We start from the raw sequence: 57,671 nt of genomic DNA, 5'->3' as shown, positions 1-57,671 counted from the left end.
GTAGAGCGAGCACCAGAAGGGAACGGCGATTGCGTTGTAATGGGTCCTGAATAGGCCGCGACCGATAACGTACCCGCACTCCCTTAGCGCAAGCCGGTTTTGCTCGAGTCCAGATTGCAGTCGCTCGGCCTCGTTCGGAGCGTTCCGAACAATTTGGAGCAGGAGATCATCCGCCAGGTCAGGATCGATGACCGCGGCGTAGGCGTGACCTGCGGCCGTTCTGGTGATGGGAAACCGGTCGCCTCTTTGGGCTTTCAGGTGAAGTGGAGACGCAACCGTTGCCGCCTCGATTATAACAATATCGAGACGGTCAGGAATACCTAGGGTGATCGTGCCGGGAACTTTCGCGACAACGTCATTCAGGATTGAATGAATGTGTTCTTCACGGTTCGGATTTCTCGTCGCGGCAAGAGACATGCATATCGCGCTTGGCCCGATGCGATATTGTTTTTCATCGCTAAGATAAACGAGCAGCCCCATTCTGGTTAGCGTCTGTGTGAGGCGCGACACCGTAGACTTGGGCAAGCCGCAGCGCGTTGATAGATCTCCGTTACCAAGGCGAACATCCAGGCCGTTGAAGCATCGTAGTACCTCGAATGAGCGCGAGACGACTTCAATGGTACCTTGTGTGGCCCCTGTCACCAACGCGCGATGCTGGTTCAACATGCTCTGATTTCCTCCGCATTCGCGCCAACTTGTCCGGCGCGCGAGCGCGTTTCCGGCTCTTCTTGGCGCGCATCCCTTATGGTTATACTTGCCATATGGACAAAATATTGCAAGGGTGACATACAGCGCATTTGCGACGTGTCGGCCTAGTCGAGCGGGCATGAGAAGCCATGAAGCTGCGCGGTACGTGCCGCCGCGCTGAGCTTGGAATTCGATATTGTCCGCAGCAATCGTTGACCGGAGCGCGGAGGTTCAGAGCAAGGTGTGGCTTGTCGCAGAACTTCGTGGTCACCTTGGATGGAGCAGCTCGATGAAGATATGGCAAGTAGCGCAGGAATGGTCGATCGGCGGGATGCGGCTCAATGAGGCCGAGCAGCCTACTGCGGGCGTCGGCCAAGTCGTCGTTCGAATGCAGGCAGCGTCCCTGAACTATCGCGATCTGCTAACCGTGAAGGGAACGGGAGGAAAGTTCGATCTGCCATTGATTCCATTTTCCGATGGTGCTGGTGAGATCGTGGCCCTCGGAGAGGGGGTAAGTCGCGTTTCGATCGGCGATAGGGTTTGCCCCATGTTCTTCCCGGGCTGGTTGGATGGAAGACCAACAGCCAGCAATCGCCGGCTTGCCCTTGGTGGTACCCATCCTGGCGTGCTTCAGGAATTCCTGCTGGTCGATGCTGAAGCCGTCAGCCTGATTCCGGCTCACCTGGATGTTCGGGAAGCTTCAACACTTCCATGCGCCGCGCTCACCGCGTGGAGAGCGCTTTACGAGGAAGCAAAGATACGACCTGGCGACACCGTTCTGGTCCAGGGGACCGGCGGCGTGTCCCTGTTTGCCCTGCAAATGGCTAAACTCGCCGGAGCCGGAGTGATTGTCACTTCATCAAGCGACGACAAGCTTGAGCGGGCAAAAGAACTCGGAGCGGACCATACCATCAACTACATCGCGACCCCGGAATGGGGAAAGGCCGCGGCGAAGTGGGCTGGCACTGGGGTCGACCACATCATCGAAGTCGGTGGAAAGGAGACCTTCCAGCAATCGATCGAAGCCGCCGGGGTAGACGGCAATATTCTTGTCATTGGCATGCTCTCGGGGTTCGATCAGCGGATTTTCATCCCGAGCTTGTACAGCAAGAACCTCCACGTGATCGGATTGTCGGTCGGAAATCGCCGGATGTTTGAGCGGATGTCAGCAGCTGTCGGTCGCAACAGGCTGAAACCGGTAATAGACAGAACCTTCAGCTTTGATGAAGTGCCGGATGCTCTCGATCTGATGGAGCGCGGACAACACTTCGGCAAGATTATTGTGGAGTTTCCGAAGCCCACTTAGCCCGCGGAAAGCGTGAGAAACCAACATCCAGTGCGGTGGGGCGGTCGCCTGGCTGGTGTTCACATCGGTCGTGGTGTTGAAGCAGGTCTCATCCTATTCAGCATTCGAGCCGTTTGACCGCGAAGGCCTCTTGGGCGTTTTCGGCCGACTGCTTCGGGGGCGCGCCGATGTCGGCCGGTCCCGAAAGAAGAGCGCGCAGCAGGTCGCAACGTGCTTCTCGACGAATGCTGGAGCAAATGGCGACTGACCGGTCACGGCTTCGACTTCTGCAGCTTGCATGAATATCCGGGTTACGGCGCCGATGAAGAGATAGAGGAGGTGATGGGGATCACCCTCAACATACCGGCCAGCTTTCTGCGCCGACCTTATCAGGCCGGTGATGATCGCAAAGAAAGGCTTGGTTCTATTTTCGACAACCCAGCGAAGCCTGTTCGTTGATCGGTCGCCTTCGTTTGCCATCAACCAGTGGAAGCCGGGATTCGCCGCTGCAAATCTGACGAAATCCTCATGGATCAGCCGAAGCTTGGTTACGTCATCAACGTCGTTCAACCCGGCCATCCGAGCTTGCCATGCGGCCGTGAAATCTGCCCCGACGGTTGTCATTACCGCCTTCCAAAGGTTCTCTTTGTTCTTGAAATGGTAAGTGACCAACGGGTGATGAACGCCTGCCTTCGCCGCGATGACGCGCGTCGAAGTCCCTTCAAAACCCATTTCAGCAAACTCGGAATAGGCGATTTTGAGAATGCGCTCCCGCGTATCGATCGATCGTTGCTGGCGCCGACGCTTCTTGACGAATTTCGAGCTTTGCTCTTTGAAGAGGTTCTCTGCCAAAGTGTATTACTCTCTTGAGTTCGCGTATGTGGATAGTCTTTAGCTATCGCCGACTACGCTGTTACCTGTTGCAATTTCTTTGGTGCGCCGTTTCGTTATCTAATTCCCGTCAGCACCGAATGAATGTAGCCAACAAAGATCTCTGGCGAGGGGAGGGATGGTTCGTACGGTGCGTGAGAGAGCTGCCATGCTTAGCCGATGCGCCGCGACCGAGCACGTGAGGCGGAAGCGAACTCGCGAGCCGATTCGCCCGCCGCTCGAAATTGTTCCACCATTTTGACCAATCGCGGCCCCCATTTCGTTTCGATCGCGCGGCGCGTGAGGATAGCGTCTGAACCAGTCATATTGAATGCCAGAATCTGCTGTCCGTCCTTGTCCAGGAAGGGGACACTCACCGCGTTGGCGCCCGGCTCAAAGGCGCCCTCGGAGATGCAGAAGCCGTGTTCCCAGATATCGGCGATTGCTCTTTTTACGTTCGAGGCTATCTCCGACCTTCTGCTTGGATAGAGCGCCTCCAGCTTTTCAAGCACCTCCGCGCGCTGCGGCGAGTTCATGGCTGAAAGACACGACCAGCCGATCGCGGTAAATGCAACAGGCACCCGAAATCCCACCACCACCCGCTGCGAATCCAGCTGATCACCCATGGCGCATTCAATGAAGACGACGTTGAGGCCGTCCAGGATTCCAAGTCCAACAATCGCTCTCGCCTCCCTGGCAAGCTCTTCCATGAAGGGGCGGGCCCTGGTGTAGATCTGAAGTCGAGCGATCAATGAATAGCTCAACGCCAGGACGCGCGGACCAACCTCATATTTTCCGATGCGGCTTTGATAGTTCAGATAGCCCTCTTCGACCAGTGTCGCAGTGATCCGTGAGACCGTGGGGCGAGGAATTCCGGTTCGCTCGGCTATTTCCGCGTTGCCGAGATAGCGATCTTCAACATTGAAGGCGGCCATGATCTCCAGCACCCGCGCGGCGCGATTAGCGTCCTTCTTTTGCCCTTTGGTTTTGGACGCCCTCTTCTTGACTGGCTTGGCACCAGCTCCTCGCTCCTCGCCCAATCGTTTGCGTCCCAATGCCTTCTCCCGAGCTCTCGCAACCGCAATATATCTGCTGGGATGCCAGCCGGAAATGGCAGCCTCGGCTGATTTTTGATCCGTCCCCTAAACTTTTAACTCAGTAAGCTATTGAAATATCGTTGAAAACGATATTCCTGGGCTGGCGTGTTCGAGCGATTTCGTGGAAAGGTTGCGGGGGGCAGTTGGCTTTCTGTCTGACGACCGAGCTACCACGAGCGTCCGCAAGCACGGCCAACCGCCAATCCAAAGCCGAGGTATGTCGTAGGTAAGGGCATGGCCGACATGCTCCTAAACGTCCTGCTATTGGCGAGCCAAGCGTCCCGGCCCTTGGGTTCCGGCGCAAGCTTTATTGCTCCTCGCGGCATACGCTTAGGTGATGGCTGCTCGCCCAATACGTCAGCGTTCGGGGCGCGCCTACGCAACTCTGCCCGGAGCGCGACCCTGTCACAGCTGCCCGCCGGCTTGCGGAGTAGCGCCCGGCGGCGGGCCGCTCTTGCGAGCGTCGGTACTAAAATTGACCAGATGCAAAATTTTGCGTTGCCCGTCGCCTTTGAACTGGCTTATGCTTAATACGAAAAAGAATTCCATAATTGGAGAGCTGGGCGAGGCGTCCGGCTTCGGAGAGCCAGGGAGTGACACATGCTATCCAGGGAGAACAACGAGCTGATCTGTCGCGTCGGCCGGGGCACTCCCATTGGAGAGCTTCCCTAGCTCCTGCCAGGGATCACGGTGACGACAACGCCCGATGATTACAGCACCATCAATAGCTTCTGGATCCAGCGTTTCGAGTCCGGCAGATGGATACCGATGGGTCACGGAGTACAGGGTGGATAACGTCGCCCTGCTTGCGACCTCCCGAGTCGCGCAACTCAGCCCGGTGCGTCGAGCGCACCGGGCTGCTTTCTCCCTGTAAGCGAATTGGCAATCCCATCTCGCATGTCCCAGTTGTCGGTCAGACAGATTGTAGAAGGAGATTAGTGTGGAGGATCCCGTCACGAGGCTGAAGCGACTCGATTGCTGCGCCGTGTCAGACGCGCTCGACAAGCTGGGCCTCAAAGGTCGCGTCGTGAGTGGACTTCGCGCTGAATCCGTGCCTGCAAAGATAGCCGGGAAGGTCGTTACCTACAGGCTTGTGCCGTTCGATGAAGCCAGGACGCAAGAGGGGCTGCCCAAGCACCTCGGAACGACCGCGATCGAGTTGGCCGCGCCGGGTGACGTGATCGTCGTGGAACAGCGCACGGGAATTGACGCCGGAAGCTGGGGCGGCATCTTGAGCCTCGCAGCGAAGCTTCGAGGTATCGCCGGCGTGGTCGCCGATGGTCCGGTCCGCGATATCGATGAAGCCCGCAATTACAAATTTCCGATCTACTGCAGGTCGCTCACGGCGAAAACGGCGCGCGGACGGGTAGTCGAAGCGGAAGTCAACGGCGCGGTCACAATCGGCGATCTTGTCGTGAATGCCGACGACTACGTTCTGGCTGACTCCAGTGGAGTTGCGTTCATTCCGCGCAGTGAGATTGATCCTGTGCTTTTTGCCGCCGAGATGATCGCGGGTCGCGAGGCGGCCATGGCGAAAGCGTTACTCGACGGTTCCAAGGTCACCGGCGTCATGGGTGCCAACTACGAACACATGTTGCGTAAGGATGGATGAGGGAAAGATTGTGGACATCAACGTAGAGCGTGCCGCGCGACTTGATACGGCGACCCTAAGTGACGCACTAGACCGGCACGGAATCGTCGGGCAATGCTATCAAATCAAGCCGCGGTCGTATGGCTTTCGGATGACAGGCCGCGCCTGGACATTGCTGTACGGCGTAGCGGGATCACCTCCCGGTACGGTCGGCGACTACATTGACGATGTCAAAGCCGGTGAGGTGATCGTTCTCGCCAATAGCGGTCGGGATGACGTCACCGTCTGGGGCGATATCCTGACCGAGATGGCTCATCGTAAGGGTATCGCAGGGACGGTCATCGACGGAATAAATCGCGACGTCGCGCTCTGTCTTGAATTGAACTACCCGATCTATAGCCGAGAGTCCTGGATGCGGACGGGTAAAGATCGCGTGCAGGTCGAAGCGACGCAGACGCCCGTCACGATCGGCCGGGCGCGAGTGTGCCCGGGCGATCTGATACGAGGTGACGCCGATGGCGTTGTCGTCATTCCGAGGGAGCATGAGGAAAGAGTTCTCGCATCCGCCGAAGAGATCCAAAAAGCGGAAGATGCAATTCGCGCCTCCGTCAGGGGTGGTATGAGCCTCCGAGAAGCACGTGAAACTCACCGCTATCATCAATTGCAAACGCGAACGGAGCAGCGCTGATGGCAGGCTCCGATGCTTTTCGAGATTTGGCGACGGTGAGGACCGATCTCGAGCGCCCCGCTCCAGCGCTGCTTCATTCCGCGCGCCAGTTGCCGACATCGACCATTCACGAAGCCGCTGGTCGCATTGGGGCGCTGCCCCCAGCAATCAAGCCGCTCAATGCGGAGTTCCGGATTTGCGGACCGGCCGTCACAGTCCACTCGCCGCCGGGTGACAATTTGTGGCTACATCGCGCGCTCTACCTCGCGCAGCCCGGCGACATTCTCGTTGTCGACGTCGAAGGCGGTTATGAGTTCGGCTATTGGGGCGAGATCATGTCCTGCGGTGCACGCCAACGCCGTCTCGCCGGGCTCGTGATCAATGGCTGTGTTCGTGATGGAGCAACGCTGGCGAGCTCCGAATTTCCGGTCTTCGCTAGAGGATTATGCATGCGCGGAACGGGAAAGGACTACGGCGCGCGCGGCTGGATCAATTACCCGGTCTTGATCGAGGATGTCGTGGTGCGCCCGGGAGACCTCATCGTCGGCGACCACGACGGAGTGGTCGCGATCCCGCGGTCATTAGCCGTCGATGCCGTTGAGAAGGCCGCGACTCGGGAAGCGAAAGAGGCCTCGATCCTGAGACGTCTCGAGCAGGGCGAACGCACACTCGACATCTACAATTTCTGAGACAGGCAGTCGAAAAAGGAACTCCCTATGCCACTGATCATCGACTCGCACGCACATGTTGTCCTGGCGCCCGAGAGCTACAAGTACATGGCCGAACTGGTGTCGAGCCGCGCTAACCCGGCAGCCGCAGCAAAGGTGCCAGACGAAAGCATAAGAGAGGCTGCTCAGACCATCATCGACATCATGGATCGCGTCGGCACCCATATCCAGTTCCTTTCGCCGCGGCCTTATATGCAGATGCATTCCGTCAAACCGGCGAAGGTCAGTGAGCTCTGGACAAGGCATATGAATGACGTGATCCATCGGACCGTCCAGCTGTTTCCAAAGAGATTCCGGGCGGTTGCAGGCCTGCCGCAATATCGCGACACGAGCCCCACGAATTGCCTTTCAGAGCTGGAGTTCCGCGTCAAGGAGCAGGGATTTATTGGCTGCCTTCTTAATCCGGACCCAACCGAAGGCGACGGACTTCCGCCGCCGGGGCTGGGTGATGAATTCTGGTATCCCCTCTACGAGAAGGCCTGCGCGCTCGACATCCCGATGTTGATCCACTCCGCGAGCAGTTGCAACCCTCGCGAGTCGTACACTCTGAAGTTTATCAACGAGGAAAGCATCGCGATCATCTCGTTGCTCGAGTCTCGCGTTTTCGAAAAGTTTCCGACCTTGAAGCTCATCGTTCCCCATGGAGGGGGCGCGATCCCGTATCACATGGGACGCTTCCGCGCCTGGGCCGTTCGACGCGGCGGCGCCACCTTCGACGAGAAGCTGAGGCAATTCCACTTTGACACCTGCACATACGACAAGAATGCGATCGAGCTGCTCGTCAAGACGGTCGGGCCCGACCGGGTCCTGTTCGCGACGGAAAAGCCGGGTACGGGAAGCGCGAAAGACCCGAAGACTGGCCGCGACTTCGACGACCTGAAGCCAGTCATCGAAGAGCTCTCGATCCTGTCAAAGGAAGACCGCGTCAATATTTTCGAGTGCAATTGCACGCGTCTCTATTCCCGATTTAAGGCGGAGTAGGCCGGGGCCAATGGCGAGACGTATTGCTGCGGGAGCAAATATGACGGGAAGCCTGACGAGCACCATCCAACGCGGTCGCGAGCATTCGATCGGCGATATCCTGCGCCCGTCGGCTGCCCGCAAGCCGGACAAGCCGGCGTTGAGCTGCGGCGCTGTGCGCTGGAGCTTTGCAGAGCTCGACGCTATCTGCAACCGGCTGGCTCGCGGTCTGCTCGTCCTCGGGGTCAAGAAGGGCGATCGTCTCGCCATCCTGTCGCGCAACTCGCATAGCTTCCCGGCGTTGCGCTTTGCGGCGGCTCGGTTGGGCGCGGTGCTTGTGCCGATCAACTTCATGCTCAATCCCGACGAGATCAATTTCATCCTGAAGAACTCCGGCGCCAAGCTTCTCGCCGTGGGTCCGGACCTCGTCGAAGCCGCGCGCGCCGCGACCGCCAAAGGATGTGGGGTCGAGACCCTGATCTGGCTGGCCGGTGAGGACGCGGCAACGGCGCCAGTGGGGCTCACCACCTTCGACGAGCTTCTCCACGCCGACTCTTCATTCCCGGATGTCTCCGTGGACAGCCGCGACCTTGCCCAGATCATCTACACTTCGGGCACGGAATCGCTGCCCAAAGGGGCGATGCTAACTCATGAGGCCGTGATGTGGCAGTATACGAGCTGCATCATCGACCTCGGCATGAGTGCAGAGGACACTATGCTGCACGCACTGCCGCTTTTCCACTGCGGCCAGCTCGACGTGTTCTTGGGTCCGCAAATCTATCTCGGCGCCTCCGCCGTCATCACGGGTAAGCCGACTGCGCACAACCTCCTGGCGCTGATTGCCGCCCACAAGATCACCTCCTTTGGTGCACCTCCCACGCTTTGGATCGCGATGCTGCGCTCGCCAGACTTCGACAAGACGGATCTCTCGACGCTGCAGAAGGGTTATTACGGCGCCTCGATCATGCCGGTCGAGGTGCTGCTCGAATTGCATCGCCGCCTGCCGAACGTCAAGTTCTGGGGTCAATACGGCCAAACCGAGATCGCGCCGCTCGCCACCGTCCTGCGCCCGGAGGACCAACTCCGCAAGGCGGGCTCGGCCGGCAAGCCGGTAATCAATGTCGAGACGCGCGTGGTCGACACTGAGATGCAGGATGTAAAGGTGGGCGAGGTAGGCGAAATCGTGCACCGCTCTCCGCAGTTGTTGTCCGGCTATTACAACGATCCCGAAAAGACGGCCGCCGTATTGGCCGGCGGCTGGTTCCATTCCGGTGATCTCGGAACGATCGACGCCGAGGGATACATCTCGGTGGTCGACCGTGTGAAGGACATGATCAAGACCGGCGGGGAGAACGTTGCCAGCCGGGAGGTCGAGGAGATGATCTACAAGATCCCGGCGGTCTCGGAAGTTGCCGTGGCTGGCCTACCCGATCCGCGCTGGATCGAGGCGGTGACGGCGATCATCGTGGTCAAGGCAGGCCAGACGCTCGACGAGGACACCGTGGTCAAGCATTGTGCCGGATCGATGGCGCATTTCAAGGTGCCGAAGCGCGTCGTTTTTGTCGACAGCCTGCCGAAGAATCCATCCGGCAAAATCTTGAAGCGCGAGCTTCGACAACGCTTCAGCGGCGGCGAAACGCGGGACAAGGCGATCCCAGAGCAGGTTCGGAAGTTGAAGGGCTGACCAGCATCTGGATAAGAGCTCATGGCAAACGATCACACCACAACAAGATGGGCCGCGCAGGCGGGTGAAAAGCCGGCACAAGGCGCCTCCGCCGCATCAAGAAACATCGAAGCGATCCTTTTATCCGCCAACATGCGGCCAACCCGTCAGCGTCTCGCGCTCGCCGACTTGTTGTTTCAGCGCGGAGAGCAACACGTGACAGCCGAAATAGTTTTCGAAGAGGCGATGAAGGCCCGTATCCCGGTCTCGCTTGCGACCGTATACAATACTCTAAATCATCTCACGGAGGCCGGTCTCCTGCGCTCCCTGAGCGTCGATGGCTCGAAAACCTATTTCGATACGAATACAACAGCCCATCACCACTTCTATTTTGAGAATACGCACGAGCTCGTTGACATTGCCGACGTAGAAATGTCGCTGGCTTCGATACCGCAAATACCTGAGGGTTACGAAATCGCGCGAATTGATGCGGTCGTCCGCCTTCGCAAGAAGCTCTAGCTCCGAAAGCGTCTTGAGACCCACTTCAAAGACGCAGGTGGGGTGGGTAACGCGCGCAGGCGGGCGCTGGGTCTGGGTCTGGACGACCTCAGATGCGTCCTCCTGTGCACTTGCTAAAACTGTCCGAGTGGACTATATTAAGTGAAATAAGAACGATGAGGGGAGGGTGTCGTGCTCAGAACGATCGTGATCGCATGCGCAATAATCGGTTTGGCCACGACGTTCGCGCGCGCCGACGATCGGCCCGTGAAAATCGGATGGATCATGAGCTACACGGGGCCTGGCGCGGCCGCTGGCGCGATCGCCGATGCTGCGATCGCGGCCTTTCAAAAGCAGAACGGTGTCCTCGTCGCTGGGCGCAAAGTGCAGATCATCCGTCGGGACACGACAGGGCCGGCACCTGATGTCGCTCGCCGCATTGCACAAGAGCTGATTGTCGGCGAGAAGGTCGATTTCCTGGCCGGAATGGATTACACGGCGAACACGATGGCGGTCGCGCCGTTATCGACCTCGGCCAAAGTACCTCTCCTGATTGTCAATTCGGCTACATCCGGGATTCTTGCCAAGCACCCCTACGCGGCGCGCTTTGGGTTCACCACGACCTCTGTAGCGAAAGAGCTCGCGATCTACGCGGCCAAGCAAGGGTTGAAGAACGTCTATACTTTCGTCCATGAGTTTGAGCCGGGTCTGGACGCCGAGGCAATGTTCATTCGCGAGTTCAAGGCTGTCGGAGGCGGCATCGCCGGGTCGGTGCGCGCGCCCATGAAGACAACCGATTACTCTCCCTACATTCAGCGGATCAAGGACGCCAAGCCGGACGCTGTGTTTGTCTTCATGGCGGCCGGTGAGCTTCCCTCCATCTTTCTGCGGCAGTGCAAAGAAGCTGGCCTAGACCAGACGACCAGGATCATCGGCACCGGCGATATCGTCGACGAAGCGAACTTGCCGACTGCCGGTGATGCTGCTCTCGGCGTGGTCACGGCATTCCACTACACGCCAACCCACGACTCGGCGGTGAACCGAGAATTCGCCGCCGTCTACTCGAACGTGGCGCCCGACAAGTCGCTCAATTTCATTGCAGCGACGACCTATGACGTGCTGCACGCAATCTACTTTGCGGTGGAGCAACAGAAGGGCGAGTTGAACCCGGACAAGACGATGGAGACCATCAAGCACCTGAATTTCGAGAGCCCGCGCGGTCCGATAGAGATCGACCCGGACACGCGCGATATCGTGCAGACAATCTATTTTCGGAAAGTCGAGAAGCGTGACGGAAAGCTCGTAAATGTCGAGTTCGCTTCGGTGCCGGGGGTCAAGGATCCCGGCTCGGCCCGCTGACGCACGCTATGCTCGGGCTCATCAATATCCTCCTAGCGGGCATTGCCTACGGGTTCGTTCTGTTTCTCATGGCCGGAGGATTGTCGATCACCCTGGGGCTCATGAACTTTGCTAACATGGCCCACGCGGCATTCGCGATGATTGGAGGATACGCAGCCGCGCTCCTGATCGCCAAGGCAGGCGTTCCTTTCATTCCGGCCGTGATTGGGGCTGCCTTCATCGCCGCTCTTGCAGGAGCGCTGTTCGAACGTGTCCTCTTCCACCGCTTCTATCGAGCGCCGGAGCTCGAACAAGTCCTGATGACGATAGGCGTAGTCTATGTTGCGATCGCTGGCGCGACCTATTTTGTCGGTCCCGAGCAAATGGCGATATCCGTGCCGGCCTGGCTCGAAGGCAATGTCCGACTTGGAGTCATGGACATCAACAGCTACCGCGCCTTCCTGATTCTGGTCGGCCTCGCGCTCCTGGGGGCGGTCGTTGGCCTCATCGAGCACACGACTTTCGGAGCGAAAATTCGCGCGGCTGTCGCCAATCGGCGCATGACCGCTTCCTGCGGCATCGACGTCGACCGGCTCTACGCGGTGGCGTTTACCCTCGGCTCAGCTCTTGCAGGTCTTGGCGGCGCTTTGAGCGTCAAGCTGGTCGGGCTCGATCCCTATTTTCCCATTAAGTTTCTTACTGATTTGCTCATTGTCGTAAGCGTGGGAGGCCTAGGCTCTCTCGGTGGAACATTCCTTGCGGCGATTCTCTTTGGCGTCGTGGATGTGACGGGGAAGTATCTCTTCCCCGAGGCCGGAGGGTTCATCCTTTACGCAGCGGCCCTCATCATTCTGACAGTGCGGCCACAAGGGCTCGCGGGGCGGCAGCTGTGACAGTCGTCGACATCGTCCTCGCGCGACACGCGATCAGGGAGAGGGCGCGCTGGCGTTCTCTCGAAATCGCATTCTGGCTCGCCGCTGCGTGTAGCTACTTCTTGTTTCCCACTCATCTCGTTCTGCTGACGCAGATTATCATCAGCGGCCTGTTCGCCATGTCTCTCGACCTGTTGCTCGGCTACGGAGGCATTCCCTCTTTTGGTCACGCGGCCTTTTTTGGGCTGGGTGCATACACGGCGGGTTTATTGGCAGCGCGCGGCTGGGGCGAGCCTTTGTCCGGATTGCTCGCTGGTGGCGCGGTCGCCGGGGCAACAGGATTGCTCTTCAGCATCGTCATCGCGCGTGTCCACGGAGCTGCGATGCTGATGGTCACGATGTGCGTCGGTCTGCTGGTGTACGAGGCGGCCAGCCGCATGCCTTGGCTGACCGGCGGCGATACCGGTCTTCAGGGAATCGATATGTGGCCCGTGCTGGGACGCTTCGAGTTTGATCTGTTCGGAAAGACAGCGTTCTGGTATGCCTATGCCATTGCCTTTGCGCTCTATCTCGCAGCCAGGTTGTACGTGGGCTCTCCGGAGGGCCTCGCCCTGGAAGCTATGCGCGAGAATCCGGCTCGAATTGCCTCGCTTGCCATATCCTCTGCGAAACGCAAGATGGTCGCCTTCACGGTTTCGGCCACCTTGGCTGGGTTTGCCGGTGCGCTTCTCGCCCAGACCACGCAGATCGTGGCGTTGGAGACACTCAGCTTCGAACGCTCCGTTTCCACGTTGATCATGCTGGTGGTGGGTGGTTTGGGTTCGCTGATCGGTGGATTCCTGGGAGCGGCGCTGTTTGTGTGGTTGCGCGATATCCTGTCGGCGCTCAGTCCGGTCTACTGGATGTTCTGGCTCGGCTTGATCTTGATAGGCATGATGCTATCCGCGCAAGGTGGGCTGGTCGGCGGGGTAAGCATGCTGTCCAAGCGAATACGAGCTCTGACAAGGTCCCCAAGATGAATGGACCCGCGCTCCATACGACCGATCTGAATAAGTCGTTTGGCGGCCTGACGGTCACCAATTGCGTGAACTTCTGCTTGGGCCGCGGCGCCAGGCATGCATTGATTGGGCCAAACGGTGCAGGGAAGAGTTCGTTCGTTCATCTGCTCACCGGCTTACTCCAGCCGAGCCGCGGTCAGATCTTCCTTAACGGCGCGAGAATCGATCGATTGCCGACCGAGGACCGGATTGCCCTTGGACTGGGAAGGACGTTCCAGGTCAATGCCCTATTTCCTCGCCTCACACCCCTGGAATCACTTGTGCTCGCAGTATCCCGCCGATCGGGGCTACTTGGACAACCTCTCAGAGCGTTGTCCCGGTGCTCGCATGTTGTGGACGAGGCTCACGAGATTGCCACAAGGACGGGGCTTGCGGATGTCTGTCTAAAGCCAACTCGCGAGCTTCCCTACGGGCGGCAGCGCCTGCTGGAGATCGCGCTTGCGCTTTCTGGAAAGCCCTCCGTGCTGTTGCTTGACGAGCCGGCGGCGGGCGTGCCGGCCTCGGAGAGCTATGAGGTCATGGAGGCCATCGAAGCGCTCCCCGATGACGTTTCCATCCTGTTCATCGAGCACGACATGGAGCTCGTATTTCGGTTTGCCGAACGGATCACGGTCCTGGTCGCCGGATCGATCCTTTGCGAAGGCCCTCCGGATGAGATAGCGCGCGATCCCGACGTTCAGCGGGTTTACCTCGGGGCCAAGGCTCATGGCTGACTGCCTGCTTGAAATACGCGGGCTTTCGGTCGGCTACGGCGACGGTATTGTCCTGAGCGACCTTTCTCTATCCCTTGAGCGGGGAAGATCTCTGGCTGTGCTTGGTCGCAATGGAGTCGGCAAGAGCACTCTGATGCTGGCCATCGCGGGCCATCTGGTTCCCAGATCCGGCACTGTTCTTCTGGACGGCCAGTCACTGGACCAGGCCCCGCCATTTCAACGGTGCCGGCGCGGCATAGGCTGGGTGCCGCAGGGACGGGATGTATTTGCTCCACTCACAGTCGAAGAGAATCTGCTCATTGCAGCGAGGAAGGGCCCTTGGACCATGCGCCGCGTCCATGAGCTCTTTCCACGGCTGCTGGAACGGCGTCGAAATTACGCGGGCCAATTATCCGGAGGCGAGCAGCAAATGCTGGCGATCGCGCGGGCGCTGATGACAAATCCGGCGGTCTTGCTGCTCGACGAACCGCTGGAGGGCCTCGCGCCGGTGGTGGCGCAGGATGTGGCGCGCTGCATCACAGAAGTGGTGGAGAAGGAGGGAATGTCAGCCATCCTCGTGGAGCAGCACGCGGGCTTTGCACTCGAACTTGCACACGAGGCCTTGATCATCGAACGTGGTAGGGTGGTACGCAGCGGAACGAGTGCGCAGATCGCGGCGGACCGCGACGCGCTCGAGCTGCACGTCGGCATTCGCAAGGCGACCAGCCGAAAAGCGAGCTAAAGCCGCGCTCCGAAATCCTGAAGATGGGCATCGGTTCTTGCGGAATATATGGTCCGGTTGGTATATATAACGAAAACATCCAAGGTCAGGAGAGGGCGCCGATGGAATTTCACTTCGATCCGGGTGACGCTGCTTTCGTCGAGGACCCTTATCCGGTCTACAAGGTGCTCCGCGATGAAGCTCCAGTCTATCACCACAAGGACAGCGGATTCTATTTCGTTACCCGCTACGAGGACGTTGCCGGCGTCCTCCAGGACTATTCGACCTTCTCATCGTCGCGCGGAAACGCGATTACGGATTCACCCATGAGGGTAGGGAAGACGCTTGGATCGACGGATCCTCCGCGGCATGATGAGCTTCGCCGCGTCGTGATGAAGGGCTTCACGCCTGCGCGAATCCAGGAACGACAGCCCGCGATTGAGGCGCACGTAAAGCGCGTCCTCGCCGAGGTGAAAGACCGTGGTGAGTGCGAATTCATGTCGGCGGTCAGTCGACCGATCCTGTACGGAGCCCTGGGTCGCATGCTCGGTCTCGAAGGACCGGTCGCGGATCGAGCCGCCGAGCTAAGCCGCGAGTTGTTTCATTCGGGGGGTGGTCCTCTTGGCCTCGCACTCGCGACTGACCTGATGAAAGGGGTGTTCGACCTTCTTCGCGAACAGCTGGATCGCCGGAAGACGCGCCGGTCGGACGACCTCTTCTCTCAACTCCTGGACGCTCAAGACAATGGGTCGGGCATGACCGACGACGAGATCCTCGGCAACATGTCGACGGTTCTCCTCGCTGGCAATGCCTCCATCGGGCATTTCTTCTCGAATGTCATGTATGCACTTTGGCGAAATCCGGATCAGCGTCGAAACTTGAATGCAGACCCGTCGAAAATGGAGGCGGCAATCGAGGAGTGTGTGCGCTGGGACACTTCCACCCAGGCATTTGGCCGGCAAACACTACGCGATGTTCATATCCGAGGCTCGATCATACCTGCCGACAGCCGCGTTGTTGTGTGCTACGGGGCAGCCAACCGGGACGAAAGGGCTATTCAGGACCCTGACAGGTTCGATATCGACCGACCTCGCGCGCGGCATTTTGGTTTTGGCTATGGTCCGCACATCTGTCTCGGCGCCAACACGGCGCGTAGCATGCTCAAGACGATCCTGCTGACGCTGCTTCCTGCGATCAAGGACTACGAGATTGATCTTAGTCGATCAGAACGCGTCAATCATATGATGGTCCGCGGATTCTATAGCCTCTCCATGCGGTGGGGCCATTGATGAGATGCCTCTGGCCCAGCCTGCCATCGATCGAGATGTGAGGTGGACCGAGTGCTTGCCGTGGAAGAAAGACCGGGTGCTCGTCTAGACGAATAATCGAGCCCGGGGGTGGGGTGCCGCCGGACTGGGGGAGCCCGGCGGCGCGTTTTACACGCAATCAATCCAAGATGAGGCCGACGTCGGCAGCTGCAGCAGACCCGGGAGTGGCCGTTCGGGCGGATTCTGTCAACGCTCTCCAGTCGGCGTTCGCCGGCGTCCTGACTGAAGCTGAGCGCACGGTATCGAGCTCCACGTTATGCACGTTTGCCGGCGCCTCGGAAGCATCCCGGAATTTTGTCGCAGCATTGATCAGCTGACGGCGGACGGTCACGATCATTGCGTCGGATGCGCTCAGGTGCTCCTTCGTGCGGTCGTAGATCGCTTCACCCTTGTCGTTGGTCATCAGTTCGGTCATCGCCCGATCCTGAAGATTTGCGGCAAAGGGAATGCCGCTAAACATGATCTCTTTTTCAACTTTCCAGTCGCGGCCATAGTCATTCGTCTTGTTCAGCTTCGTCATAAAGTAACTACGAGGATCGTTGGTGCGGTCCATGTAGCCCCCGACCTCTTCGAATACGTTGGCTATACGGCTCCTGTATTCTGCCGACATGGGTTCAACTGGGTGGCCTATATGCATTATCAACATGGAGTGTTCATCGTCGACAGGCACATGAGATCTTAACCCGATCGTGCCGTCTCCCTGGGTTACCATAGTATGGAACGGGAAGATGAACTGGTTGATCCGGTGCCATTCGCTGCCATCCTTCAGCACCCGCTTGGCGCTGTAGTACGCTCCATACGACGTCGGAACGATGTCGAGAACAGGGGGCAAACCCGTCGGGTTCCAGAAGCCGCGCATGCCTTTCTCGGGCTTGGGACTGTCTTCGTGAAGACGACGATGAACCCAATCCAGGTGCGTCGAGTCAATATCGCCCTCGAGATTCTGAAGCCAGTTGGCCTCCTCCATCATGATGAGCGGAGGAATCACATGCGTCTCAGGCAGCAGGTTGATCTCGAATTTCGGGAAAGGGGGCGGCGCGTTGGATCCGAGGTACACCCAGATCATGTGGTTGACTTCGTGGCACGGGTACGAGCGCGCTTTGATGTTCTTGCAGAACTTTTCGCGACGATCCGGTTGCTCCGTCGGAGTGTCGAGGCATTTGCCAGACGTGTCGAACTTCCAGCCATGGTAGGCGCAACGCAATCCGCCGTCTTCATTGCGTCCGAAATAGAGGCTGGCGCCGCGATGCGGGCAGTACTCCTCGAGCGCGCCCATCCGCCCTTCGCTGTCGCGGAACATCACCATCTTTTCGCCGAGCAGCATCATGCGCTTGGGCGGACAGTCCGGGCCAGGAAACTCGGACGACGGCAGCGCCGGAATCCAATATTGCCGCATCAGCTCGCCCATCGGGGTGCCTCGTCCGACGCGGCAGATCAGGTCGTTGTTCTCCTTGGATAGCATTGGTTCCTCCTTTTAAAAATGGAATTTCATTCCGTATTTGTATCGTGTATATATCACTTCTAAGAACAGGACGCCAATAAGAAGTCTGCGGAGCAGGTGGAGACGAGAAGGCTATGAAGGGCATCCCCGTACGGGTCAGCGAAATTCGGCAAGAGACCAGCGTTACCAGGCGGATCGAGCTGCGACCGGCCGCTGGCGATCTTCCGCCCTTTACAGCTGGGGCACACATCGACGTTCAATTGCCGAACGGAATGATGCGCAGCTATTCCCTGCTGAACTCACAAGAGGACCGCGACCGGTATGTTGTGGGGGTATATCTAGAGCCGACCAGTCGGGGCGCGTCGCGCTACTTCCATGAGAACATCTCCGTCGGCGACGAGCTCTTGATTTCCAGTCCCAGGAACCTGTTTTCGCTGGACGAGGGTGCCGCCCCCTCGGTGCTGATAGGCGGCGGGATTGGCGTTACGCCGCTGCTGTCGATGGCCGATCGATTGTCTTCCTTGCGAAGAAAGTGGCGGCTTTATTATTGCTGCCGAAGCCGTCCGCTCGCGGCGTTTAGGGATGACCTCCAGGCTTATGGAGATCAGGTCACGATCCGTTATGACGACGAGAGTGATGGATTCCTCAATATCGAAGCGCAAATGCGGGCGATGCCGGACGCGCATTTCTATTGTTGCGGGCCCAAGCCCATGCTCACCGCATTTCAAGATGCCGCTCGCGCCGCCGCCTTGCCATCCGCCCAGATTCACCTCGAGGACTTCAAGCCGACCGCGGATCTTCAGCCCCAGGGCGGCTTCACCATAGAGCTTGCTCGCAGCGGCCGCATTTTGGAAGTGCCGTCCGGAAAGACGATACTTCAGGTCCTGCAAGAGGCCGGGATTACCGCGACCTCGTCATGCGAAGTCGGGATCTGTGGCGAATGTCAGACCGCGGTCCTCGAGGGCATTCCTGACCACAAGGACTCGGTGCTCAGCGATGCGGAGCGTGCAAGCAACAAGGCGATCATGATCTGCTGCTCCGGCAGCAAGTCCGAGAAGCTGGTGCTCGACATCTGATTGTTCAATCAGAAGCGAATCCGCCTGGCTCGCGCACCGGGCCTTCGTTGAAAGAGGATTGGGAACTGACGATGGCAGATGAACGACTCTTGGCGGCTGACCTGTTTGCCCGGGCGTTGCGCTGCGGAGAAACCTCCGCTGCCCGCAGCGCAGCAAGGCATCTTTCACCGCAGGTGGTGTTTCGGCGCCGAGGACGTGACGTGATCGGCAGGGAGGCCGTCGCCGCCGAGCTGACCACGATTTCGCCGTTCTCGCCTGTTCTGGCAAAGGGTATCTGGTCGCCCGCCGAGCGGGCAGGAGACCAGGTCAGCATTGCTGCGGACTTTGATACCCTTGGCGCCGCTCCAAGGGAGTACAGGCTCCAGTTTGAGTACGACGATCGCCATCTAGTCAGTGGAGTGCAGGAAGGCTTCTCGTTTCCAACGCAGCCGGAGCGCCAGAGCCGGATCCCACCCTATATACGCTCAATCCTCAACTCAGCTCTCGCCGACGGTCGCCCGGTCACCGTCGCCTACGTGACCGACCAGGGCAAGCCGTCGCTATCCTTGCGCGGAAGCGTTCAGGTGCTGGGCGACATGGAACTGTGCGCATGGATTCGAAATCCGAACGGGGGCCTCGCGCGAGTTGCGAGGGCCGCGGGTCCTGTCAGTCTGCTCTATCGAGACAGTACGACGCGAACGACGCTTGTCGTCGAAGCAACTGCCGGTATCGAAGACGACCCGGCGGAACGCCAGCGTATCTATGAGCTTGTCCCGGAAGTGGAGCAGACTCACGATCCCGCTATGAACGGAGCCGCGCTTGTCTTCCGCGTCGAAAAGATCGTCGGCACCCATCCTCTCGGGCCAGTGCTCGTCGAACGCAAATCCTGATCACTCTGGGTGCGGGGGACTGCTCAATCTTTGCAGGCCCCCGAAGTGGGGCGAGGCCGACCGAGGGTTGCTCGTCCGACGGCTATTCCAGGACCGCGGTCGCCTCGCACTGCACCAACATGTTGGCGGCCAGATGATCATTTTGGAGTGTCTGACGTGCAGGGCGCGAGGCCGGGTCGGGAAAAGCGCTTAGCCAATGTTTGTTGACGACCTGGCGAGCCTCGGGTGTTTTGACAAACACCGTGATCTTGACCACCCGATCCAGCGACGCTCCGGCCGCCTCCATGATTCGTCCCAAGTTGAAGAACATCAGCTCCGTTTGGTTTTCCAGATTGTCCGGTATCAAACCGGTCTTGGGATCGAGGCCGTAGACGCCCCCGGTCATCACAATATTCCCGACGCGAGACGCGGCTGGAATTGGTTGCTTTCCATGGCTAAAACCTTCGACTTCAATGCTTCGACGTGACGACATTTGTAGTCCTTTCCTTCATTGGTTACACGTCGAGCCGCCCGAACAGCCTGCGGACGTTGTTTTCAAAGATTCCTTTCTTGTCGTCATCGCTGATGTCCGTGATCGACTCGATAACCGGTTTCAGATCGTCATACGGACGTCCAGTGACCGGATCGATGCCCCCACCGCTACCAGGCCGTTCGGTTCCGAACACGCAGCGATCCGTCCCGACGACTTCGAACAGAAGCTCGAGAGACTTCTTGTGGTGGAGGACGGTATCGAACCAGAAGCGTTTCAGGGTCTGATCGAACGTCTCTGTCTTCTTGTCGCCGGCCGCTGCCGCGAACATCTGTCGATTGGATCTCCAGCGTCCAACCTGGTACGGCACTGAGCCGCCACCATGGCTGACCAGCAACTTCAGGGTTGGAAAACGGGTGAAGACGTCGGATCGTGCAATGGACGTGATTGCGAGACTTTCTTCCGTGATGAAGTGCTCGTCGTAGGTCTCCCGGCCGCAGCAGGCGCAACTGTGTATGTGCGCGGGAATGTCTTGCTTGCATAGAAAATCGTACAGCGGATACCAGTAGGGGTCGCCGAGGGGAGGGGTCTTTCCCGCGCCTTCGGACGGATCGGGATTTAGCAGCACGCCGAGGAAGCCAAGGTCATTCACGCAACGTTTGATTTCGTCGAACATGGTTTCGACCGGTGCGCCTGAGGCTTGCGGCAGACCTCCGACCCCGCGAAACCGCTTTGGGTACATTTTGATGGTTCGCGCAATGAGGTTGTTGTTGTCTTCAGCCCACGTGACGATGTCCTCCCAACGATTCTCCCCGTGAACCAACATGAAAGGGCGCGGCGACAAAATCTGCAGATCCGTGCCCACTCCGTCCATCACCGAGATATTTTGAGCAGCCGATTTTTCCAGGTCGGCGTCCGGGACCTTTGCGGCGTATTTGCCGTATTGGCCTCGTGCAACGAAGAGGTTTCCCCGATGAGCATAAAAGCTCGCCGGAGCGACAAGGTGTGCGTGGGCGTCGATGATCACGTGGGCCGTCTCCTCTATGTTCTTTTCAATCGTGAGCGCGAGGCGAGCTGTGCTTCACTATCGCTCAGGGACGCTCCGGACGGTTCGCCGGGGGCATTCCTGGCAACATTAAACAGTCCATATGGTATATATAGAAAGAAGGAGCGCAACCTGTTTTTTGGTTTGCTATCTTCCAACTCGTCGTATAAATATAGTCCAGTTGGACAAAATAACGAAAAGGGAGGGCCGCTATGGCCAAGATCGTGCTCAGCCTTGCTGCGTCACATACTCCAATGCTTACGCTTGAGGGCAAGCGGTGGGCCGAGCGTGCGGCTGACGATCTGAAGAATAAAGCGTTGAACCTTTCAGATGGCAGGTTCGTCTCCTACGACCAGCTTGTGCAAGAGAATGGCGCGCCGTACGCCGCTGTCGCGACCGAGGAGAAATTCCTGGAAATCGAGGCAGCCTCTCAAAAGGCTCTCGACAGCATGGCAGACCGGCTCGAGGCGGCGGCACCGGATGTGGTGATCATCGTTGGGGATGACCAGGCCGAGCTCTTCTCCTTGTCAAACATGCCTGCCATCTCGATCTTTTATGGGGAGGAAATTCTCACCCATGAGCGCCACATCACGCCCCAAACACCGGGTTGGGTCACTCCCGTCATGAAGGGATACGCGATGGATGAGGTCCATTCGTTCCCTGGTCATCCGAAGCTTGCGCTCGAACTCATCCATGGATTGGTTGAGAACGACGTCGATATCGGCGCGGCGGCCAAGGTCGACGACCCCCTGAGGGCAGGGTTCGGTCATGCATATGGCTTCATCATCGAGCGTCTGTTCAGGGGGCGCTCAATTCCCGTGGTTCCGGTGCTCCTCAACACGTATTATCCTCCGAATGCTCCCACCGCGCGCCGAGCCTACGATGTCGGTCGGAAGATCGCTGCAGCCATTGCTGCCTCAAAGGCAAATTTAAAAGTCGCCGCCATCGCCAGCGGCGGTTTGAGCCATTTTGTGGTCGATGAAAAGCTCGATCGAAAGGTGCTTGCTGCTCTCAAGAACAAGGACCGTGAGGCGCTGACATCGCTGGCCAGGGGGCAACTCAATTCCGGCTCATCCGAGATCTTGAACTGGGTCATGGTCGCGGGGATGTCGGAGGGCCTCACCAACGATTGGTCCGAATACTATCCTGGATACCGGACCCCAGGCGGAACGGGCACGGGCATCGGTTTCGCGAGTTGGTCGTGAAGTGTCTGATGCGCTGAACAATCGAACTGGTCGAGATGAGAGCTGATCACTCACGCCCTGAACGAAGGGCGGAGGATGCTGTGGAGTGATCGCAGGGATCCAAGAATGCTGAGCACAGAGAAGAACCGGCAACTGACCGAGGTCGGACCTGGTACCCCGATGGGCGAGCTCCTTCGCCGATACTGGATGCCCCTCGCAGGCGTATCCGAATTCGACACGATCGAGAGCAAGCCGGTTCGGCTGTTGGGAGAAGACCTGGTCCTCTACAAGGACAGAAGCGGCGCGTTTGGCCTGATCGACAGGCATTGTCCTCATCGGCGGGCGGACATGGCGTACGGCATGACCGAGGACTGCGGTCTGCGTTGCAGCTATCACGGATGGCAATTCGATCAGTCGGGCGCCTGCGTTTCGCAGCCATTCGAAGATCTCGCGAACCCGCAAGTTCGGATGCGCGAAAAGATCCGTATCAAGGCATATCCCGTACAGACGCTGGCCGGTTTGGTCTGGGCCTATATGGGACCTCAACCCGTTCCCCTCCTGCCCAATTGGGAGCCCTTCTCTTGGAAGAACGGCTTCTCCCAGATCGTCATATCCGAAATTCCCTGCAACTGGTTCCAGTGTCAGGAGAATTCGATTGATCCAGTGCATTTCGAATGGATGCATGAGAACTGGGGCCAGCGGCTTCGCGGGGTGGAGGCTCCCTACGCTCCGGCCCATCTGAAACTCGAGTTCGAGGAGTTCGAGTATGGCTTCGTTTACAAGAGAATCAAGGAAGACAGCGACGAGACGCATCCTCAATGGAAGGTGGGGCGCGTCTGCCTTTGGCCCAACGGCTTCTTCCTTGGCGAACATTTCGAATGGCGGGTTCCGATCGATGATGCCAACACCTTGAGCATCACCTGGAAATACACGCGCGTGCCGCGCGAACAGGAGCCCTATGTTCAGAAGACAATTCCTACCTGGCACGGACCGATCTACGACCAGAACGGGCGCTGGATCACGAGCCATGTCATGAATCAGGATTTCCTGGCCTGGGTCGGGCAAGGCGCGATCGCCGACCGAACTCAGGAGCATCTCGGAGCGAGCGACAAGGGCATTGTCATGATCCGACGGCGCTTCTTCGAAGAAATGGATCGGATCGGCTCGGGCGGGGAAGCAAAGGGCACAATTCGGGATCCTGCTCGCAACCAATCCGTAGAGCTTCCAGTCATGGAACGAGATGCTTTGATCCGCGGCTATTCCACCGCGGAGATCCTGGCAGATCCGCGCAAACGTCTGATGTCGACCTCATACATATTCCAGGCTGGTCAGCCCGAGGAGGTCCGGCAGCAATTCGCGGAGGCCATGGGTCTTCCGCCAATGGATTTCGCGGGTCTTCCACCGGCCAACAAGACGGTCGCGACTCGGAGTTGAGCTCGCGCCCCGCTGCTGGGAGGAGGATTTGGACTATCATGCAAGAGGCTCAGCTACTTGGCTGACGGATCGGAGATGTTCTGGGATCGCAAGCGTGCTCCAAACAAGGTCTTGATCTTCGGCGCAGCCGGACATATCGGCGGCCCCCTTGCTCGTTTTCTCCACCGCGAAGCACCTCAAACTCGGTTGCGTCTCGTGACGAGCAATCCGGCGAATTGCGAAAAACTTCGCCGTGAGCACCCACATGCGGAAATCGCAATGGCGAGCTACTTCGATCTTCCGTCGCTCGAGAAGGCTGTTGAGGGCGTTGAAGGCGTCTTGGTCCTGACGAAAAGCGGTACAGACGAGAGGGAGGCGATGACGAATCTCGCTGTGCTCCTGAAAAAGACCAACACAGCGATCCAGATCGTGCGACTTCTCAGCGTTCAACCGGAAGCAAACCGCAGACGGATTCCTCAGTCGCTGCGACGTCACGGTCTGTCCCCTCCAAGTCAACACCCGATTGCGAAAGAGATACTCGACGAAAGCGACTTGCCGGTCACCTATCTCAACATTGGGGCGGCCGTCATGAATGATTTCTATTGGATGAAGGAGGGCTTACGACGCGAGCACAAGCTTGTCTGGCCGGAGCGCCACATCCCCTATATCGATCCACGAGAGATTGCCGAAATCGCTGGTCGTCTTTTCTTGTCGACCGAGCATCGCCACATAGGCCAATTTTACACACTGAATAATGGACAGGACCTTATGGGGCTCGGAGAAGTTGCGGACCTCATGAGCGAGGTCTTCCAGACAAAGGTGACTCATGACGGAAGCAAAGAAAGTTTTTTCCGCGAGTATGCAAAGCTCGGAGAGGTTCGCTTATTCCACCTTTGGGAATTATTTCAGTACGAACGGGAAAACGAGCTGGCTTGGTCGCGGAATGACTTCGCTGAGCGGGTCCTTGGGCGCAAGCCGCTGACGCTGCGGAGTTGGCTCGAGGAGCACCACGACGGCCTGATGCGCACCTAGTGACGCGCCAGATAACGAGGCCGAGGAATTTACCGCCAGCTGACAGGTGTCTTGGATAGAGAGAGGCGTTGTTGTCCTGGGCGAGATGCGCACTGCCATCCGGCGACCAAAGATGGCGCGAGGGCAGGTGGAGAAGAACTACCGACCTGTAGAGCGTATCTCTGCAAGGCCGTCTGACTGCGATCCCATGACAGGGTGGCTACTAGGCCGTCTGAACCTCGACACCTGTATCTTCAGTGGCAAAGTGCCGCCTCAAGCCCATACTTTCGCATTCAAGCTAAATCTGGTATATATTTCCTCGGAGAAGGACAGCCTCAAGCACTTAGAATTGGGGCGTCAAGGAGGAAAAATGAAGCAACAGCCTCAAGGGTCGCTGGTGCCCCTTGGAGAATGCGCAGCCCTCACCAAGGCGATCGGCACGCCGAGTTTCGGAGAAGCTTCCCTCCGTTTCCTGGCCCAATCAGTATTGGTTGATACAGTCATTCTGTTTGAAATGCGAAGCGGCAAGGTTGAAAGAACTGCATTCGCATCAATGCGGTCAACCAAGAAAGTAGATCGAACTTCCAGTTTATACGCGGCGCATTTTTCTCACCTTGATCCGAACGCATCGTTAGTTCGGTCCATGAACGATCACGGCGTTATCGCGTCTCGGCTTCGAGAATGTGACGTCCAGGACAGCGGATATAGAAACGTATGCTATCTCCAATCCGGCGTGGTTGATCGATTCTCTATTATCTCAGGATCGTTTGAAAATTGGTGGGCGTTGAATCTATACAGAGAGAAAGCGAGTGGCCGCTTCTCGGACGATGAAATCGGAAGACTAACCACCTTATGCGAGTTTGCGGGAGCCGCTGCTAGCAGACACATCGTCATTCATCGTCATTGCCAACCGGTACCTATCCGTGACTACCTTGATCGAGCGTTAGAAGACAGAACCGATCTGACTCGGCGTGAGCGACACGTCTGCCGGGAAATAGCCAAGGGAAAGACGGCTCAAGAGATCGCTGACGATTTAGCGATTGGAGTTACGAGCGTTATAACGTTTCGCCGGCGCGCATATTTGAAGCTTGGCATAAACAAGCATCACCAACTTCTGGAACTCTGCAAGAGTCTTGCGAACTAAATTCAATACATCGGTCTCGATCAGGCCAGGCCGAGTGTACATGACGCGGTTCGAAGCTTCCGTTTCGCCAACATTCGAAACCGCTGCGAGAAGCGCGACGCAGCTTAGGAGCCGAGCTGGCATACTTGTCATTAGAAGCTTAGTCTCGGCCGAACAGTTTTCCAAATGGCTCCTTCACTACCTGCTATCTTGGACTGATCCTTTTAGATATTTTGTCCTCCTGCGAGGGGACAGAGCGGCCTCCAAGGGCGGATACAGTTTAACTCTGATGACCTTCGAGGGTGAGGTACAGAGATGGGCGCAGTGCCGCGATACGATTTGGATATTAATCGCTTCTCAGTCGATCCCTATCCAGATCTCAAAGAATTGCGATCCTGTGCGCCCATCGCGTTCATTCCGCAACTTAATGCGACGATGATTACGAAGCAGGAAGACATACTCGAGGTCGGGCGTCGGCCGGATATCTTCAGTTCCCAACAGCCCAATAGCTTGATGAATAGGTTAATGGGCGAGAATTTGATGCGTCGAGATGGTGCCGAGCACGCGTACGAACGCAACATCGTTGCGCCTGCCATCTCACCAAAGAAGGTCTCGGAGGTATGGAGGTCGCAGTTTCAGAGCAATGCCGACCGAATTATTCACGACCTGCAGCCCCGTGGAGAGGCCGATTTTATCACTGATTTCGCGCTGCCTTTCTGCGCCGAGTCGTTGAAGTTGATGACGGGACTCATCAACGTGCGATATCAGGATATGGATGCCTGGTCGCAGGCAATGATGGATGGAATTTCAAATTATCAGGGCGACCCTATTCTCGAGAAGCGTTGTCAAGGCGCGACGTCAGCGATTGACGCGGCGCTCGACGAAATGATCCCCCGTGCTCTGAATGAGGCACCAAACAGCTTGCTCGGGGCGATGATCGCGGCTGCCTTGCCCATTGATCGCATTCGAGTGAATATCAAGTTGGCCATCAGTGGCGGTCAGAACGAGCCGCGTAAGGCAATCGCTGGTACCTTATGGGCTCTACTCGAACGCAGCGAACAGCTTGAGGCGGTACGCAGCGGCGCTGCATCCTGGTCCGACGCTTTCGACGAATACGTCCGCTGGATGCCACCAATCAGCATGATACCGCGCCAGGTTGCGACCCCAGTTACCTTAAGGGGAGTGGACTTGGCCGCCGGCGATCGCGTCCTCCTCATGCTTGCCAGTGGAAATCGCGACGAGGAGAAGATACCGTTCGCGGATCAATACGACGTCAAGCGAGACAAGGTTAAATCTCTGTCATTCGGGACTGGCCCTCATTTCTGCGCTGGAACGTGGGCTGCTCGGTGCATGGCGTCAGATGTCGCGCTGCCTTCCGTCCTTCATCGCTTGGCCAATATCTCGGTCGCGCGAGACAAGAAAATCCAAATTAGCGGTTGGGTGTTTCGAGGCCTTGTTAACCTTCCATTGCGGTGGACCCCGAATTGAGGCCACACCAAGGGTCCGGAGTTAGGCAAGACGTCGCGATCCGCTAGTTCCGCGCTACGGCGGACGTAGTCCCTCCAAGCCCGGTCCAGTAGTTCATGGCCGCATAAGGTAATTCAAAGCTGCCTCCAAGTGTGGCAAACCTTGTGATGAAGTCTCATGCCCACGGATCCCAGAACCGTGCCGTACAACAAAGCCCCATAAAGGGCGCCACAGCGTGCATCGAGGTTGCTTGGGTCGCTTTTGATCCGTGGGCGGGAGAAGACCAGGGCCGTGAGCCCCTCTACTGCCAAGATACTCGACACCGGATTTCGTTCTTGAGCGTACAGTGCTTCGATCGCGTGCGCCATCGCATTCAGCCCGCTAGTCATGCTCATGCCGACAGGACGTCCGACGGTCGATGCTTGGCTCCATTGTACTGCTCTTTTGGGTTCACTCATTATCCTTCGCCGATGGATGCTCTTAGCCTGCGCCAATTTGACCAGTAAGACGCAGTGTGAGAGCTCGGACCGCGATGGAACGACGAGGCTCTATCGTTGGCTCTCTGGCATACGTACGACCAGGCCATCCGTCACTCGACTTACTTTGATCTGACAAGAAAGACGGCTTGTGACCTTCACTTCAGACGCCGCACAGTCAAGCATCGCTCGTTCGCTGTCGTCCGGGCCGCCAACCAATCCCGCCCACGATTCGTCAATGTAGCAATGGCAAGTCGCGCAAGCCATCGAACCACCACACTCGCCGGCGATCCCAACAACTCCGTTGGCGACGGCGGCGTGCATCACGCTGTCTCCATCTATGGCGTCGACGTGCGTCGTCGTTCCGTCATGTGCGACGTAAGTTATTTTGGGCAAGCGGGTTCTCCAGATGTGAATGACAGTCCAAGTCTGGCTCTGGTCAAACGTGCCTCCGGATGGACTAGACCACACGAGAGGCGGAGGCCTATCGTTAGTGTAGGCGCCCCATATCTACTCAGCGCACCGGCTTCTCATGCGGCAAGCCACCAAGCGGCGGCCGAAAGCCGGGAGGTATCGGCTTCCGTTGACTACGAGCCGTTCGGTCCACGACAAGCACGGCCTCGCCAAAGATACGGTCTTGTCCTTGCTTCAACTCGACCCAGCAACTATCGATCGAGCCCGGCGTTTTTCCCAGCACAATATCGGTGCCATTGAACGTATCCCGCTGAGCTTCACGCTTGTATATTTCCTCGCGCTTATAGAATTCTCGTGTGAACGCGTCGGATAGATAGAGTTGAGTTGTAAGAATGCATATCTTGCCGTCGAAAACCTTGACGTGGAGATGCGGTGTACGCGTTGCGTACCAGCCAGGAAATATCGTGCTAAACTGCACGATACCATCTCTCCCGGAAACCTGTGAGCCGCGGAGTGCTGTACCCGCAGCGTTCGGCATTTGATACTCAACGCTTTCAGGTTGTTTATCAGGATCGAAATCATATCCCGAGTAACGGCCGCGAGGATCGCAATGCCACAGGTCGACGACCAAGCCCTCGAGCGCGCTTCCGTCCGCCACATTGACCACCTTAATCGCGAGCTGAAAAGTTGTGCCTTCAACGTCCTCTCGCAGATCGCTGCGCCGAGGGCCGCCGTAGCCGTAGTAAGGCCCCTCCGTCATTTCCTGGGATGGGGTGATGTCTCTGACCCATTCGAATGCCATTAAGGAATCCCTTCAGCGGAAGCTGTCCTGCGGCTGCCGATCACCGTGAGCGATCATCGCTCAGAACAAGCGCCTCGATTGTCTCAGCGGTCGAAATGTCGTGCTGCATTTTGCTCGACGATTGCGTGTCACCTTTGGCACGCGGTGAATGCCTGATATGTCCCCCTTTAGGGGGACACTGCACCCAGCAGACAAACGCGTCCGCGACGGAACACTGAGCTTGGGGCGCCTTGGGGAGTTGTCCTCCTTTGGGGGGACATACGTCGACCGCCTTGAGACTACACGATGCGCGCGCCTCTGCGACCCAGCGTTTTCGCTCAAAACAGTTCTAGGGATGGATCTGATCGCATGTCACTAACGTATTCGATGCGTAGCGCGATGATTGCCATTTTCGCTTTGACATTGTCGGCTGTTCAAGCGTTTGGTCAAAGTCTGCCTGGCGTCACCGATACTGAAATTCGCATCGGCCAAACGAATTCTTACAGTGGACCGCTGTCCCTGTTCGGTACGACGGGCCAAGCGATGTCCGCGTACTTCGACAAGATTAACGCGGAAGGTGGCATTAATGGCCGGATGATTCGATTCATAAGCTTGGATGATGCGTTCTCTCCACCGAAAACCGTTGAGCAAACACGGAAGTTGATTGAGAGCGAAGAAGTGCTGTTGGTTGCGGGCTCTCTTGGCACGGCAGGAAATATCGCCGTACAGAAATATCTCAATGGTCGAAACATACCGCAGCTACTTGTGCAGAGCGGTAGCAGCGCATTCAACGACCCCTCGCGCAATAAGTGGTCCACTCCGGGCCTCTTGGGTTACGAAGCGGAGGCCCGCGCATTCGCAAGGTATATTCTATCAACCAACGCGAAAGCAAAAATCGGTGTTCTGCGTCAGAATGATGACTTTGGCCGCGACTATATGAAAGGAATGAAGACTGTTCTTGGTGGTGTTCATGAAAGCATGATTGTGGCCGTCGAGTCCTACGAAGTCACCTCTCCAACGGTCGATTCGGAGGTTATTCGGCTGAAGGCGTCCGGCGCCGACACTATCGTCATTGCTGCCACCGGACGGACAGCCGCGCAGACAATTCGTAAGATTCACGAACTGGGCTGGCGCCCAACGATCCTTCTGACGTACATCTCCAACTCAATTTCCGCGGTCATGAAGCCGGCCGGCCTCGAGGCGTCAACTGGAGTCGTGACGACAGAATTTCTGAAAGATCCTGGCGACGGAACCTGGAAGGATGATCCCGACGTAATTGCCTATCGGGCGTGGATGGCAAAGTACTTCAAGTCTGGGAATGCGGACGAAAAACTTAATGCCTCAGCGTATACCACCGCGCAAATGCTTGTCGATATCTTGCGAAGATGCGGGGGTGATCTCTCACGCGAGAATGTGCTCAAGCAGGCCCTCTCGATTCAGGGGACGTTTCCTATGCTACTGCCTAAAATCCAAGTCGGTAGCTCCGATGCGGATCGTAGCCTCTTCAAGAAGCTTCAATTTCGACGTTTCGACGGCGAGCGGTGGGCTCCCATCGACGAACTTATTAGCGCCGAGTGAAGAGCAGATTGTAGGAGCGTGTGATGTGTCACGGTGCGGCGGTGAGATCTTTTCCGTCTCCGACTCGAGACGAGCCTTTTGAAGGCTTGGTTCACGGATTCCGCTTTGGAGATCCCGCGGCGACAAACCATATCGCCGTTTTACCGGACATATACGGCTGTAACCCATTTTATCGCGGTCTGTCAGAACGGTTTGCCCAGCGGGGCGCTCGCGTATCGCTCGTGGACCCGTTCTATGGTCTGGGTGACCTGCCTGAAGTGACCCGCGAGGCGGCCTTTGCTCGAAGGCACAAAGTGCCGGATAAGAAGTTCATTGAACAGTTCGAACAATTCTGCGTCGTAGAGCGAGTGACAGGTGTTATCGGCTTCTGTCTAGGAGGTCTATACGTTTTCGAACTCGCGCGGCGCGACCTTCCGGTCGCGCTAGTCGGCTTGTACGGATTCCCCCAGGGGATGCCAAACGCGGATCCGCTTCCCGTGCCCTTCGACTATCTTGCTCACGTCTCTCGACCATTCACCATGTTGATGGGCGCACAAGACATTTCTGTCGGACCGGACATCGTAGCGCGCCTCAGCGCGATCTCGCCGAGCGCGCCTGCAATGGACTTAACCGTTTATGAGAACGCCGGCCACGGCTTCTTGCCGCTCATCGACAGCGAAGATTCGTGCGAGCGAGATGTTGCTGTTGATGCCTTAAGACGTATCGACGCGCTACTTCTGCGGTCCACGGTTGAAAGATAGGTATCGAGGTGTACGGCATGCAGGCGACTATTGGCACAACTAGCGATGAACTCTTCGCACAGATCTTCGACGCGGATAATTGGGCGAGGGGGGGGATTCCCTTCGAAGCGCTGGGCCGCTTACGGGAGACGAACCCCATCGCTCGATACGAACGGGGCGCCGTCGACCCATTTTGGCTCGTTACGCGGCACGCGGACGTTGAACTAATCTCGAAAGATCCCGCTCAATGGTTGAACGGGCCGCGCACCGTTCTTCACAATTCTCGCGGCGCACCGAAGCGTATCAACTCCCTGCCGCAGATGGATGGCGCAGAACATGCTCAACACCGGCGCGCCATTCAAAATTGGTTCAACCCGACGCGCATACGGCAGCTAGAGGAGAGAGCGCGTGGCGTTGCTCGAGAAATCGTCGATCAAATGGCGCTGAAAGGTAGCGCCGACATTGTCGAGGAACTCGCAGCACCGCACCCGCTTTGGCTGATGTGCGAAATTCTAGGGATTCCACGCGAAGAGCATGGACAAGTTCTCCGATTGGCGAAAGCCCTATTCGCCCCCTTGGATCCAGATACCGGCGAGCATCGCGAGACGGTCATGACCGTAGAAGAAATCTTCGAGTATTCCAGATTCGTCGTGCAGCGGCGCCGCGCTCAACCATCGGATGATCTTGTGAGCGCCGTACTGGCGATCGAAGCGGACGGCAAGCCGATCGGGGAGCATGAAACGCTGTCACATCTGCTCGTACTTATTTCGGCTGGCCACGATACGACCGCGTCTGCGATATCCGGTGGCCTGTTGGCCCTGATCAGACACCCACAAGCGCTAAGGACGCTGCAAGAGCGACCCGACCTGATGCCCAGGGCCATCGACGAAATGATTAGGTTCGTTACGCCCACGACAAACTTCGTTAGGACTGCTGTCGAGGATGTAGAGATACGAGGTATTCGGATCGCGGCGGGAGATGATGTGTGTTTGCATTATGCCACGGCAAACCGTGACCCGCGTGTCTTTCGTGATCCCGACCAATTTCAAGTTGATCGCCAGCCCAACCGGCACCTTGGATTCGGCATCGGGCCGCACAATTGCGTCGGTCAAATGCTCGCCAAAACTGAGATGAGAACCGTTTTCGCAGAGCTGGTTCCGCGAATAAAGGCGATAGCGCTGGATGGCGAACCGCGCTGGATGCGCGCTATTTGGATCTCGGCTCTGAAAACGCTGCCAGTTACCTACGAGTTGAATCGATGAGTTCTTTGATCCACACAACTGCATCGACTTTCGGCGGCGGGCCTCGCTTTGATCGGGAGCGGGACCTTCGCATGAATGTCACGGGGCGGTTTTCTGTCGCGGTCGCTGGCGATATCGTCATAACGCGCCCGATTTCTCAACTAGCCCTTCCTGGAGTCGCCGAAGCGATCGCGCCGTTCCGCGCGGCTAATCTCGCCATCGGAAATCTCGAGCAGACCATCGCTGACCGGCATGCGTTCTCGGGCCACCCATACGGTATCCCATCATTTTTGGTTATGGCCAACCCTAGCGTTGCCCGCGATCTCGCAAGCATAGGATTCCATATCCTCGGGCGAGCAAATAATCGTCTGTCTGACTTCGGTGTCGAGGGGAATCGGGAAACGGACCGCCATCTCCGCGAGGCTGGAATTGCACCCGTTGGGTTTGGCGAGCATTTGGCGGACGCACGCGCGCCAGTTTATGTCGATATTCCTCAAGGGCGGGTGGGAGCTGTAAGCGCCACCACTCACACCAATCATGGCTTAGACGCTGTCTTTGGGGCTTCCGCGCGAGTCGGGCTTTCGAACGGGAGGCCGGGCGCCAACAGCCTACGCGTATCTCGGACTGTCGTTTTGCCAGAATACGCTTGGAGGTCGCTCAAAGATTTCCTCTCACAACATCCCTATGCGTTTCCCGGAACATTTCCCGTCCAGCCCACGGTAATGGTGTACGAGGACAAACTTCGTATCGGGAATGATCTTTTTGTAGCGGGGCGCTCACCTGCCTATCAGTATGAGGTCGACGCTGATGATGAACGAGCACTCTTACGCAGCGTGGCAACGGCCGCGGCCTATTCAGATTTTTGCGTTTGTCTCGTACATGGGCACCAATGGGCAATCGATCCGGTCAATCCTCAAGGCGGAACAAAAGGCGAGACATCCAATCCACCGGATTTCCTTCCTAAACTTGCTCGCAAGGTGATCGATTCGGGCGCTGACATGTTTTGCATGACAGGCCCGTTCGAATTTCGCGCGATCGAAGTGTATCGCGATAAACCAATCTTCTACGGGCTCGGGTCATTCATTCGGCAAGCCTATATGCAAGAAGTGTTGCCGTGGGAATCCTATCGAGCGCGGCAATTCGGTGATCGGCATCATGCCGCCATCGATCCGCATGCGAACGACATGACCGATGCAGAAATACTACTTTCGCGCGCTCCATCCCACCCTGGAGCATACTTCGAGGGGGCCACCGCCACATGCTCATACGAAGCCGGCGCGATTCGTGAGATTGCAATCGAGCCGATTGAACTAAGCCTGGACGGTCCCACCTCGACCCTCGGGGTACCGAAACGTGCCCGAGGTCAACACGCGGTGCGCATTCTCGATCGCATTTCACGTAACTGCATGCAATTCGGCACGACAGTGGCGATAGCCGACGACGGTCGAGGCATTATCAAGCTTTAGCGAGCAACGACGCCTCGCGGTCAAGTATCGATCGTGGATTTGCGGAGATGGCACTGTGTGCAAGATGAATAATCACGTTGAAGCGACCGGATCGTCGAACGCGGACCCCGCGTCGCATTTCGGCGCCACGAAAGTGACTCCGCGTTCCGTGGTTATCGTCGGCGCCGGTCACGCTGGGTTTCAAGTGGCTGCATCGCTGCGTCAGGAAGGATTCGACGGACACATTGCTCTAGTCAACGACGGGCCCGTTCCGCCTTATCAGCGTCCTCCGTTGTCAAAATCTTATCTTCTGGGTCAGTGTGGCGTTTCCTCGCTCCTGTTCAGGCCAGAAAGATACTATTCGGACAACAAAATCGAGCTCATAAATGACACGCGTGTTGTGGCCATTGATCGAGAGTGTAGGCGGGTCTTGCTCGCGAGCGGAAGCCATCTCAACTTTGACCACCTAGTCCTTGCTGTTGGATTGCAGAACCGAACGCTGCCAATCCCTGGCGCAGAACTCCAAGGTGTCTTCGGTCTACGCACCATAGCCGACGCCGATGCTATCCGTGCTGCTATATCTAAGGCAAACGATGTCGTCGTTGTTGGCGCGGGCTTCATCGGGCTTGAGTTTGCAGCTGCTGCGAGTGCGATGGGCAAGTCAGTTCGCGTATTCGAACTCCTCGATCGAGTGATGGCACGTGCCGTGACGCCCGAGATATCTCGAGTGTTTGCCGAGGCCCACTTGTCTTGGGGCGTAAAAATTGAGTTTGGCCAAGGCCTATTGCGAGTAGAAGGGAAGGGCGGCCGGGTGGTTGGCGTAGAAACGACGAACGCAACTCGACACAAGGCAGATATGGTTGTGTTTGGGCTAGGCGCAACGCCGCACGTTTCTCTGGCGCGAGAGTCGGGTCTTGAAGTCGAGAACGGAATAAAGGTGAATGCTGAACTTCTAACTTCTGACCCGATGATATCGGCTATTGGAGATTGCGCCTCGTTTCCAACCGCGTTGTCCGGTCCTCATGTGCGGCTAGAATCTGTGCAGAACGCTGCCGACCAGGCCCGCGCAGTTGCGAAGAGGCTAACAGGGAAATCAGGACGCTATGTTGCCTTACCTTGGTTCTGGAGTGACCAGCGAGATTTGAAGCTACAGATTGCCGGGCTATCAACCGGCTTCGACCGAAATGTTGTGATTGGAAGTCCGGCAGATCAGGAAATGTCAGTCCTTAGTTTTAAGCACGACAAACTTATTGGGGTACAGTCGATCAACCGCAGTGCAGACCATGTAGCGGCGCGAAAACTACTTTCTCGCGGCATTCCGACGCTCAACCCGGCCGAAGCCAATCGAGACGGCTTTGATCTGAAGGAACTCGAGGCGACGAGCCGTTGATGGCAGTTGCGTCGTCAGGCTTTGGTAAGGAAGCGCTCGGGCGTCCAAGGGGGTTAATTGCCCAAGCTGCTCAAATCTTGCTATGAATCTCTCGAGCGCAAATTGAAAGCTCGAATCGTCGATTTGCGGGTCGGCCGCTCATAGGACGTCAGGGTTGCAGAGCTTGTGCTAGACTGGCTCGGCGCGAGCGGCATCAAGCTCAATCGCGTCGTCAAGTGCAACAGTCTCAGCGTTCTCTCGGCGTTGGCTGTGGCAGGACTCGGGCATAACCTTTCTGACGGAGCAGTATTTTCGGCACGAGATAAGCGGCCTATTCCCAATAAATGTGAGGCGTGTTTGGAAATTGAGTTTCTGAGGCTCGTTCGAGAATCGAGCTAGACAGAGGGGGCTCCTTAACCCGCCGCGAGCTGCCGGTCGAGGTCGTGCAGCACCTGGTAGCAGGGCAGCACCTGGGCGACGCTGGCATTTGGCTCGCGGCCCTCGCGGATCGCGGCGAAGAACTCGCGGTCCTGCAGCTCGATGCCGTTCATGGAGACGTCGACCTTGGAGACGTCGATCTTCTCTTCCTTGCCGTTCACCAGATCGTCGTAGCGGGCGATATAGGTGCCGGTGTCGCCGATGTAGCGGAAGAAGGTGCCGAGCGGCCCGTCGTTGTTGAAGGACAGGCTGAGCGTGCAGATTGCGCCGTTGGCCGCCTTGAGCTGGATCGACATGTCCATGGCGATGCCCAGCGCCGGATGGATCGGTCCTTGCACCGCATTGGCCTTCACGATCGGCGAGCGCGCCTGGTAGGCGAACAAATCGACCGTATGGGCGGCGTGATGCCAGAGCAGATGGTCGGTCCAGCTCCGCGGCTGGCCCAGCGCGTTCATGTTGGTGCGGCGGAAGAAGTAGGTCTGCACGTCCATCTGTTGGATGTTGTATTCGCCGGCCACGATCTTCTGGCGCACCCATTGATGGCTCGTGTTGAAGCGGCGAGTGTGGCCGCACATGGCGGTCAATCCGGTCTTCTTCTGCAGATCCACCACGGCCTGCGCGTCGGCCAGCGAGTCCGCGAGCGGAATCTCGACCTGCACATGCTTGCCGGCCTTCATGCAGTCGATCGCCTGGGCGGCATGCATCTGCGTCGGCGTGCACAGGATCACGGCGTCGACCTCCGGCAGCTTCAGGCTGTCGGCAACCTCGGTCGAGACGTGCTTGATGCCGTACTTGTCAGCGACCTCCTTGGTCTGATCGAGCCTGCGCCCGACCAGCGACACCACCTCGACGCCATCAATGTTCTTGATGCCATCGAGATGCTTGATACCGAACGCGCCGGCGCCAGCCAGCGCCACTTTGATCGTTGTGGCCATGTCAGTTGTGCTCCAGAATCAGATGGCCGACTGCGGTGTTGCTTGCCGGCACATGGTAAAGCCTTGGCGCGACATGTCGGCGTCGAAAATGGTCGTACCGGGAATGTCCTTGTAGGGTTTGTCGAGTGACGTCGGAGGATCCTCCCTTCAGGATTCGTCTAGGTCTCTTCCGGTCAGTACAGCCGAATCGGGTTGTCGACCAGCAGCTTGCGCTGCAGCTCAGGCGTGACCGCAATAGGCGGAATGAAATCGACCAGCAGGCCGTCGTCGGGAGCCAAAGTGAACCGGTACGCGACAGCGTGCCCCAAGGGACCCGTGACGACCCGCCCCCCCGCGGAACTACGGATTGGTGCTTAACGAGCCCTTAGTGTTCGCCGGTTATTTTTCGATTTCAGAAATATAATCGAGGACCTGAGGATGCGGATCGGAAAGCTTTTTGCACTGTCGATGCTGACGGTGACGGTGTTTGCAGTCATTCTTGGCGCCGAGGTGCTGATACCTCAGGCACGCATCTTCACGAACCGCTCCGACGCCATCAAGGCGGTGGAGGCATTTGGCGCAACGCTGCTGGCCAACCAGCACGTCGCCAGCCTTCGCGCTCCCTATATCGGGCCGCTCTTCCAGGAAGGCGCCGCAACGCAGGAGCAGCTCGAAGCTACGACGAAGGCCACGAAAACGGCCGAGGCCGGCTTCGAAGCCGCAAGGCGCGCCGTCATGGTGCTGGATGACGGCGGCGCCATTGCCGAGAATCTCGACCGTGCCGCGCGGCGGCTGAAGGAAAACACCACTGCGGCCGATCGCGCGATGAGCGTCCCACTGGCGGCGCGCGACGGCGCCGCGACCAGGGGCTTCCTGCCCGGCGTTGCCGAGGTCATCGGCCACATCGAACCTGTCATGAACAAGCTCGAGGCGAAGGTCATCAACGCCGATTCCGCGCTCGCGGCACTCTTGAGCCTGGCGCGGACGGCGCAGGACCTGCGCGTTTCGGCCGGCAGCCGCGCGGCCACGCTGGTCCCGGCGCTCTCCGTGCGCCGCCCGCTCACCGCGGCCGAACTGTCGTTGATAGATCGCATGCAGGGACGCGTGGAGGTCGATCGCGAGCGCATCGAGGCCGGTCTCGAACAGCTCGGAAATCCGGTCCGCATCGTCGCCGCGCTGAAGGCGGCAACGGACTTATATTTCGGAAAAGCCGCAATTACCGTGGACAAGGAACTTCCTGCGGCCCGCAGTGACGGCAAGTACAGTGGCACCGCCGACGAGCTGGCGATGGACTTCGTGCCGGCCATGCAGATGTTCTACGGCGTGCGCGATGCTGCGCTGGCGGAAGCCGCCGAGCGTGCCTCGGCCGCGCGCGACGGCGCGCTGGCGATGCTCTCACTCGCAGCTGTCGCCGTATTGGCCCTGCTCGGCACGCTCGGTGGCGTGACCATTATGCTGCGCAGGCGCGTGGTGATGCCGCTCGGCCGGATTGCCGACGTGATCGGGTCGCTCGCCGCCGGACAGCACGAGGTGGAGATTCCGGCGACGGGCCGCAACGACGAGATCGGCCAGGTTTCCGGCTCGCTCCAGCATTTCAAGGATTCGCTGCTCGCCAAGAAGTCCGCCGATGCGGCCGCCGCGATCGAAGCCGAGGCAAAGCTCAAGCGCAGCCAGCGCATGGACCAGATCGCGCGCGATTTCGAGGTCATGATCGGCGACGTGATCAACACCGTCTCGTCGGCATCTTCGGAGCTGGAGGTATCGGCGGGAACGCTGACGAGCGCCGCCGATCAATCGGAAAAGGTCACGGCGACGGTCGCGGCGGCCTCCGAACAGGCTTCCACCAACGTGCAGACCGTTGCGGCGGCGGCGGAGGAGATGGCGTCTTCGGTCGACGAGATCAGCCGGCAGGTTCAGGACTCCGCGCGCATCGCCGGGGAAGCCGTGCAGCAGGCGGGGCGGACCAACGACCATGTCGGTGAGCTCGCCAAGGCGGCGGGGCGGATCGGCGATGTGGTCGAGCTGATTAGTCAGATCGCGGGCCAGACCAATCTTCTGGCCCTCAATGCCACCATCGAAGCGGCACGCGCCGGCGAGGCGGGCCGCGGCTTCGCCGTCGTCGCCTCCGAGGTTAAGGCGCTGGCCGAGCAGACCGCCAAGGCGACCGGCGACATCAGCCAGCAGATCGCCGGAATCCAGACGGCGACGGAGGATTCCGTCGGCGCCATCAAGGCGATCGGCGATACCATCACCCGCATGTCCGAGATTGCGTCCGCGATCGCCTCGGCCGTCGAGGAGCAGGGCGCGGCAACGCGGGAGATTTCCCGCAACGTGCAGCAGGCGGCGCGCGGCACCCAGCAAGTTTCCGCCAGCATTGTCGATGTGCAGCACGGGGCGAGCCAGACCGGATCGGCGTCGTCCCATGTGCTTGCCGCCGCAAGGTCGCTGTCGGGCGAGAGCACCCGTCTCAAGAGCGAGGTCGGAAAATTCCTCGACGCGATCCGGGCTGCATAGGGCTGGTGAACGATCAGAACTCGCCGTGCAGGCGGCTCGAGAACACCGACACCGGTCCACGGTCGGCGTTAAGAGCGGCATTGACGATGAGTTTGTAGTCGGCCGTGGGAAGGACGCGCTCGGGCGTCCGTGCGCCTTTGCAGTTGGACGTTTCGCTGTAAGCCATTGATCTCCAATGATCGGATTTTGGCTTAGTTGGAAAAATTCTCTTGAGAAATCAATGGGAGCAGCCTGTCTCTTAATCAGCGAGTCCCAGGTTCGAGCCCTGGTGCGCCCACCATACAAATCAAGACCTTAGCGAGAGAAACCGTTTGAGAGAGCCGAACTAAAACGGTTTTTTAAACGGTGTTTTTGACGACCGGTCGGCGAGTCCACTCTCGGCATTGTGATCTGCTCTACTCGTCGCGGCAGGGGCCAAGGCGACTAGAAGGTCGCCCGACAAAACCGCTTCCTCAACGTTGTATTGGGTCAGAGCCGCCCGACGTAGCCGGCATTTTCCCACTTCTGTTCAATGTCATCGGCCACGCATTGGGGAAGCTGCGCCGCGCTTCCATCGAAATAGTGCTTGAAGTCGACGTGAACCCTCATGTTGTTCGGCCGGTAAGCCGCCATGCGGTCATAGAGGAGAACCGATCCCGCCTCGAAGCGCCGATAGACTGATTTGTGCATCGGCGATTTCGATTCCCCGCTCTCGGGATCGACAGGAAGATCGCGCACGCCGGCCTTGAGAAAGCCGCCCGCCTGCTCATTGTGCTGAGGACCCGCGTGGCTGGGCGACAGCCGAAGAACACTGCCGTCGTGTTTTAGGCCGTCCGGAATGAGCGACGCTCCGGCGAGCAGCCAGTTCAGCGCAACGTCCGAGAGCCGAGCCTCATTCTCGAGATAGCCGCCGCCGACATCGGCGTGCACGCCCGGAAACCAGACCTGTTCGAAGTAAAGATTGCCGTGCGCGTCTCGTTGGTCCTGCTTCTCGGCCGTGGGCGACCAGGTGACGCGCTTGAAATCGGCGCGGTTCTCGTCGATCGAGATCGCATGTTTGGCGTAGCCGACGTTGGGATTGAGGGTTGTGTCGTAGAATTTGTGCTTCGGCGGAGCGAAATGCACGGTCCGGAGCCGCTTCAAGAACCTATAGCCGGGCAAGGAAGGCGCGATCTTGAGATAGTTCATGAGAAAGACGATCAGGGCTGTGGCGACACCGAGGTAACTCAGAATCCGGGCCACCCATCCAGACCATGGAAAGGCCGGCTGAAGGAAGCCACCGAGCCAATGAAGCCCGATCAGTAACGCAATGCCGGAGGTCACGAGTGCCGCGCCCAGATATTTGTGGCCGAGGGCGGCGACGGTATCGAACACGCCGATAAAGTAGGGAAAGACGTTTGCGTGCTCGGCGCCGTTGACGGTGATTGTGCTGCCGTACTGCTGTCTGAATTGGGCGGCGATGGCGTCGCGCGTCTCCAGCAGGAATTGGCGGTACCCACCAATCTTGCGTGAGTACGACGGGCAGAATTGATAGACATCCTTGACGGCGTGCTCGGCCAGCCTGTGGATGCTCTTTGGGTCGCGGCGCAGGGGCGAGCCGTCCGGCATATGGCGCGGGACCCCGCAATAGGTCATGACGCCGGCAACCGATCGGACCGTGTAGGCCCCTCGGCTGAAACCGATCAGAAAGACGCGATCGCCTTCCTCATACAAGGCTATGATCGCGGCATAGCAGTCGACGATGTTCCGGGTGATCCCAAGGCCCGTCGCCATACTGGCGAGGTTGTAGAGCCACCGCATCCAACCGATCTTGAAGTGGCCGCCGTCGGACGCTGAACCAAGACCGGCGTCGTAGAAGGAGACCTGTCCTGATGGTTCTACCTTCGTGTCTGGGCCGACCCGGCAGGCGCGGTAGAGCTTGTAAACATTCGTACGGGCTTCGTCGAAATTGATGCCGCCAGCCTGGCCTGTGCCGTCGGAAAAGATCACGATATTCTTCGGCATTGCACACCATCCCCAAGAGTGCACCAAAAGCCAATCCATATCACAGTTTGCGTGAGCCTAACTGTGAGCGGGCCCACTTGCGTACAGCGCGCCCGGACCAGGACATCTAGTTAACTGATCGAGAGTTGCGCCTCAATGCGGCTGTGCTAGTACGCCTACTCTCGTATCGAGGAGCTAAAAGTGGCGAAGAACGCAAAGAAGACGGCTACAAAGAAGAAAACTGTGCGTCGTGAATACACAAAGGCTGACGTGAAAGAGCTGCGCGCTCATTCGAAAGCAAAGACGCCCGTTGCAAAAATCGCGAAGCTCACAAAGCGCTCCGAAGGCTCACTCCGCCAAAAGGCGCTCAAGCTTGGAATTCGGCTCGGTCACCAGCGCTAGTAGCAGCATTATGCCGCTCTTCAATAGAGTGTTTTCGACCAAAGCGCTGTTGCAAATCATCTGCGTCCTCGTCGCTGTTGTCGCAATGAAGTTGTTGAGCGCTCACTACGACTTCAGCTGGTCAACCGCAATTGGCGGTTGACCAGAGGAGCATCCTAGAAGGCTGAGCAGAAAAGAAGACCATCTAATGGCAAGCTATCACGCGGCGTTTGAAGCGCACGAAGTAATGGCGCCTTCAAACCCGCAGCGAAAAGGAGGCTAGTCGAAAATCAAGGGCGAACGATTTTCCAAGGTGTGCGGCACGCCTTCAACCAGCAACCAGACCGTTATGAGCAACCGGATATCGAGCAGCTTCGTTGAGATTGCTGCGTTTTCGCTTCGGTTCGATCGCGTTTGTCGCCGTTCGTTTGAGTCGTTTCTGGTGCGAAACTGGAGCGGCGTTCCGGCTAGCGCATAGGTCCAAAGTGTACCCGCACCTGCTGGTGTCTCGGAAAAGTGTGCGGTCCGAGAGACCCGAACTTTCTGTTTTCCATCCCGTCATCCCCGTCTGTTCTCTTTATGCCGCAGCGTCTCGGCCCTTCTAACGGCCGAGAGAATGACGTAGGAGATGGAAGGAAGAGGTTCGAAATGGCTAAGCAGACCGAGAAGAAGCAGCCTGCACTTAAAGGCGTATCAGCGGCCGAACGAGCGCTCGCGGTGTTGACGGCGTTCCGCAGGGGCGACGGCGCCTTGAGCCTGGCCGAGCTCGCCGAGCGGACCGGTCTGGTCAAGAGCACGATCCTGCGGCTTGCTTTATCGCTGCAACAATACCGCCTGCTCGCGCGCTTGCCGGATGGCTCTTATCGGCTCGACGCGGAGACCTTGCGCCTAGGCACCGCCTATCAGCAGGCGTTTCGCCTTTCCGATCACGTCATGCCCGTGCTCGAGCAGCTCGCCGCGAAGACGGGCGAGACGACCTCCTTCTATGTTCGCAACGGTGAAGAGAGGCTGTGTCTTTTCCGGGTGGAAAGCACCAACCGGATCCGGATGACGGTGCAGCCGGGCGACACCCGTCCGATGGATAAATCGGCTATCGCGCAGACACTTCGTCGATATGAGTCCGCAGTGCCTGGACCGGACGACGAGCTGCCGCTCTTTACGTCAGGCGTCACGGATCCTCATGCAGCCGCGCTCGCCATGCCCGTGTTCGGTATCGGAGAATCGCTTGTCGGGGCGCTGTCGATCTCCGGCCCGGTCAGCCGCCTCACGCCTGAGCGGGCGGATCAGATGAAGGGGACGTTGGTCGAGGCCGCGACCAAGCTCACCCTCGCGTGCGGCGGAACCCCGTCCACCGGCATCGGAAAGGGCGCGCGCAAGCGGTCCAATCTGACGGCATAGAACGAAACGACGTTTCATTTTAGTTGCGGAGTCTGCTGTCGCGTGCTTATAAGTCTCCCCATAACAACCATGGGGAGGACGAACGTCGTGGCAGCAGCAACGCTCACGCGCAGGACGATTCTTGCTGGACTGGGCGCATCGCTCGTTCCGCACGCTGCGACTGCGCAAGCGGAAATCGTGCGCTGGTCGACCGGCTCCGAGAAGCCGCGCTTCGTTGCGCCGGCCGGCGCGACGGATTGCCATTTCCACACCTATAACAAGACCTATCCCGTCATGAAGGGCGCGACCCTGCTGCCGGAGGACGCCTTGCCTGACGACTATCGCGCCCTGCAGCGCCGGATCGGCACAACGCGCGGCGTGATCATCCAGCCCTCCACTTATGGCACCGACAACCGGTTGCAGATCGCGTCACGGCAGGCGCTTGGCGCGGAGAATTTTCGCGTGATCGCCGTGGTTGCGGAGGACGTCTCCGACGCAGACCTGCGTCGGCTCGACGAGCAAGGCGTCCGCGGCGTTCGCTTCAACCTTGGTTTTCCCGGCGTGCTCACGGTGGAGTCGCTCAAGCCGCTCGCGCCGCGCCTGGCCGATCTCGGCTGGCACTGCCAGATCAACATGCGCCCCAAGCAGATCGAAGATTACGCAGATCTGCTGGCTTCCCTGCCGGGGCGTCTCGTGTTCGATCATTTGGCGCAGGTGCCGCAACCGGCCGGCGTCGAGAGCGCCCCCTACAAGATCATTCGTGGCCTGCTCGACCGCGGCAGGACTTGGGTCAAGCTGTCCGGTCCCTATGTGTCGAGCAAGCAGGGCGCCCCTGATTACGCTGACGCAGGCGCCATTGCGGCCGCTTACGTGAAGGCGGCACCGGAGCGAATGGTCTGGGGCAGCGACTGGCCGCATCCGTCGGAACGGGACAGCAAGCCGGATGATGCGCGCCTGTTTGATCTCTTCGCCCAATGCGCTGGAAGCGACCCCGTATTCAAGCGTATCCTCGTCGACAACCCAGCCGAGCTCTATGGCTTTCCGAAAGTCACGCCATGACCTTCTTCAGCCCGCCGCGCCGGATCGAGACCAGCATCTTCACGCGGCTTCCGGACCAGTTCCGCAAGCCGCGCCGCACGGCATGGGCCGATGCAAATCAGGGCGGTCGTGAGATCGACTCGTTCCTCGAAGGCCCCTCGTTCGATCGCCAAGGCCGGCTCTACATCACCGATATTCCCTATGGGCGCATCTTCCGGGTCAGCCCGCAGGGCGAATGGGAGCTCGTGTCGGAGTATGATGGGTGGCCGAATGGACTGAAGATCCATCGTGACGGCCGCATCTTCATCACCGACTACAAGCGCGGCATCATGCTGCTGGACCCCACGAACGGCAAGGTGACGCCGCATCTCGAAACCGCCGCGAGCGAGAGCTTCAAGGGCGTCAACGATCTGGTCTTTGCGCCATCAGGGAATCTCTATTTCACCGATCAGGGCCAGACCGGGATGCATGATCCCACCGGCCGGGTCTGGAGGCTCACGCCGGATGGGCGGCTCACTTGCCTGCTCAACACGATTCCCAGCCCGAACGGTATCGTCGTCGACCCCGAGGAGAGCTTTGTGCTGGTCGCAGTGACGCGCGCCAACCAGATCTGGCGCGTGCCGCTGCCGGCCAGCGGCCTGACAACGAAGGTCGGGATATTCTCGCATCTGCACGGCGGCCCCGGCGGTCCTGACGGACTTGCGCTCGACAGCGGCGGCAATCTGCTGGTCTGTCACACCGGCTTCGGCTCGATCTGGCGGCTCTCGCCCTTGGCCGAGCCGCTCGATCGCATCGTCTCCTGCGCGGGCGTCGGCACGACCAATCTTGCTTTTGGCGGACCCGGGCGAAAGAGCCTTTTTATCACTGAAAGCCGCACCGGAACGTTGCTGTGCGCCGAGCTTGACACACCGGGCATGCCGATGTTCTCGCACGCCGGTTAGCTCAGCGCCCGCTTAGGCACGCCAGCAACGATTGAGCCGGATGGGCCAGCGTCTGCTTGTCCATGATCTTGACCTGCGATCGGCAGGAGTAACCGGTCGCGAGCAGGCGGCCGCTCTGTGCTAGTCGTTTGATCTGAGGTCCCCAGCTCATTCCATAGATATGCTCGGACGTCGCGCGATGTTCGGTTTCGTGACCGTAAGTCCCGGCCATGCCGCAGCAACCCGAAGGCAGCACCTGCAAGCTCGCGCCGGCTGCCGCGAATGCCGTTTGCCAGTCGCGAAGGGTGGACAGCGCAAGAGAGCGCTCCGAGCAGTGTGGAAGTAGCAGGTACTTGTCACCCGCGCTTGAAGCCTTTGGGATGGCGTCGTGGTGACGCGCCAGCCATTCCTGAACCAGGAGAACGGGCGGTGGTCGATCCGCTTCAGCCAACATGCCGTACTCCGACCGGTAGGTCAGCGTCATCGAGGCATCGACACCTACCAGCTCGACGCCGGTGGCCGCGACGTCGCGCAGCATCGCGGCATTGCGCGAGGCGGTGCGGGTGAAGGCGCCAAGGAAGCCGTGCACGTGCAGCGGCTTCCCGTTTGCCCGGAACGGCGCGACGAACGGCCGGAAGCCGATTGCGCGCATCAGATCCAGCACGGCGACTACGACTTGTGCCTCATAGAAGCTCGTGAAGGCGTCCTGCACCAGCACTACGCTGCGCGTGCGTTCCTCGATCGAGAGCGCCGCCAGCGCCTTGGGCGTTGCAATCGCGATCCCGCGGGCCGCCAGCTCCCGCTGCATCGACATGGTGGAAAATTTCGGCGAGTGCACTAGCCCGATCGCGCGCATCACTGTGCGGCCGGGTGGGCTGTCGATCAGGACGTTGTACAGCCAACTCACCTTGCTAAGCGCTGGCAGCATCGATTCCAGCGATCCGACGAGATGGTCCCGCAGCGGCCGCAGATAGCGGCCATGATAGATCTCGAGAAACTTCGCGCGAAAGGTCGGCACGTCGACCTTGATCGGGCATTGCCCGCTGCACGACTTGCAGGCGAGGCAACCATCCATCGACTCCTTCACCGCATGCGAGAAGTCTTCTTCGCGTGTCCAGCTGTTGCGCAATCGCGCGGGAAAATCGCGCCAGCGCACACCTCGTCGAAGCGCCGCAGCTTCCCCCGCAGGATCGACGCCAAGGGCCGCGAGCTGCCGCAGCCACTCCCGGATTAGCGAGGCGCGGCCCTTCGGCGAATGCCGGCGATCGCGCGTTGCCTTGTAGGAGGGACACATCGCTTCGTTGGGATCCCAGGAGAAGCAGGCCCCGTTGCCGTTGCAGTGGAGCGCCTCGTCATAGGCGGCGCGGACAGAAGTCGGGATCGTTCGGTCGAGCTGGCCGCGCGTGGTCAGCCCGTCGATCGTCAGCAATTGGCCGCCCGCGGGCGCGGCGATCTTTCCGGGATTGAGCCGATTGCGCGGATCGAACGCGGCCTTGATGGATTGCAGGACCGGATAGAGCGGTCCGAAGAAGCGTGGCGAGAACTCCGAGCGCACGCCCTTGCCGTGCTCACCCCATAGCAGGCCGCCATATTTGCTGGTGAGGCGGACGACCTCTTCGGTGATCTCGCGGATCAGCGGCTCCTGGGCGGGGTCCTTCATATCGATGGCCGGACGGACATGCAGCACGCCGGCATCGACATGGCCGAACATGCCATAGACCAGCCCGCGCGCGTCCAGCAGCGCGCGGAATTCGGCGATGTAATCGGCGAGGTTCTCGGGCGGAACGGCGGTGTCCTCCACGAACGGGATCGGCCGTTTGTCGCCATGCATATTGCCGAGCAGGCCCACGGATTTCTTGCGCATCGTCCAGATCGGGCTCACTTCGGCCTCGCCGTGCGCCACGGTGAAGCCGCGGCGGCCGTGCGACGGCCCGGCCGCGCCAAGCGCCTCCGTCATCCGGCGAACCGGGGCCTCGACGTCCAGCGCGCTATCGCCGATGAATTCGACGAGATTGACGCCGGTGGCGCGTTGCCCGTCGTCTTCGGGGAAGTATTGCCGGACCTGGTCCCAGACCATATCGTTTTGCGCCAGACCCAGCACTCTGGAATCGACGGTCTCGATGGAAGCGGCGCCGAACCGGATCAGCTCTTGCGCGTCGCGCAAGGCGGCATCGAAGCTGCCGTAGCGCACGTTGACCAGGGCACTGTGCTTCGGGATCGGCTCCACGTTCAGCTTGGCTTCGGCAATCAGCGCCAGCGTGCCTTCGCTGCCGCAGAGGATCGAGTTCAGGTTGAAGCGGCCGCGATCGTCGCGGATGTGGGCGAGGTCATAGCCGGTCAGGCAGCGGTTCAGCTTGGGGAAGTGCGCTGCGATCTGGTCCGCCTGCTCGCGCTGGATCGCATCGACCAGCCGATGCACGGCGCCGACGAGATCGGTTCGTCGCTGGATTTGCTGCAACTCCCGATCATCGAGCGGCCTCGACGTCCATACCGTGCCGTCCAGCAACACGGTTGTCAGCTCCAGCACGTGGTCGCGCGTCTTGCCATAGAGGCACGAGCCCTGGCCGCTGGCGTCAGTGCTGATCATGCCGCCGATCGTGGCGCGATTGGAAGTCGAGAGGTCCGGCGGGAAGAACAGGCCGTGCTCCGCCAGCGCCGCGTTGAGCTGATCCTTCACGACGCCGGCCTGAACCCGCACCCAGCGTTCGGCCGGGTTGATCTCGATGATCCCGTTCATGTGGCGCGAGACATCCACCACAAGACCTTCGGTCAGCGACTGACCGTTGGTGCCCGTTCCGCCGCCGCGAGGCGCGAACACGATGCCCTTGAATCGATCGTCGGCCGTAGCCCGCACGATGCGCACGAGATCGTCGACGCTGCGCGGGAAGGCCACGAGTTGCGGGAGTAATTGGTAAATCGAGTTGTCAGTCGCCCACACGATCCGGTCGCCAAAGGACGGCGCCAGGTCGCCTTCGAACCCACGCACCCGCAGTTCCGCGGCCAATTCGGCATGCAGCGGGGCAGGGGTCCGCATATCGGAAACGCGTGGCAGCATGTGTCTCCCAGAGCCTCCCGGACCCGTAACCGACACTCAACACTCCACTTTTCGAGTGGAACCCCGCATTCGGGCCGGCGCAAGCATCATGTTGGACGGTTTCGGAATGAAACATCGTTTCAAAATAAATTGCAACGACGTTCTATTTTTGTTAAGTGGCGCCGTGACCGGGGAACACCGGCGTCGGAGGAAACCCATGGCAAGTGTCCACGCCGCTTCAGCCGGCGCCGCCTTTACACCCGAGCAGGAGAAGATCCTCTCCAAAGTGATGTGGCGGATCGTGCCTTTCCTGCTGCTCTGTTACATCATCGCTTATCTCGACCGGGTGAATGTCGGCATCGCCAGCCTGACGATGAACGGCGATCTCGGCCTCTCATCGTCCGCATTCGGCTGGAGTGCCGGGCTGTTCTTTTTCGGTTATTTCCTTGCAGAAGTGCCGAGCAACCTGGCCCTGCAGGCGATCGGCGCCCGCAAATGGATCGCCCGCATCCTGATCACCTGGGGCCTGATCTCGGCCGCCACGGCGTTCGTGGTCGGCCCGGTGAGCTTTGGCGTGATGCGTTTCCTGCTCGGGCTCGGCGAGGCAGGCTTCACGCCGGGCGTGTTTCTCTATTTCACCTATTGGTTTCCGGCACGGATCCGCGGCACTGCGACCGCGGCTTTCCTGCTCGGTATCCCGATCGCAAACATCGTCGGCGCGCCGATATCGAGCTCGCTGCTGACGCTTGAGGGCCTGGGTGGCCTGCATGGCTGGCAGTGGCTGCTGATCCTTGAAGGCCTGCCGGCGACCATTCTGGGCTTCGTGTGCTTCTTCACGCTCACGGACAAGCCAGAGCAGGCCAAGTGGTTGAGCCCTGACGAGCGCCGTTGGCTCGCCGAGGTGCTGGCAGCAGAGCGTGAGGCCATCGCGACAAAACATCCCTCGCGGCTTAGGGATGCCTTCGTCAATTGGCGCGTCCTTGCCTGCGCCGCCGTCAATTTCTGCGCCATCATCGGGTCCGTCGGTCTCGGCCTTTGGATGCCGCAGATCATCAAGGGGCTCGGCTTCGGCGTCGTCGCCGTCGGCTTTATCGCCGCCGTACCATACATCTGCGGCGCTATCGCGATGATGCTGTGGGCGCGCCTGTCGGACAAAGGCGGCGAACGGAGCTGGTTCGTAGCATCAGGGCTGCTCGTCGGCGCGGCCTCGTTGATCGTCTGCGGCTACGCGACATCGTCGGCTCTAATCTCCATCCTGGCGCTCTGCGGCGCCGTAGTCGGGATTATGTGTTACCAGTCCACCTTCTGGCCGATCCCCTCAAGCTTCCTGACCGGCAGCGCCGCCGCCGGCGGCCTCGCCATGATCGTCTCGATCGGAAATCTCGGCGGCTTCGTCGGCCCCTATCTCATCGGCGTGATCCGGCAGACGACCGACAGCTTCTCTTGGGCCCTGATCTCGGTGGCCGCATTCCTCACCGTGGCCGCCGTCCTGATCCGCGTGGTCGGAATCAGCCTGCAGCGACAGGGCGGGGCGGCTGACGGCCACACCAGCCAAATCGCACCTCTCTCGAAAGGAATTTGAAGATGAGTGAACGACAGCAATTCCGCCTCGGCCTCGTCGGCTACGGCGAGATCGGCAGCACATTGGGCAAGGGCCTGCGCGAAGCCGGCCTGAAGCAGATCTTCTGCTACGACAAATACGCCTTCGATGGTCCCTATGCCGACCTGATTCAGAGCCGCGCAAAGGCGGCGGGCGTCACGCTGGTCAAGTCCAACAAGGAACTGGCTGACGCGGCCGAGCTGATCTTCAGCGTCACGCCGGGCTCGAGGTCGCTCGAAAGCGCAGCCGCGTTCGCGCCGGTGCTCGATGGCCGCCACACCTTTCTCGACTTCGCCTCCGCGACGCCGAAGGTGAAATACGGCGTCGCCGACCGGCTCGCCGGGACGGGCGCGACGCTCGGTGACGGCTCCATCATGGGAACGCCGAAGCACGGCTATGCGATGCACATGATGTCGAGCGGTCCCGCCGGCCAGCGCGTGGTCGACCTGCTCGTGCCCTGGGGTATGAGCATCGAATTCGCCGGCGACAAGCTCGGCACGGCCTCGGGCATCAAGATCCTGCGCTCCGTGCTGATCAAGGGCATCGAGGCGCTGATCGACGAGACGCTCCTGGCCGCCCGGTCCTATGGCCTGGACGAAACCGTATTGGCGTCGGCCTCGAAGACGCTGACGCGTCCGTTCATGGACACGGTCGAGAGCCTGACGCCCTCAGGCGTGATCCATGCCAAGCGACGCACCGAGGAGGTCGAGATGGCCGCCGAGGCGGTCGAGGATGCCGGGATCGAGCCGCTGATGGCGCGCGCGACGGCGGCGCGGCTGCGCTGGAAGGACGGCCTCGGCCTGAAGGAGCATTTCGGGGGCGTCGTTCCCGAGAACTACAAGATCGCCATCGATGCGATCGCAACCAGGATGCAGGGCAGCGCCAAAGCAGCCGAATAAGACCAACAAAAAAGGGAGAGAAACGTGACGGCAGCTCGAATGGATATCGACCCGATCGAGAAGGTGACGATGCGCAGGGTGATCCTGCGCCTCGTGCCGTTCCTGATGATTTGCTACTTCTTCGCACTGCTCGACCGCGTCAATGTCGGCTTCGCGGCGTTGCAGATGAACAAGGATCTCGGGCTCACCCCGGCGATGTTCGGCTTTGCTGCCAGCCTGTTCTTCGTCTCCTATTTCCTGGTGGAAGTGCCGAGCAATCTGGCACTCCAGAAATTCGGCGCGAGGCGCTGGATCGCGCGGATCATGATCACCTGGGGCCTGGTGACGGCGTGCATGGCGTTCGTCATCGGGCCATACTCGCTCTATGCGATGCGTTTCATCCTTGGCGCGGCGGAGGCCGGCTTCTTTCCCGGCGCGATCCTTTATCTCACCTATTGGCTGCCGTCCGAGTATCGGGCGCGCATCCTGGCGACCTTCACGGTCTCGATTCCGCTTGCGACCTTTCTGGGGTCTCCGCTCTCGGTCGGACTGCTCGAGCTCGACGGTGCGCTCGGCCTGCGCGGCTGGCAGTGGTTGTTCATCCTGGAGGGATTGCCGACCGTCCTGCTCGGGCTTGCCTGCCTGTTCGTTCTCACTGACAGGCCCGAAGGGGCGTCCTGGCTGACGAATGAGCAGCGGGATTGGTTGACGGCGCGCATAGCGGCAGATGCAGCGGCGCGCAAGCCGGTAGGGCACCTCTCGCTCTGGCAGCTTGCCACCAACAAGTATTTCCTTGTTATGGCGCTGGTCTGTTCCGGCGCCTCGGCTACCGGCAGCGTGTTGTCGGTCTGGCAACCGCAATTGCTCAAGTCGTTCGGCCTGACGAACCTGCAGACTGGGTTTGTCAATGCGATCCCCTACGGCATCGCGACCGTGCTCATGGTGCTATGGGGACGCCACTCAGACAAGACCAGTGAGCGCCGCTGGCACACGGCGATTCCGCTGCTGTTCGCCGCCGGCGGCTTCACCGCATTGGGCATTACGGGAACAGCGGTCGCGCCGACCATTGTCATGGTGAGTTTCTGCCTGGTGGGCGCCTACGCCTTCAAGGGGCCGTTCTGGGCACTGTCGGCGAGCTGGCTTTCGACAAGCACGCTCGCGGCTGGCCTCGCCGGGATCAACGCGATCTCCAACCTGATCGGCGGCGGATTGATGGTGAACGTGGTTGGCGTCGTCAAGGAGCAGACGGGCAGCTTCGTCCTCGGGATGCTGCCGCTTGCGCTGCTGTGTGCCGTCGCCGCGGTCTGTGTCCTCGTGCTGGGCCGCAAGGTCGCGCGCGCAGCCGACATGCTGGCGGTGAAATCATGAGTGAGCGCGGCACGACCTCGCAGCAGGCCATTACCCGGCGCGGCGTCCTTGCGGGCATGCTGGCTGCGAGCACGGGCGCCTGGGCCGGCGGGGTCGAGCAGGCAGTGCCCAACAGCACCGGCTCGGCACCGCCGCGCTTGGACGCGCCTGCGGACGGGTGCGATTGCCATCATCATATTTACGACGGACGGTTTCCCGTGTCGCCGCATTGGCACCAGGGCTTTCCGCCCGGCGCGATCGTGGCTGATTATCGAAATCTCCAGCGCCGGCTTGGCGCCACCAGGAGCGTGGTGGTGCAGCCATCGACCTACGGGGTCGACAACCGGTGTCTCGCAGACGCGCTGGGCCAGCTTGGCTCCGCCTCACGCGGCGTCGCCGTCGTCGACACCGACGTGGAGGAAGCAGAGCTGCGTGCGCTGGCCGATGCCGGCGTCTGCGCCATCCGCGTCAATTTCGTCTCTCCGCAGACCTGGGGGACGACAACGCCGGAGATGCTAGCCGCACTCGCCAGGCGCGTCAGCCCGCTTGGGTGGCACGTGCAGATCCTGATGACAGGCGATCAGATCGTCACTCATGAGAAGGTCATTCGGTCGCTGCCCACCAAGGTCGTCATTGATCATCTCGGGCGTATTCCCCAGCCTGATGGCCTCAAGCATCCCGCGTTTGCCGCTGTCCGCCGCATGCTGGATGAAGGCCGCACCTGGGTGAAGGTCACCGAACCTTATGAGGACAGCAAGCTCGGTCCGCCCTACGCAGATTCCAGCGAAGTCGCCCGGGCCTATGTGCAGGCAGCGCCGGAGCGGATCTTGTGGGGCACGGACTGGCCGCATCCGACTCAGCGCGGCACCAAGCCGGACGACGCCTTGCTGCTTGATCTGCTCGCCGACTGGGCGCCGGACGAAGGCACGCGCCAGCGCATTCTGGTGGACAACCCAGCGCAGCTGTTCGGCTTCTAAGATCTCACCATTCACTTGCTAAACATCGGGAAGGATAAGGCATGTCCGTAGGTTTCAGAATCCTCAAGCGCCAGAGAAAAGTGGCTGCCGACGTCGTCGAACGCTTTGCCAAGCTGCCGGTCGCAAACGTCAGCGACGGCATGTCCCGGATGACAGCGGCGGGCGCGCGGCTTCGGCCCAGGCACCAGTCCGGTGGGATGGCCGGCCCCGCGCTGACCGTGAAGACGCGGCCGGGCGACAATCTGATGCTTCACAAAGCGATGGCGATCGCCGAACCCGGCGATGTCATCGTGGTCGATGCAGGGGGCGATCTCACCAACGCATTGATCGGCGAGATGATGCTAATGCGCATCATCAAGAGCGGCCTTGCGGGCATCGTGATCGATGGCGCAGTTCGGGATGCCGGCTTCATCCGCGGTCAGACGTTTCCCGTGTTCGCGGCAGGTGTCACCCATCGCGGCCCTTACAAGGACGGACCAGGCGAGATTAACGTTCCGATTGCAATCGACGGAATGGTGATCGAGCCGGGCGATCTCATCATCGGCGACGACGATGGATTGCTTTGCGTGCCATTCGACGATGTGGATGAAGTCCTGAAAGCCGCGACGGCGAAGTACCAGGCTGAGCAGAAGCAGATGGAGAACATCAAGGCCGGGACGCACGATTCGTCCTGGGTGGACAAGGCACTACGCGAGTTGAATTGTGAGGGCCTGGACTGAATGTCGGAATTCGCGATCAGCGCGGATTGGAGCGAGCAGCAACGAAGCGAGACGTTTCTGGCACGGCGCACGAATTTGCTGAAGTTTTGTTTGAATCTGATCGGGTTCGTGGCGCTCAGCAGGGTCGTTTCTGGTGCGAAACTGGCTAACGTCTGCTCATGCAGCCGAGCCATGCTTGATATCCAAGGTTCCCATCACCGGGCTCTCCTCACGATGATCATCATGCGGATCGAATTTACCCTCTCAAGGCTGAAACAGGGGTTCGATTCCCCTAGGGAGCGCCAGCAAATTCAGGCACTTAGTTGCCCGCCAGCCGCGTTCGTTGAATATTGGTTGAATAAGACGCTGGTGAACAGCAGCGAACGCGTGCGGAATTTGCTCCCAATATTGGCAAACCAGCCTCGGCGCGATGCCTCACTGTGGCTGGCGCATTCGCGAAAAATCTCTCCGTTGCCCTTGGTGTCCGGAAATATCCAAACCGCCGCTGACGTGCGCTGTCGCACGCCAGCGCCCTCGGATGTTCGCATTGACGTTGCTCGTCGCACAGCCAACTCTCATATCAAGCTCTGTGCGAATAGGAGGGCCACGTGAGATACAATCGACGAGAGAAAACTGGCGCACAACAGTCACAAGTCAGTCTATCTCCTCCGAAAGCCACAGAACTGAACGCGTTGCCATTCGCCCAGCGGCTCACCTGCACGATTGACGATGCATGCGAAGTGACCGGTCTGGGACGCACGAAGCTTTACGAGTTGATAGGTGCTGGGCGTATCGTCACGACAACGATCGGACGTCGACGGTTAGTAGTGGTGCGCTCACTTCTGGCGCTCCTTGAAACCAACATGTTGAACTAATCGATGTGCGATTTAAGGGAGCAACCCCACTTTCAACGCGCTATTCTCTGTCACTCATTTCGATGACACGGCTCAGCCAGTCGCACTCGTCCGCTCACTTCCGCATCATCGCGCTCCTGTCAGAATTCGGCAGCATGGGTAAATCGGCCGCGTCTGCTGAGAGAAGCACGCATCGGACCAGGATATAGAGCCAACTGATTGAGAGTTGCGCCTCAATGCGGCTGTGCTAGTACGCCCGTTCTCGAATCGAGGAGCCTAAAAGTGGCGAAGAAGGCAAAGAAGACGGCTACGAAGAAGAAACCTGTGCGTCGCGAATACACAAAGGCCGACGTGAAGGAGCTGCGCGCTCATTCAAAAGCGAAGACTCCAGTTGCAAAAATTGCGAAGCTCACAAAGCGCTCCGAAGGCTCACTCCGCCAAAAGGCGCTCAAGCTGGGAATTCGGCTTGGTCACCAGCGCTAGGAGCGGCTTCGTGACGCTCTTCAATCGAGTGTTCTCGACCAAAACGTTGTTGCAAATCATCTGCGTTCTCGTTGCTGTCGTCGCAATGAAGTTGTTGAGCGCTCATTATGACTTCAGCTGGGCAGCCGCAGCTGGCGGTTGACTAAAAGAACACCCTAGAAGGTTAAGCAGAAAAGAAGCCCACCTAGTGGTGAGCAATCAAGCGGCGTTCAACGTACGAAGTTTCGCCTTCAGAGCCGCAGGGTGAAGGAGACTAGTCAGAATCTAGTGCGGGCGATTGGCGCCTCTCTATGCGCGGATGGCGAAGACCTTGCCGGTTCCGTGTGTGTCAACGTCGACAAAACCATCCTGCATGAATTGCACGCAATCCGTGAGAAATGAGTCCAAGACCGCGGCAATTTCTGTCGGCGTAAAATGAAAGAGGCTGCGCTTGCTCTGGGTGTCCGACGCGACCAGAAGCCCGTCCGGCAAATAGGCACTTCCTGACAATACCGCGATGACGCGGGCGTGCAGCATCTTGTCGGAAATGACCTTGGGCGTCCGGCGCTCCGGATGGCGCGCTCTCATGTCGTAGTTGTTGAAGATTTCCGAAGCCGTATGGATCAAGAACGGCTCGCGCCATTCCACATCTGCCTTGACGGAAATTTCGTGGACATCGAGCTCCGAGTCGCGAAATCGATCGGTTACGAGCCGGCGCTCGATCAGCCGCCGCATGCAAACGGCGGCGACGCCGATTGCTCGCTCGAGCATGTGAAGTGGGTTATGTTCCGTGTCGATATCGGTCAACACCTCTTCAAGGTGTTGCAGTATGCGGCGTCGTTGCTCGGACAATTCGTTCTTCCACGTATAGGATTGCCAGTCCGACGAGCTTACGCAGCCAAGCTTTCGCGCTTCCACGAAGCTTTCGGGAAGATCACCTTCATTCATTAGTAGTCAGTGCCTCCCTGGCTATACGTTCTCTCGCCGCTTTCTGCCGCGCGAAGTATGTCGCAACGATCCTTTCCAGCGGCCGGTTCCGTCGTGTTTGTCGGCACGCTGCCGTCTCAAAGTTAAGGTTGACGAGACAACCGCAAAAGCTCTTAAACGCTTGGCAATCTCAACCGGCAAGCCTCAAACTGGCAACAGCGCATGTCTGATAAAGACGTCCACAAGCTATACGAGGGCTTCGACCCCGAAACTCTGGATGCGGTTGACGTAACGCTTTGCGCGGACTGCGCCAAGCATCCAAGCCTGAAGCGTTTCGTTGAGCTGCACGCGGTCGAGGGGCCGGTCTGCGGAGTCTGCCAGGAGACCGGTTATCCCTATGCGGCGTGCGCGCCCGAGCGCAAGCGGGAACTTACCAATCTGATCAGCGCGCTTATTCGATTTTACTACAACGAATATGAGTACAACCATCATTGGGGCGGTGATTACGGGCCAGAAAGCCTCTTGGTGAATCCCAATCCGATTTTGGAAGATTCGTCCTCGACGGCACGAACCCGGATGCCCGATCGCAGCATTGAATTCTTGTACGCGCTACTTTCAGCGGAGCCGTACCCTCCTGTGGATGAGGGCATCTCCATCTACGCTGGGCACGACGATGACGTGCGGGGCATGAATTTCGCCCTGAAGGAAGAGGTAAGCCCGATCCTCAGGTCGTACGTCGCTCGGCTTGCCAGGCAGAACCATTTCGATATTGAGCCAGACTTGCTGGGTTTTCTGGATGAGTTTTCCGATCGCGTGACACGTGTCGTGGCGGGCGGCACCAAATTCTTCCGTGCGCGGATTGGCGTTGAAGCGAAGTTTGCAGATCACTCTGATTTTGGCTGGCGACGCTCGATTGTGCGACAACCCTATACCGGGACATCGTTGGGGGCGCCTCCGCCCCCGCGCGCCTCCGGGGGAAGGTTAAATCGCGCAGGCGTTTCCTTTCTGTATCTTGCCTCCGACGCCGCGACCGCAGCGGCTGAGGTTCGGCCGCATCCTGGACATTTCCTTTCGATCGGCGAGTTCGAATGCCGGGAGGACATCAAGATCGCATCACTCGATGCCGACATCATGCAATTCGCCGGGAACGAGCGCGAGCTTGAGCTATTTCACTTTCTCTACTCCGCGGACCAATTAATGGCCACGCCTGTCCTGCCCGAGAAGACGGCGCGCTATTCGATCACCCAGTTGATCGCGGATTGTCTCCGGCAGAAAGGTTTCGATGGTGTGTCCTTCAAAAGCAGCATTAGCGCCGGACAGAATCTTTGCGTATTCAAGCCAGAGCTCTTCGTACCTGTGGAAGGCAACGGGATCGTGCAACAGGTAAAGTCATTGGTGTACGAGCTTGCGGCGATCCCAACGATCCTTCAACCAAACACAGATCACATCCGGCTGGATGAGTGAGAGGGGCTCCCTCCCGTGATCCCGCATAGCCAGGGCTGGCAGGGTTCGTAGGCCACTGTAGATCGCTGTCAGGCGCGGCGAGGGGCGAGGGTGCTGCCAGCGGATGACGCACGCGAGCGAAGCTGCAGCTTCACAATGGCAGTTCGCCGTTCGCATGCGTTCCGATCCACACCATTTGCTCTGCCGCGGGTCGTCGCCGTCCCGGCTTCGTGTTGGGCGCCCTTTCGCGCAAACCGTGAGGGCAGCTAATCGATGATGGCCACCAACGAAATGAAGCTGACCACCATCGCGCGTCGCCAGTGCCGGGCTGGCGAACGCTCCCTTTTCGAGAAGATATTGGAACGGGCGACGGTACTGCCCTTTTTCGACATCACTCGCAGTGTCCGCATAGATAGGTCAGAGACAGCTGCTATCCACAGCGGTCCGTACCGAGGGGTTCTGAATTAATCGTCGCGCCCCTGTGTGTTATTCGGCCTGCAATATTGACCCCCTAAGCCGGGGGATCGGCGTCCAAAATTGACCCCCTATAGGTTGGTCTGTTGCGCTGCCTGCTTCGTAACAAAGCAGGTGGTGGAGGATGCTGGTCGTGGAGACGATTGCGCGGATTCGGCGCGAGCACTTCATCAAGGGCAAGACGATCAAGGAGATCGCACGTGACCTGAAGGTGTCACGGAACACGGTCCGGAAGGTTCTGAGGTCGGGAGAGACCT

General features: G+C 59.2%; 53 protein-coding genes, 1 tRNA gene and 2 pseudogenes (1 of these 56 running past the window's edge). 41 read left to right on the top strand and 15 right to left on the bottom strand.

Features of this window, described 5'->3' with window-relative positions; genetic code table 11:
• On the bottom strand, positions 1-666 hold the 5' portion of the coding sequence (locus tag A3M7_RS43855; RefSeq protein ID WP_049823278.1) for an IclR family transcriptional regulator. It extends 192 nt beyond the left edge of the window; only the first 666 of its 858 coding nucleotides appear in the window; it begins with the start codon at positions 664-666; its stop codon lies beyond the left edge, outside the window.
• A 310-nt stretch (positions 667-976) separates the two neighbouring features.
• Here A3M7_RS43855 and A3M7_RS0108520 point away from each other — a divergent pair, with 310 nt between their 5' ends.
• Positions 977-1,993, top strand: a complete 1,017-nt coding sequence (locus A3M7_RS0108520) for an NAD(P)-dependent alcohol dehydrogenase (protein ID WP_027543544.1) — start codon at positions 977-979, stop codon at positions 1,991-1,993.
• A gap of 93 nt (positions 1,994-2,086) precedes the next feature.
• On the opposite strand, the gene A3M7_RS43850 is transcribed toward A3M7_RS0108520, so the two are convergent.
• Positions 2,087-2,824, bottom strand: a complete 738-nt coding sequence (locus A3M7_RS43850; protein WP_049823277.1) for a TetR/AcrR family transcriptional regulator — start codon at positions 2,822-2,824, stop codon at positions 2,087-2,089.
• Between the two features lie 191 nt (positions 2,825-3,015).
• The gene (locus A3M7_RS0108510) at positions 3,016-3,897 is read right to left on the bottom strand and encodes an IclR family transcriptional regulator (protein WP_156936838.1); all 882 of its coding nucleotides are present in this window, start codon (positions 3,895-3,897) and stop codon (positions 3,016-3,018) included.
• 982 nt (positions 3,898-4,879) lie between these two features.
• Here A3M7_RS0108510 and A3M7_RS0108505 point away from each other — a divergent pair.
• From A3M7_RS0108505 to A3M7_RS0108450, 12 genes are all read left to right on the top strand, one after another.
• Positions 4,880-5,551 (top strand): RraA family protein, encoded by a 672-nt coding sequence (locus A3M7_RS0108505; protein WP_198033724.1) that lies wholly within the window; start codon positions 4,880-4,882, stop codon positions 5,549-5,551.
• 10 nt (positions 5,552-5,561) lie between these two features.
• Entirely contained in the window at positions 5,562-6,218 is a 657-nt protein-coding gene (locus A3M7_RS0108500; protein ID WP_198033723.1) for an RraA family protein, read from the top strand.
• Positions 6,218-6,886, top strand: a complete 669-nt coding sequence (locus tag A3M7_RS0108495; protein ID WP_027543540.1) for a 4-carboxy-4-hydroxy-2-oxoadipate aldolase/oxaloacetate decarboxylase — start codon at positions 6,218-6,220, stop codon at positions 6,884-6,886. Before A3M7_RS0108500 ends, A3M7_RS0108495 begins: the two co-directional genes overlap by 1 nt.
• A 27-nt stretch (positions 6,887-6,913) precedes the next feature.
• The gene (locus tag A3M7_RS0108490; protein ID WP_198033722.1) at positions 6,914-7,906 is read left to right on the top strand and encodes an amidohydrolase family protein; all 993 of its coding nucleotides are present in this window, start codon (positions 6,914-6,916) and stop codon (positions 7,904-7,906) included.
• Positions 7,907-7,946: 40 nt separating this feature from the next.
• On the top strand, positions 7,947-9,569 hold the full coding sequence (locus tag A3M7_RS0108485) for an acyl-CoA synthetase (protein ID WP_027543538.1): 1,623 nt from the start codon (positions 7,947-7,949) through the stop codon (positions 9,567-9,569).
• Positions 9,570-9,590: 21 nt separating this feature from the next.
• Positions 9,591-10,067 carry a Fur family transcriptional regulator Irr gene (irr, locus tag A3M7_RS0108480; RefSeq protein WP_084301876.1) on the top strand — a complete coding sequence of 159 codons (477 nt, stop codon included), beginning with the start codon at positions 9,591-9,593 and terminating at the stop codon, positions 10,065-10,067.
• Between the two features lie 171 nt (positions 10,068-10,238).
• Complete coding sequence (locus tag A3M7_RS0108475) at positions 10,239-11,405, top strand: ABC transporter substrate-binding protein (protein ID WP_027543536.1); 1,167 nt, start codon at positions 10,239-10,241, stop codon at positions 11,403-11,405.
• A gap of 8 nt (positions 11,406-11,413) precedes the next feature.
• A complete protein-coding gene (locus tag A3M7_RS0108470) occupies positions 11,414-12,277 on the top strand; it encodes a branched-chain amino acid ABC transporter permease (protein ID WP_027543535.1) in 864 nt (287 codons plus the stop codon).
• The gene (locus A3M7_RS43845; protein WP_063629426.1) at positions 12,274-13,275 is read left to right on the top strand and encodes a branched-chain amino acid ABC transporter permease; all 1,002 of its coding nucleotides are present in this window, start codon (positions 12,274-12,276) and stop codon (positions 13,273-13,275) included. The genes A3M7_RS0108470 and A3M7_RS43845 overlap by 4 nt, the downstream gene beginning before the upstream one ends.
• A complete protein-coding gene (locus A3M7_RS0108460; RefSeq protein ID WP_027543534.1) occupies positions 13,272-14,027 on the top strand; it encodes an ABC transporter ATP-binding protein in 756 nt (251 codons plus the stop codon). Before A3M7_RS43845 ends, A3M7_RS0108460 begins: the two co-directional genes overlap by 4 nt.
• On the top strand, positions 14,020-14,748 hold the full coding sequence (locus tag A3M7_RS0108455; protein ID WP_027543533.1) for an ABC transporter ATP-binding protein: 729 nt from the start codon (positions 14,020-14,022) through the stop codon (positions 14,746-14,748). The genes A3M7_RS0108460 and A3M7_RS0108455 overlap by 8 nt, the downstream gene beginning before the upstream one ends.
• A 101-nt stretch (positions 14,749-14,849) precedes the next feature.
• Entirely contained in the window at positions 14,850-16,016 is a 1,167-nt protein-coding gene (locus A3M7_RS0108450) for a cytochrome P450 (RefSeq protein ID WP_027543532.1), read from the top strand.
• 157 nt (positions 16,017-16,173) lie between these two features.
• Here A3M7_RS0108450 and A3M7_RS43840 read toward each other — a convergent pair whose 3' ends face one another.
• Positions 16,174-17,517, bottom strand: coding sequence for a Rieske 2Fe-2S domain-containing protein (locus A3M7_RS43840; RefSeq protein ID WP_049823275.1), 1,344 nt, complete (start codon positions 17,515-17,517; stop codon positions 16,174-16,176).
• A 113-nt stretch (positions 17,518-17,630) separates the two neighbouring features.
• On the opposite strand from A3M7_RS43840, the gene A3M7_RS0108440 reads away from it, so the two are divergent.
• Together A3M7_RS0108440 and A3M7_RS0108435 are read left to right on the top strand one after the other, a co-directional pair.
• On the top strand, positions 17,631-18,572 hold the full coding sequence (locus tag A3M7_RS0108440) for a PDR/VanB family oxidoreductase (protein ID WP_027543531.1): 942 nt from the start codon (positions 17,631-17,633) through the stop codon (positions 18,570-18,572).
• Positions 18,573-18,643: 71 nt separating this feature from the next.
• The gene (locus A3M7_RS0108435; protein WP_156936837.1) at positions 18,644-19,441 is read left to right on the top strand and encodes a hypothetical protein; all 798 of its coding nucleotides are present in this window, start codon (positions 18,644-18,646) and stop codon (positions 19,439-19,441) included.
• Positions 19,442-19,523: 82 nt separating this feature from the next.
• On the opposite strand, the gene A3M7_RS0108430 is transcribed toward A3M7_RS0108435, so the two are convergent.
• Together A3M7_RS0108430 and A3M7_RS0108425 are read right to left on the bottom strand one after the other, a co-directional pair.
• Entirely contained in the window at positions 19,524-19,913 is a 390-nt protein-coding gene (locus A3M7_RS0108430; RefSeq protein WP_027543529.1) for a RidA family protein, read from the bottom strand.
• Between the two features lie 22 nt (positions 19,914-19,935).
• Entirely contained in the window at positions 19,936-20,937 is a 1,002-nt protein-coding gene (locus A3M7_RS0108425; RefSeq protein ID WP_027543528.1) for an amidohydrolase family protein, read from the bottom strand.
• Between the two features lie 230 nt (positions 20,938-21,167).
• Here A3M7_RS0108425 and A3M7_RS43835 point away from each other — a divergent pair, with 230 nt between their 5' ends.
• From A3M7_RS43835 to A3M7_RS0108405, 5 genes are all read left to right on the top strand, one after another.
• Positions 21,168-22,160 (top strand): hypothetical protein, encoded by a 993-nt coding sequence (locus A3M7_RS43835; protein ID WP_049823274.1) that lies wholly within the window; start codon positions 21,168-21,170, stop codon positions 22,158-22,160.
• A 105-nt stretch (positions 22,161-22,265) separates the two neighbouring features.
• Positions 22,266-23,573 (top strand): aromatic ring-hydroxylating dioxygenase subunit alpha, encoded by a 1,308-nt coding sequence (locus A3M7_RS43830; protein WP_049823273.1) that lies wholly within the window; start codon positions 22,266-22,268, stop codon positions 23,571-23,573.
• 75 nt (positions 23,574-23,648) lie between these two features.
• Positions 23,649-24,584 (top strand): SDR family oxidoreductase, encoded by a 936-nt coding sequence (locus A3M7_RS0108410; RefSeq protein WP_027543527.1) that lies wholly within the window; start codon positions 23,649-23,651, stop codon positions 24,582-24,584.
• 127 nt (positions 24,585-24,711) lie between these two features.
• On the top strand, positions 24,712-25,707 hold the full coding sequence (locus A3M7_RS46295; RefSeq protein WP_198033720.1) for a helix-turn-helix transcriptional regulator: 996 nt from the start codon (positions 24,712-24,714) through the stop codon (positions 25,705-25,707).
• 294 nt (positions 25,708-26,001) lie between these two features.
• Positions 26,002-27,174 (top strand): cytochrome P450, encoded by a 1,173-nt coding sequence (locus tag A3M7_RS0108405; protein WP_027543526.1) that lies wholly within the window; start codon positions 26,002-26,004, stop codon positions 27,172-27,174.
• 100 nt (positions 27,175-27,274) lie between these two features.
• Here A3M7_RS0108405 and A3M7_RS0108400 read toward each other — a convergent pair.
• From A3M7_RS0108400 to A3M7_RS43820, 3 genes and pseudogenes are all read right to left on the bottom strand, one after another.
• A pseudogene (locus A3M7_RS0108400) lies at positions 27,275-27,590 on the bottom strand (iron-containing alcohol dehydrogenase); the annotation flags it as partial.
• Positions 27,591-27,701: 111 nt separating this feature from the next.
• Entirely contained in the window at positions 27,702-28,025 is a 324-nt protein-coding gene (locus tag A3M7_RS46290) for a 2Fe-2S iron-sulfur cluster-binding protein (protein ID WP_084301870.1), read from the bottom strand.
• A gap of 118 nt (positions 28,026-28,143) precedes the next feature.
• Positions 28,144-28,845 (bottom strand): hypothetical protein, encoded by a 702-nt coding sequence (locus A3M7_RS43820; protein ID WP_049823270.1) that lies wholly within the window; start codon positions 28,843-28,845, stop codon positions 28,144-28,146.
• Positions 28,846-29,193: 348 nt separating this feature from the next.
• Between A3M7_RS43820 and A3M7_RS0108390 the strand changes: the two genes are divergently transcribed.
• From A3M7_RS0108390 to A3M7_RS46280, 5 genes are all read left to right on the top strand, one after another.
• A complete protein-coding gene (locus A3M7_RS0108390) occupies positions 29,194-30,402 on the top strand; it encodes an ABC transporter substrate-binding protein (protein ID WP_245284217.1) in 1,209 nt (402 codons plus the stop codon).
• 23 nt (positions 30,403-30,425) lie between these two features.
• Positions 30,426-31,142, top strand: coding sequence for a dienelactone hydrolase family protein (locus A3M7_RS43815; RefSeq protein WP_084301868.1), 717 nt, complete (start codon positions 30,426-30,428; stop codon positions 31,140-31,142).
• 17 nt (positions 31,143-31,159) lie between these two features.
• Positions 31,160-32,383: a cytochrome P450 gene (locus A3M7_RS43810; protein WP_049823268.1), complete on the top strand. Its 1,224-nt coding sequence runs from the start codon at positions 31,160-31,162 to the stop codon at positions 32,381-32,383.
• Positions 32,380-33,828 (top strand): CapA family protein, encoded by a 1,449-nt coding sequence (locus A3M7_RS46285; RefSeq protein WP_084301866.1) that lies wholly within the window; start codon positions 32,380-32,382, stop codon positions 33,826-33,828. Before A3M7_RS43810 ends, A3M7_RS46285 begins: the two co-directional genes overlap by 4 nt.
• A gap of 64 nt (positions 33,829-33,892) precedes the next feature.
• Positions 33,893-35,197 carry an FAD/NAD(P)-binding oxidoreductase gene (locus tag A3M7_RS46280; RefSeq protein ID WP_198033727.1) on the top strand — a complete coding sequence of 435 codons (1,305 nt, stop codon included), beginning with the start codon at positions 33,893-33,895 and terminating at the stop codon, positions 35,195-35,197.
• 392 nt (positions 35,198-35,589) lie between these two features.
• Here the strand turns inward: A3M7_RS46280 and A3M7_RS0108355 are convergent, their stop codons facing one another.
• A complete protein-coding gene (locus A3M7_RS0108355; protein WP_027543521.1) occupies positions 35,590-36,549 on the bottom strand; it encodes a Gfo/Idh/MocA family oxidoreductase in 960 nt (319 codons plus the stop codon).
• A 173-nt stretch (positions 36,550-36,722) separates the two neighbouring features.
• Positions 36,723-36,821: pseudogene (locus A3M7_RS48365) on the bottom strand (2-pyrone-4,6-dicarboxylate hydrolase); the annotation flags it as partial.
• A gap of 145 nt (positions 36,822-36,966) precedes the next feature.
• On the opposite strand from A3M7_RS48365, the gene A3M7_RS0108345 reads away from it, so the two are divergent.
• Positions 36,967-39,042 carry a methyl-accepting chemotaxis protein gene (locus A3M7_RS0108345; RefSeq protein WP_027543520.1) on the top strand — a complete coding sequence of 692 codons (2,076 nt, stop codon included), beginning with the start codon at positions 36,967-36,969 and terminating at the stop codon, positions 39,040-39,042.
• 13 nt (positions 39,043-39,055) lie between these two features.
• Here the strand turns inward: A3M7_RS0108345 and A3M7_RS48360 are convergent, their stop codons facing one another.
• The gene (locus A3M7_RS48360) at positions 39,056-39,208 is read right to left on the bottom strand and encodes a hypothetical protein (RefSeq protein ID WP_156936835.1); all 153 of its coding nucleotides are present in this window, start codon (positions 39,206-39,208) and stop codon (positions 39,056-39,058) included.
• A gap of 302 nt (positions 39,209-39,510) precedes the next feature.
• Positions 39,511-41,025: a DUF2235 domain-containing protein gene (locus A3M7_RS43805; protein WP_049823267.1), complete on the bottom strand. Its 1,515-nt coding sequence runs from the start codon at positions 41,023-41,025 to the stop codon at positions 39,511-39,513.
• 180 nt (positions 41,026-41,205) lie between these two features.
• On the opposite strand from A3M7_RS43805, the gene A3M7_RS46275 reads away from it, so the two are divergent.
• From A3M7_RS46275 to A3M7_RS0108315, 4 genes are all read left to right on the top strand, one after another.
• Entirely contained in the window at positions 41,206-41,406 is a 201-nt protein-coding gene (locus A3M7_RS46275; protein ID WP_084301864.1) for a hypothetical protein, read from the top strand.
• A 627-nt stretch (positions 41,407-42,033) separates the two neighbouring features.
• Positions 42,034-42,783, top strand: a complete 750-nt coding sequence (locus A3M7_RS0108325; RefSeq protein ID WP_027543519.1) for an IclR family transcriptional regulator — start codon at positions 42,034-42,036, stop codon at positions 42,781-42,783.
• Between the two features lie 87 nt (positions 42,784-42,870).
• The gene (locus A3M7_RS0108320) at positions 42,871-43,821 is read left to right on the top strand and encodes an amidohydrolase (protein WP_371090079.1); all 951 of its coding nucleotides are present in this window, start codon (positions 42,871-42,873) and stop codon (positions 43,819-43,821) included.
• Positions 43,818-44,741: an SMP-30/gluconolactonase/LRE family protein gene (locus A3M7_RS0108315; protein ID WP_027543517.1), complete on the top strand. Its 924-nt coding sequence runs from the start codon at positions 43,818-43,820 to the stop codon at positions 44,739-44,741. The genes A3M7_RS0108320 and A3M7_RS0108315 overlap by 4 nt, the downstream gene beginning before the upstream one ends.
• A 1-nt stretch (position 44,742) precedes the next feature.
• Here A3M7_RS0108315 and A3M7_RS43800 read toward each other — a convergent pair whose 3' ends face one another.
• Positions 44,743-47,775, bottom strand: a complete 3,033-nt coding sequence (locus A3M7_RS43800; RefSeq protein ID WP_049823266.1) for an FAD-binding and (Fe-S)-binding domain-containing protein — start codon at positions 47,773-47,775, stop codon at positions 44,743-44,745.
• Between the two features lie 196 nt (positions 47,776-47,971).
• Between A3M7_RS43800 and A3M7_RS0108305 the strand changes: the two genes are divergently transcribed.
• The 9 genes from A3M7_RS0108305 to A3M7_RS51025 all read left to right on the top strand — a co-directional run bounded on the left by A3M7_RS0108305 (position 47,972) and on the right by A3M7_RS51025 (position 54,733).
• Complete coding sequence (locus A3M7_RS0108305; RefSeq protein ID WP_049823265.1) at positions 47,972-49,336, top strand: MFS transporter; 1,365 nt, start codon at positions 47,972-47,974, stop codon at positions 49,334-49,336.
• Between the two features lie 2 nt (positions 49,337-49,338).
• Entirely contained in the window at positions 49,339-50,253 is a 915-nt protein-coding gene (locus A3M7_RS0108300; protein ID WP_027543515.1) for an NAD(P)-dependent oxidoreductase, read from the top strand.
• A 24-nt stretch (positions 50,254-50,277) separates the two neighbouring features.
• Positions 50,278-51,600 (top strand): MFS transporter, encoded by a 1,323-nt coding sequence (locus A3M7_RS0108295; RefSeq protein ID WP_027543514.1) that lies wholly within the window; start codon positions 50,278-50,280, stop codon positions 51,598-51,600.
• A complete protein-coding gene (locus tag A3M7_RS0108290; RefSeq protein WP_027543513.1) occupies positions 51,597-52,556 on the top strand; it encodes an amidohydrolase family protein in 960 nt (319 codons plus the stop codon). The genes A3M7_RS0108295 and A3M7_RS0108290 overlap by 4 nt, the downstream gene beginning before the upstream one ends.
• A 41-nt stretch (positions 52,557-52,597) precedes the next feature.
• Entirely contained in the window at positions 52,598-53,275 is a 678-nt protein-coding gene (locus tag A3M7_RS0108285) for an RraA family protein (RefSeq protein ID WP_027543512.1), read from the top strand.
• Positions 53,276-53,466: 191 nt separating this feature from the next.
• Positions 53,467-53,559: transfer RNA gene (locus A3M7_RS48355), tRNA-Glu, on the top strand.
• A 303-nt stretch (positions 53,560-53,862) separates the two neighbouring features.
• Positions 53,863-54,129, top strand: a complete 267-nt coding sequence (locus A3M7_RS51205) for a helix-turn-helix domain-containing protein (protein WP_198033719.1) — start codon at positions 53,863-53,865, stop codon at positions 54,127-54,129.
• 261 nt (positions 54,130-54,390) lie between these two features.
• The gene (locus A3M7_RS46265; RefSeq protein ID WP_057848204.1) at positions 54,391-54,591 is read left to right on the top strand and encodes a hypothetical protein; all 201 of its coding nucleotides are present in this window, start codon (positions 54,391-54,393) and stop codon (positions 54,589-54,591) included.
• A 10-nt stretch (positions 54,592-54,601) separates the two neighbouring features.
• Positions 54,602-54,733, top strand: coding sequence for a hypothetical protein (locus A3M7_RS51025; RefSeq protein WP_256374860.1), 132 nt, complete (start codon positions 54,602-54,604; stop codon positions 54,731-54,733).
• Positions 54,734-54,879: 146 nt separating this feature from the next.
• On the opposite strand, the gene A3M7_RS0108270 is transcribed toward A3M7_RS51025, so the two are convergent.
• Entirely contained in the window at positions 54,880-55,518 is a 639-nt protein-coding gene (locus A3M7_RS0108270) for a hypothetical protein (protein WP_027543510.1), read from the bottom strand.
• A 201-nt stretch (positions 55,519-55,719) separates the two neighbouring features.
• Between A3M7_RS0108270 and A3M7_RS0108265 the strand changes: the two genes are divergently transcribed.
• Both A3M7_RS0108265 and A3M7_RS48350 read left to right on the top strand, forming a co-directional pair.
• The gene (locus A3M7_RS0108265; protein WP_027543509.1) at positions 55,720-56,961 is read left to right on the top strand and encodes an RES family NAD+ phosphorylase; all 1,242 of its coding nucleotides are present in this window, start codon (positions 55,720-55,722) and stop codon (positions 56,959-56,961) included.
• 577 nt (positions 56,962-57,538) lie between these two features.
• Positions 57,539-57,671: helix-turn-helix domain-containing protein (locus A3M7_RS48350; RefSeq protein ID WP_156936834.1), on the top strand; the 133-nt coding region annotated here is incomplete at its 3' end.

Source organism: Bradyrhizobium sp. WSM2254, from assembly GCF_000472645.1.
GTDB lineage: Bacteria > Pseudomonadota > Alphaproteobacteria > Rhizobiales > Xanthobacteraceae > Bradyrhizobium > Bradyrhizobium niftali.
Note: the sequence above shows the minus strand (reverse complement) of the source record. Positions and strands in the feature narration are given on the sequence as shown.

Coding starts and splice junctions, on each gene's coding strand:
- A3M7_RS0108435 (WP_156936837.1), top strand. CDS start 18,644: ATGGCAGATGAACGACTCTTGGCGGCTGACCTGTTTGCCCGGGCGTTG.
- A3M7_RS0108300 (WP_027543515.1), top strand. CDS start 49,339: ATGAGTGAACGACAGCAATTCCGCCTCGGCCTCGTCGGCTACGGCGAG.
- A3M7_RS46285 (WP_084301866.1), top strand. CDS start 32,380: ATGAGTTCTTTGATCCACACAACTGCATCGACTTTCGGCGGCGGGCCT.
- A3M7_RS0108265 (WP_027543509.1), top strand. CDS start 55,720: ATGTCTGATAAAGACGTCCACAAGCTATACGAGGGCTTCGACCCCGAA.
- A3M7_RS43835 (WP_049823274.1), top strand. CDS start 21,168: ATGGCCAAGATCGTGCTCAGCCTTGCTGCGTCACATACTCCAATGCTT.
- A3M7_RS0108490 (WP_198033722.1), top strand. CDS start 6,914: ATGCCACTGATCATCGACTCGCACGCACATGTTGTCCTGGCGCCCGAG.
- A3M7_RS0108520 (WP_027543544.1), top strand. CDS start 977: ATGAAGATATGGCAAGTAGCGCAGGAATGGTCGATCGGCGGGATGCGG.
- A3M7_RS0108495 (WP_027543540.1), top strand. CDS start 6,218: ATGGCAGGCTCCGATGCTTTTCGAGATTTGGCGACGGTGAGGACCGAT.
- A3M7_RS0108270 (WP_027543510.1), bottom strand. CDS start 55,518: ATGAATGAAGGTGATCTTCCCGAAAGCTTCGTGGAAGCGCGAAAGCTT.
- A3M7_RS0108455 (WP_027543533.1), top strand. CDS start 14,020: ATGGCTGACTGCCTGCTTGAAATACGCGGGCTTTCGGTCGGCTACGGC.
- A3M7_RS0108325 (WP_027543519.1), top strand. CDS start 42,034: ATGGCTAAGCAGACCGAGAAGAAGCAGCCTGCACTTAAAGGCGTATCA.
- A3M7_RS48360 (WP_156936835.1), bottom strand. CDS start 39,208: ATGGCTTACAGCGAAACGTCCAACTGCAAAGGCGCACGGACGCCCGAG.
- irr (WP_084301876.1), top strand. CDS start 9,591: ATGGCAAACGATCACACCACAACAAGATGGGCCGCGCAGGCGGGTGAA.
- A3M7_RS0108485 (WP_027543538.1), top strand. CDS start 7,947: ATGACGGGAAGCCTGACGAGCACCATCCAACGCGGTCGCGAGCATTCG.
- A3M7_RS0108450 (WP_027543532.1), top strand. CDS start 14,850: ATGGAATTTCACTTCGATCCGGGTGACGCTGCTTTCGTCGAGGACCCT.
- A3M7_RS0108430 (WP_027543529.1), bottom strand. CDS start 19,913: ATGTCGTCACGTCGAAGCATTGAAGTCGAAGGTTTTAGCCATGGAAAG.
- A3M7_RS0108315 (WP_027543517.1), top strand. CDS start 43,818: ATGACCTTCTTCAGCCCGCCGCGCCGGATCGAGACCAGCATCTTCACG.
- A3M7_RS43830 (WP_049823273.1), top strand. CDS start 22,266: ATGCTGAGCACAGAGAAGAACCGGCAACTGACCGAGGTCGGACCTGGT.
- A3M7_RS43800 (WP_049823266.1), bottom strand. CDS start 47,775: ATGCTGCCACGCGTTTCCGATATGCGGACCCCTGCCCCGCTGCATGCC.
- A3M7_RS0108345 (WP_027543520.1), top strand. CDS start 36,967: ATGCGGATCGGAAAGCTTTTTGCACTGTCGATGCTGACGGTGACGGTG.
- A3M7_RS0108470 (WP_027543535.1), top strand. CDS start 11,414: ATGCTCGGGCTCATCAATATCCTCCTAGCGGGCATTGCCTACGGGTTC.
- A3M7_RS0108390 (WP_245284217.1), top strand. CDS start 29,194: ATGTCACTAACGTATTCGATGCGTAGCGCGATGATTGCCATTTTCGCT.
- A3M7_RS0108460 (WP_027543534.1), top strand. CDS start 13,272: ATGAATGGACCCGCGCTCCATACGACCGATCTGAATAAGTCGTTTGGC.
- A3M7_RS43820 (WP_049823270.1), bottom strand. CDS start 28,845: ATGGCATTCGAATGGGTCAGAGACATCACCCCATCCCAGGAAATGACG.
- A3M7_RS0108410 (WP_027543527.1), top strand. CDS start 23,649: ATGTTCTGGGATCGCAAGCGTGCTCCAAACAAGGTCTTGATCTTCGGC.
- A3M7_RS43815 (WP_084301868.1), top strand. CDS start 30,426: ATGTGTCACGGTGCGGCGGTGAGATCTTTTCCGTCTCCGACTCGAGAC.
- A3M7_RS0108355 (WP_027543521.1), bottom strand. CDS start 36,549: ATGGCCACAACGATCAAAGTGGCGCTGGCTGGCGCCGGCGCGTTCGGT.
- A3M7_RS0108285 (WP_027543512.1), top strand. CDS start 52,598: ATGTCCGTAGGTTTCAGAATCCTCAAGCGCCAGAGAAAAGTGGCTGCC.
- A3M7_RS43810 (WP_049823268.1), top strand. CDS start 31,160: ATGCAGGCGACTATTGGCACAACTAGCGATGAACTCTTCGCACAGATC.
- A3M7_RS0108440 (WP_027543531.1), top strand. CDS start 17,631: ATGAAGGGCATCCCCGTACGGGTCAGCGAAATTCGGCAAGAGACCAGC.
- A3M7_RS46280 (WP_198033727.1), top strand. CDS start 33,893: ATGAATAATCACGTTGAAGCGACCGGATCGTCGAACGCGGACCCCGCG.
- A3M7_RS43840 (WP_049823275.1), bottom strand. CDS start 17,517: ATGCTATCCAAGGAGAACAACGACCTGATCTGCCGCGTCGGACGAGGC.
- A3M7_RS0108305 (WP_049823265.1), top strand. CDS start 47,972: ATGGCAAGTGTCCACGCCGCTTCAGCCGGCGCCGCCTTTACACCCGAG.
- A3M7_RS0108405 (WP_027543526.1), top strand. CDS start 26,002: ATGGGCGCAGTGCCGCGATACGATTTGGATATTAATCGCTTCTCAGTC.
- A3M7_RS0108290 (WP_027543513.1), top strand. CDS start 51,597: ATGAGTGAGCGCGGCACGACCTCGCAGCAGGCCATTACCCGGCGCGGC.
- A3M7_RS43805 (WP_049823267.1), bottom strand. CDS start 41,025: ATGCCGAAGAATATCGTGATCTTTTCCGACGGCACAGGCCAGGCTGGC.